The organism is Mycobacterium sp. 852002-51961_SCH5331710, assembly GCF_001665535.1.
GTDB lineage: Bacteria > Actinomycetota > Actinomycetes > Mycobacteriales > Mycobacteriaceae > Mycobacterium.
The window spans coordinates 1-51112 of record NZ_LZSQ01000115.1; the positions used below are offsets into that span (position 1 = coordinate 1).

Here is a 51112-nt window from a genome sequence, read left to right on the forward strand (position 1 = left end):
ATCAAGGAGATGGCCTCGCTCGCCACGGCGGTCGACCACGTCGAGTGCGCACACGACCTGGAGGCCGGGGTGCGCGAGTCCGAGCCGTTGAAGTACTGGCCGACGCGGCGCCGCAGGTTGACGGCGGTCCCGACGTAGAGCACCTCGGCGCCCGGCCCGCGGAACAGGTAGACGCCGGGCCGGTGGGGTAACGCCGCGGCCAGGTGGCGGTTGCGCCGTTGTGCCGGGGTGACGTCGGGCAGATACCCCCGCAGATCGGTGTAGGTGTGCACGCCCTGGTTGCCCACGCGCTCGATGAGCCCGTGCAGCACGTCGACGGTGGCGCGGGCGTCGTCGAGGGCGCGGTGCGTCGGCGTGGTGCTGGCGCCGAACAGCCGGGCCAGCGCGGAGAGCCGGACGCTCGGCGCCTCGTCGCGGGTGAGCACCCGCCGGGCCAGCTTGACCGTGCACAGCACCGGCGGTTTCGGCCAGGCGATCTGGGCGCGTTCGGCGGCGGCCCGCAGGAACCCGATGTCGAAGCCGGCGTTGTGCGCGACAAGCACGGCGCCGCGGGAGAATTCGAGGAACGCCGGCAGCACCGCCTCGATCTTGGGCGCGTTGCAGACCATCGCGGTGGTGATCCCGGTCAGCGCCACGATCTGGGGCGGGATGCTGCGGCCCGGGTCGACCAGCGTCGCGAGCTCGCCGAGCACGACACCGCCGCGCACCTTGACCGCACCGATCTCGGTGATCGAGTCGTGGTTGTCCCCGCTGGCGCGTCCCCCCGTGGTCTCCAGGTCGACGACGACGAACGTCGTGTCGCGCAACGAGACGTCAGCCTGCCGATCGACATCGGCGAAGCTGAGCTGGCTCACGGGTCGACGGTAGAAAACACCACCGACAGTCTCGGGTTGCCACGCGGCCTGGACTTGTCGGTGCCTGCCGATAGCGTGCGGACCGCACCGACCGAGAGGAGCCATTCGTGGGCACGGTGAAGATCGACTGCGACGACTGCGCGGTTCGCGGTCCTGGATGTCAGGACTGCGTCGTGAGCGTTCTGCTGGGCGTACCCGACACCTTGTTGGAGGACGAGCGCCGGGCGTTGGAGGTGCTCGCCGACGTCGGCCTGGCGCCGCGGCTCCGGCTGGTACCGGTCCGACGGGACGGGAGTTCGGGTGTCGCCTGACGACACGCGGCGTGGCGGGCGGCCGAACGAAATATGAGCTGCCTGTTAAATTTGCGTCTTCTGTTGGACAACCCCGATGCCGTTTCGTAACCTGTCTGAGACCTAAGGGCAGTTCGACACGGCTTCGTTCCGGATGTTGAAGGACGCAAAATCTTGAGGCTCGACCGCACGCGCGTAACCATTCGCGGGTTTCTCCACCCCTTGGTCAGCGCGATAGTCGGTATCACTTTCTTCGCAGGTCTCTTCGCGGTCAGTGTGCAGGCCGACCCGGCCGACGACGCGCTGGCGAAGCTCAACGAGCTGTCGCGACAGGCCGAGCAGACCACTGAGGCGATGCACTCGGCGCAGCTGGATCTCGACAACAAGCTGGCCATCCAGCGCGATGCCGAGGCCAAGCACGCCGCCGACCAGGCGGCCGCTCACAAGGCGCGACAGCAGCTGGCAAACTTCCAGGGTGCCGTCAACAAGGTTGCTGCGGCCCAATACATGGGCGGCAGGACCGATGGTCTGGACGCGATCCTGACCGCGAACTCACCGCAGGGCCTCATCGACCAGTTGTCCATCCAGCGCGTGATGGCCGCCGAGATGTCGGCGCAGATGAAGAGCTACCGCGAGATCGGGAAACAGGCGGCGCTGGCCGAGGAGGCCTCCGCGAAGTCGGCCGCCGAGGCCAAGACCGCCGCCGAACAGGCCGCGGCCGTGCGGGCCGACCTGCAGTCCAAGCAGAGCCGGCTGCAGGTGCAGATGGCGGTCGTGAAGTCGCAGTACGAGGCGTTGACGCCGCATCAGCGCGAGGCGCTGGCGGCCGTCCCGCCCGGACCTCCGGTGCCACCGCCCGCGCCGGTGCAGCCCGGCGGTGACCCCGCGGTGCTGGCCGCGCCACCCGCGCCGGGCGCCATCCCGCCGGGCGACATGGCACCGCCGGTGGGCGGCCATTCCGCGACCGTGATCCAGGCCGCGCTGAGCCGCATCGGCTCGCCGTACTCGTGGGGCGGGTCCGGCCCCAACGCCTTCGACTGCTCCGGACTGGTGATGTGGTCGTTCCAGCAGGCCGGCATCTCGCTGCCGCACTCCAGCCAGGCCCTGGCCAACGGCGGGCAGGCGGTGTCGCGGGACCAGATGCAGCCGGGCGACCTGGTGACGTACTACTCCGATGCGTCGCACGTCGGCATCTACATCGGTGACGGAATGATGGTGCACGCCTCGACCTACGGCACGCCGGTGCGAGTCGCTCCGGTGGACAATGCGCCGATCTACAACGTCCGCCGTTACTGACCGCCGCAGTGCCGCGCACGCGAGGAACAGGTCCAAACTCGCCGCGCTGTTGCTCGCCGAGTTGATCTGCGCACTGCTGCTCATCGGTCGCTTTCAGGTGCCGTCCGGCCCGATGGTGGCCACGCCTCCCACGCCCGCATCGCTGACGACGCCGACCGCGGCGTCGCGCACGCACACGCTCGGCGATGGCCGGGTGGTCCGGTTGATGAATCTGGGTGGGCCGCGGACCGAGGGGTTGGTGTCGCGGCTCGAGGGCGAGATGGAGGCTGCCTCGGAGGCGGTCACCGCGTTCTGGGGCCCCGACTGGCCGCGCGAGGTCGTGATCGCCGTCGCGGGCACCGACGCGCAGTTCGCGTCGCTCGGCGGCGGCGACGCCCACACCGCGGCGACCACAACCGCCGAGCGGATCACGTTCGCACCCGGTGCCGCGGATCTGGGCGATGCCGCACTGCGAATCGTGTTGCGCCACGAGCTTTTCCACTACGCGTCCCGCGGCGCGACCGCCCAGGACGCGCCCCGTTGGCTGACCGAGGGCGTGGCGGACTACGTCGCCCGGCCCGCGACGCCGAAGCCGGAGCCCTCGACCCTCACGCTGCCGACCGACGCCGAGCTGGGCGGGCCGGCGCGTTCGCAGGCCTACGACCGGGCCTGGTGGTTCAGCCGCTTCATCGCCGACCGATACGGCGCAGGCGTGCTGCTCGAGCTGTACCGGCGGGCGTGCGGAGTCGGCCATTCCGACGTCGCGACGGCGATGCGCGACGCCCTCGGGAAGGACCTCGACGCCGTGCTCGCCGAGTGGCGGCAGTGGGCGAGCCGATGACGTGAGCCGAGTTCTGTTGGTCACCAACGACTTTCCACCGCGCCGCGGTGGCATCCAGTCCTACCTGCAGGAGCTGGTCGACCACCTCGTCGTCGCCGACGGGCAGCACACGCTGACGGTGTACGCGCCGAAGTGGAAGGGGTCCGACGACTTCGACCGCGCCGCCCCGTACCGGGTCGTGCGGCATCCGACCACCCTCATGCTCCCCGAACCGACGGTGATCGGCCGGATGCGGCGCCTGGTCGAGGAGACCTCCGCGGAGACGGTCTGGTTCGGTGCCGCGGCGCCGCTGGCGCTGATGGCCCCGCTGGCCCGCGACGCGGGTGCCCGCCGGGTGATCGCCAGCACGCACGGACACGAAGTCGGCTGGTCGATGTTGCCGTTGGCCCGAAACGCGCTGCGGCGCATCGGATCCGGTACGGATGCGGTCACCTACATCAGCCAGTACACCCGGCGCCGGTTCGCGTCGGCGTTCGGGCCGCGCGCCGCGCTCGAACACCTGCCGCCGGGCGTCGACACCGAACGGTTCACCCCCGACGAGGTCGCCCGCGCCCAACTACGCGCGCGATACGGACTCGGCAACCGGCCCGTCGTCGTCTGTCTGTCGCGCCTCGTGCCACGCAAGGGGCAGGACATGCTGATCCGGGCGATGCCTGCGATCCGGCAACGCGTCCCCGACGCCGCGCTGGTGATCGTCGGCGGCGGACCCTATCGGTCCACCCTGCACAAGCTGGCGGACAGCTTTGGCGTGGCCGACCACGTCGTCTTCACCGACGCCGTTCCCGGCGACGAGCTGCCCGCCCATCACGCCATGGCCGACGTGTTCGCGATGCCGTGCCGGACGCGCGGCGCCGGACTGGACGTCGAGGGCCTGGGCATCGTCTACCTCGAGGCGTCGGCGACGGGTGTCCCGGTGGTGGCCGGACGCTCGGGAGGGGCGCCCGAAACCGTGCGCGACGGAGAGACCGGGGTGGTGGTCGACGGCTGGGACGTCGGCGCCATCGCGGCGGCCGTCGGCGACCTGCTGGCCGACCCCGACCGTGCGGTCCGGATGGGCGCGGCGGGCAGGCGCTGGGTGGTCGACAACTGGCAGTGGCACACGCAGGCCAAGCGGTTGTCGACCCTGCTCTATCCGGTGTAGATCGCCTCGATGTCGTCGGCGAACTTCTGCGCCACGACCTTTCGCTTGACCTTCAACGTCGGGGTCAGCTCGCCGGTGTCCTCGGTGAAGTCGACGGGCAGAATGCGGAACTTGCGGATCGCCTCGGCCTTCGACACCGCCTGGTTGGCCTCCTTGACCGCGAGATCGATCTCCGAGACCAGGTCGGGGTCGGTCGCCAGGTCACCGACCGACGCGCCGGCGCTCTTGCCGTTGCGTTCCTTCCACCCCTCGATCGCCTCGAGATCGATCGTGATCAGCGCGCCGATGAACGGTTTGGCGTCGCCCACCGCCATCGCCTGGCTGATCAGCGGGTGTGCGCGCAACCGGTCCTCGAGTATCGCCGGAGCGACGTTCTTGCCGCCCGCGGTGACGATGATCTCCTTCTTGCGGCCGATGATGGTCAGGAAGCCGTCCTCGTCGATCGCGCCGAGGTCGCCGGTGTGGAACCAGCCGTCGGAGAACACCGCGTTGGTCTCCGCGTCGTTGTTCCAGTACCCGGCGAACACGACGCCGCCCTTGACCAGCAGCTCGTCGTCGTCGTTGAGGCGCATGCTGTTGCCCGGCAACAGCTTTCCGACCGAACCGACCTTGGTGTCGTCGATCCGGTTGACCGTGATCGCGGCGCTGGTCTCGGTGAGGCCGTAGCCCTCGTAAATGGTCAGGCCGACGCCGCGGTAGAAGTGCCCGAGCCGCGCGCCCAGCGGGGCGCCGCCGGAGATCGCGCCGCGGCACTCACCGCCCAGCGCCGCCCGCAACTTGCCGTAGACGAGCCGGTCGAACACGGCGTGCTTGGCCCGCAGCAGCAGGCCTGGGCCGCCGCTGTCCTGAGCCTTGCTCCACTCGATCGCGGTCTCGGCCGCGATGTCGAAGATGCGGCCCTTACCGTCGTTGCGGGCGTTCTGCTCGGCAGTGTTGTAGACCTTCTCGAACACACGCGGGACCGACACCACGAGCGTCGGCTTGAACACGCCGAACGTCGGCACCAGGTTCTTGATGTCGCTGGTGAAGCCGAGGGTGACCTTAAAGGTGAACGCCGCGAGCGTGATCGCACGCGCGAGCACGTGTGCCAGCGGCAGGAACACCAGCATGCGCTCGCCCTTGTCGAGCAGCGTCGGGAAACACTCCTTCGCGCCGCGGATCTCGTACACCAGGTTCGAATGGGTGAGCTGGCATCCCTTCGGCTGACCGGTGGTGCCGGACGTGTAGACGAACGTCGCGGGATCGCTGGCCCTGATGGCGGCCAACCGCTCGTCGAGCTGCTTGGGGTCGACCGACTTACCCGCCTCGGCGAGTTCGTCGAGCGCGGGCGTGCCCGAGCCCTCGATCCGCAGCACCTCCCGCAGCGCGGGGAGCTCGTCCGTGAGGTGCTCGATCTTGCCCGCATGCGCGTCGGTCTCCGCGATCACCAGAACCGAACCGGAGTCCCCGAGCACGAACTTCACCTGCTCGGCCGAGTTGGTCTCGTAGATCGGCACGGTGCGCGCACCGGCGGCCAGGATCGCCAGGTCGAGGATGGGCCACTCATAACGGGTCGCGGACAGCAGCGCGACCCGGTCGCCCGGGGCCACCCCCTTGGCGATCAGGCCGAGAGCGGTGGCGCGGATCTGTTCGGCCGCCTGCTTACACGTCACGTCGGTCCAGGAACCGTCGACGAGGCGACGGAAGATCACGTGGTCGGGATCGTCGCGCTCATGGTCGAACACGGCGCTGACGACATTGTCGTGCTCGCCCACCGTGAAGGACGCGGGAACACTGAACTCACGCACGATCCTGGCCTCTCGATCCGGCTGCTCTTGCCGTATACACCCTAGTCGGCCGGGATCAGGGCCAGGTTCGTATGTGAAGCTGGTATGCCATGAACAGCATTCAGATCGCGGACGACACGTTCGTCGCGGCTGACCCCGCCGAGGTCGGCCGCTACATCGCCGATCCCGCGAGCTGGCGCCGGTGGTGGCCCGACCTGCGGTTGACGGTCGTGGAGGACCGGGGCGACAAAGGCCACCGATGGACGGTCACCGGGGCGCTCGTCGGGACGATGGAGGTGTGGCTGGAGCCGGTGCTCGACGGCGTCGTCCTGCACTACTTCCTGCACGCCGAGCCCGCGGGGGCGGCGGCCTGGCAGCTGGCCAAGATGAATCTGGCGAAGATGAACCACCGGCGACGGGTCGCGGGTAAGAACATGGCATTCGAGGTGAAGCAGCGGCTGGAGGCCACGCGTCCGGTGGGTGTGTCGCCGTTGGCCTCGGACGCGCCGTGAGTTCCAACAGGGGAGGGTAGATTTTCAACGTGGCGGACAAAACGGCGCAGACCATCTACATCGATGCCGATCCCTCGACGGTCATGGACGTCATCGCGGACATCGGTTCCTACCCGGACTGGGTGGCCGAGTATAAGGAGACCGAGGTGCTCGAGGCCGACGCCGAGGGCTATCCGAAGACCGCCCGGCTGGTACTGGATGCCGCCGTGCTCAAGGACACCATGGTGTTGTCCTACGTCTGGCCGTCCGACCGCAAGTCGGTGACGTGGTCGCTGGTGTCGAGCTCGCTGCTGAGGTCGTTGGAAGGCGCATATCGCCTGTCGCCCAAGGGATCAGGAACTGACGTCACCTATGAGCTGTCGGTCGATCTGATCATCCCGATGATCGGGCTGCTGAAGCGGAAGGCCGAACGTCGCCTCACCGACACCGCGTTGAAGGATCTCAAGAAACGAGTCGAGGCTGAGTGAGCTGAACGCCACCGACCCGCCCGTCGCCAAGATCGGCCTGTTCGTCGGTAAAGGCGGAGTCGGCAAGTCGACGTTAGCGACGGCGACCGCCGTGCGGGATGCACGCGCGGGGCTGCGCGTATTGATCGTCTCGACCGATCAGGCGCACTCCATCGGGGACGTGCTCGGCACCACCGTGACGCCGACCGGTTCACGGGAAACCACCCGGGTGTTCACCGACGATGCCGACGCCGGCGGCGGCTCGCTGGACGCGCTCGCGCTGGACACGCTGGCCCTGCTCGAGGCGCGCTGGCGCGAGATCGCCGGGCTGCTGTCGGACCGGTTCCCCGAGTCCGAATTGGGAAACGTTGCGCCCGAGGAACTCTCGGCGCTGCCGGGCGTCCAGGAGGTGCTGGGTCTGCACGAGGTCGGCGAATTGGCGGCCTCGGGGCGGTGGGACCGCATCGTGGTGGACTGCGCGTCGACCGCCGACGCGCTGCGCATGCTCACCCTGCCCGCGACGTTCGGTCTGTACCTGGAACGGGCGTGGCCGCGGCATCGGCGGCTGTCCACCGGCGCCGACGACCCGCACACCGCGGCCGTCGTCGCGCTGTTCGAACGCATCAGCACGGGCACCGAAGTGCTCTCCGCGATGCTGACCGACGGTTCGAAGGTCAGCGCCCACCTGGTGATGACGGCCGAGCGCGTCGTCGCCGCCGAGGCGGCCCGCACGCTGGGTTCGCTGGCGCTGATGGGCGTTCAGGTCGCCGAACTGATCGTGAACCAGTTACTCGTACAAGATGATTCGTACGAATACCGCAACCTGCCCGAGCATCCCGCGTTCGACTGGTACACCGAGCGGATCTCCGAACAGCGCGCCGTCCTCGACCAGCTCGACGCGACCATCGGCGACGTCCAACTCGTGCTGGTCCCGCACCTGGCCGGCGAACCGATCGGCGCCAAGGCGCTCGGTGAGCTGCTCGACTGTGCGCGCCGACGCGACGGGTCGCCCCCGCCGGGACCGCTGCGCCCGATCGTCGACCGCGAGTCGGGCTCCGGCCTCGAATCGGTGTACCGGTTGCGGCTAGAGTTGCCGCAGGTCGATTCCTCGGCGTTGACGCTGGGCCGGGTCGACGACGACTTGATCATCGGCGCTGGCGGATTGCGGCGCCGTGTCCGATTGGCGTCCGTATTGCGAAGATGCGTCGTACTGGACGCGCAGCTGCGAGGGTGTGAGTTGACCGTGCGGTTCCGACCGAATCCGGAGGTGTGGCCGAAGTGACGACGCCGCACGCCGACCTCGGCCCGGAGTTGCGGGCGCTCGCGCAGGCCATCCTCGACAAGCTCGACCCCGCCGTGCGTTTGGCCGCCGCGCGCGCGACGACCGGCACCGCCGGCAAGTGCCAGCAGGTGTGGTGCCCGGTGTGTGCGCTCGCCGCGCTTGCCGCCGGCGAAGCGCACCCGCTGTTGACCGTCATCGCCGAGCACAGCGTCGCGCTGCTCGCGGTGGTCCGCGCGATTCTCGAACAGGCGGACGCCGGGGCGGGGCCGCAAGGTCCGCCGGACGGTCCGCCGGCACCGCCGAGCGATCCGGGCCAGAACGGCTCCGAGCCGTCGGGGAGCGGGCGTTACCAGCACATCCCGGTCACCGTCGAGGAGTAGTCTTGCGCGCTGTGGTCGCATCCACAGTGCGTGGGTAAAGTTGTCGCAGAACACCGGCCGGTGTTCGATCACCGGGAGGGCCCATGTGGTATTGGCTGTTCAAGTACATCTTCATGGGACCCCTGCTGTCGTTGCTGGGACGGCCGAAAGTCGAAGGGCTGGAACATGTTCCGGCGTCCGGCGCGGCGATTTTGGCAAGTAACCACCTCGCGGTCGCGGACAGCTTTTATTTGCCTTTGGTGGTCAGCCGCAGGATCACGTTCCTGGCCAAGGCCGAGTACTTCACCGGCACCGGCCTGAAGGGCTGGTTCACCCGCTGGTTCTACACCGTCGCCGGTCAGGTGCCGATCGACCGCACCGACGCCGACAGCGCGCAAAGCGCGCTGACCACCGCGGCCCGCATCCTCGGCGAGGGCAAGCTGCTGGGCATGTACCCCGAGGGCACCCGCTCGCCGGACGGCCGGCTTTACAAGGGCAAGACGGGCCTCGCCCGGCTGGCGCTGGAGACCGGTATGCCCGTCATTCCGGTCGCGATGATCGGAACCGACGTCGTCAACCCGCCGGGTAGCAAGATGTGGCGTTTCGGCCGGGTTCAGGTGAAGTTCGGTACCCCGATGGACTTCAGCCGGTTCGAGGGCCTGGCGGGTAACCGCTTCATCGAGCGCGCGGTCATCGACGAGGTGATGTACGAGCTGATGCGGCTGTCCGGTCAGGAGTACGTCGACCTCTACGCCGCCGACATCAAGGAGGGTAAAGCCGACGACACGACAAAGCCGTCGGCCCGAATGCCCGAGGTAGCCGCCGGCTGAGCCCGGCCGCCTAGTTCACCGCGGGCACCGGCGCGGCGCCGACGACCGGCCTGCTGTGCACCGCGGGGATCGTGCCCGCCACGGTGCCGGAGACCACGATCACCGCGATCGCCCACCACACGTAGGAACCCCCGGCCAGCTGTCGCCACAGCGACGCGGCCGTCTCCTGATGCTCGGGCATCAGCGTGATCGGCGTCCACACCATCAAGGCGAAGCCCGCGGCCGTCACCACGGCCAGCGCCACGTGCCGCTTCCGATAGGCCACCAGACCCGTGACAAGAAGCGTCGGCAGCGCCCACACCCAGTGGTGCGACCACGACACCGGCGAGACCACCAATCCGAACATCGCCACGCAGATCAGCGCGAGCACCGGCTGATCGGCCTTCAGCACCCGCCGCACCGCCCAGACGGTGACGGCCAGCACGGCGAAGCACGCCACCACCCACAACACGAACCGGGGGCCCTCGCCGAGCCCCAGGCGGGCCAGCGCCCCGGCGATGTTCTGGTTGGTGTTCAACGTCGCCGTGCCGATGCGGTCGGTGTTGCGTACCGTCTCGGTCCAGTACTCGAGGGAGTCGCGCCAGGCGAACGCGACCCCGATCAGCGTGGCGACGACCGCCGACACGACCGTGACCACCACCGCGCGCACGTCGCGGCGCAGCACGAAGTACAGCAGGAACACCGCGGGGGTGAGCTTGAGCGCGATCGCCAGGCCGAGCAGCATGCCCCGCGGCCATGGCGTCCGACGCGGCACGCAATCGGCGATCACCAGCGTCATCAGCACGACGTTGATCTGCCCGAAGTCGAAATTGGACCGGATCGGTTCCAGATAGACGACCGCCGGGGCGACCAGGACCGCGGCCAGCCACGCCTGCCGCACCCACGCCGGTTCGGTGGTCACCGTGGTCTGGGGCCAGACGTCGCACCGGTGCAGCACGATTGTCACGGCGACGACGAGCAGCACCAGGGTGGTCACCGTGATCGCGACGCTTGCCGCTTCCAGCGACAGCAGCGCGAACGGCGCGAACGCCACGGCGGCCAGCGGCGGGTAGGTGAACGGAAGGTCGAGGCCGCCCCTGGTGTGGAACATTGCGCCGTCGGCGTAGAGCGGCCTGCCGTCCAGCCAGGCCTGGCCACCCATCCGGTAGACGTCGACGTCGATGCGGTAGGGCATCCGGCCGAGCAAACGCCAGCCCGCCCAGACCAACGCGGCCAAGGTCAGCAGTTGAAACAGCCGCCAGGCGAGCGTTGGCCCCCAACCAGCCCCGCCGGGCGACCGCCACGTACTCATGTCACCGACCAGACTATCCGGGCACCGCGGCGCGTCGGCCGGTATCCCGGGCGCGACACGCGCAGGTCGGCGTAAGTTTTCTGCGTGCTCGCGGACTTACACCTCGTGTTCGGCGTCCCGCACGCGCGGATGCCGCTCGTGTTCTGCCTGATCGCGTTCATCCTGACGTTCTTCGTGACCCGCACGATCGTGCGGTACATCCGCAGCCACGCCAACAGCGACGCACCCCGCAAGTGGTGGCAGCCGCGCAACATCTCTGTTTCGAAGGCACCGGGCGCTGGACTCCACATCCACCACGTGGTGATCGGCGTTGTCCTGGTCATGATCTCCGGTGTGACGATGGTGACGTTGGGCGTTGACGGGGGAGTACCCGAATTCACGGTGGCGGCAATCTTTTTCGGAGTCGGCGCGGCCCTGGTGCTCGACGAGTTCGCGCTGATCCTGCATCTCCAGGACGTCTACTGGGCCGAGGACGGCAGGACCTCGGTCGATGCGGTCTTCGCGGCGGTCGCGGTCGCAGGCCTGCTGATCCTGGGTTTCAACCCGCTGTCGTTCTTCGACATCGACATCTGGCGCAACGACCACTCGCTGCTCGCACGGGCGGGGGTGATCGTGGCTGCTGTGCTGACCCTGATGCTGGCCGTGATCGTGCTGCTCAAGGGCAAGGTGTGGACCGGCCTGGTTGGGATGTTCGTGACGCCGCTGCTCTTCGTCGGCGCGATCCGGTTGTCGCGGCCGCATGCGCCGTGGGCACGCTGGCGCTACACCAACCGCCCCCGCAAGATGCATCGGGCGCTGGAGCGCGAGCGCTGGCTGCGCAGGCCGGTGGTGCAGGCCAAGCTCTGGCTGCAGGACGCCATCGCGGGGATGCCGAAGTTTCCCGACGATGCCAAGGTGGACGAACAACTCGACCGCGAGATCCACGCCGCACCCGCTCCGAAGGACCGGGCGGCCGCGGTGGAACCCGAAAAGGAACCCGCGTAGTGCGCTACTTCTACGACACCGAATTCATCGACAACGGGCGCACCATCGAGCTGATATCAATCGGCGTCGCCGCCGAGGACGGTCGCGAATATTACGCGGTGTCAACCGAATTCAATCCCGAGCGGGCCGGCAGCTGGGTGCGCAAGCATGTGCTGCCGAAGCTTCCGCCGCCGGCGTCCCAGCTGTGGCGCTCGCGCCGCCAGATCCGCTCGGAGCTGGAGGACTTCTTCGGCATCGACGGCGATGAGCCGATCGAGCTGTGGGCCTGGGTGGGCGCCTACGACCACGTCGTGCTGTGTCAGCTGTGGGGTCCGATGACCGATCTGCCGCCGGCGATCCCGCGCTTCACCCGCGAGTTGCGCCAGTTCTGGGAGGAGCGCGGTTCGCCGCGGATGCCGCCGCGTCCCCGCGACGCCCACGACGCGCTGGTGGACGCTCGCCACAATTTGCGGCGGTTCCTGCTGATGACCACGGGGGAAGCGCCGGGCCAGCGGTGAAATGCACATGTCGCGGGCCGTTACCATGAACGGGTGAACTGGACCGTCGACGTACCCATCGAACAGCTGCCCTTGTTGCCGCCGCTGCCCGATGAGCTGCGGCAACGGCTCGACGCGGCACTGGCCAAGCCCGCGGTGCAGCAGCCGACCTGGGACGTCGAGGCGGCGAAGAACATGCGCACCGTGCTGGAGAGCGTTCCGCCGGTGACCGTGCCCGCCGAGGTCGAGCGGCTCAAGGGCCTGCTGGCCGACGTGGCCTGCGGCAAGGCGTTCCTGCTGCAGGGCGGCGACTGCGCCGAGACCTTCGTCAACAACACCGAACCGCACATCCGGGCCAACCTGCGCGCGCTGCTGCAGATGGCCGTGGTGCTGACCTACGGCGCGAGCGTGCCGGTGGTCAAGGTGGCCCGCATCGCGGGGCAGTACGCCAAGCCGCGCTCGGCCGACATCGACGCGCTGGGGCTGCGGTCCTACCGCGGCGACATGATCAACGGCTTCGCGCCCGACGCCGCGGTCCGTGAGCACGACCCGTCGCGGCTGGTGCGCGCGTACGCCAACGCGAGCGCCGCGATGAACCTGGTGCGCGCGCTGACCGGCTCGGGGCTGGCGTCGCTGCACTTGGTCCACGACTGGAACCGCGAGTTCGTCCGCACCTCGCCGGCCGGGGCGCGCTACGAGGCGCTCGCCGGTGAGATCGACCGCGCGCTGACGTTCATGAGCGCCTGCGGCGTCGACAACCGCAACCTGGAGACGGCCGAGATCTACGCCAGCCACGAGGCGCTGGTGCTCGACTACGAGCGGGCGATGCTGCGGCTCTCCGAAACGGAGCAGGGCTCCAAGCTCTACGACCTGTCCGCGCACTACGTGTGGATCGGTGAGCGCACCCGTCAGCTCGACGGCGCGCACATCGCGTTCGCGGAGGTCATCGCGAACCCGATCGGCGTCAAGCTCGGCCCGACCATGACACCGGAGCTGGCCGTCGAGTACGTCGAACGCCTCGACCCGAACAACGAGCCCGGACGGCTGACGCTCGTCACCCGCATGGGCAACAACAAGGTGCGCGATCTGCTGCCGCCGATCATCGAGAAGGTTCAGGCCACCGGGCATCAGGTGGTCTGGCAGTGCGACCCGATGCACGGCAACACCCACGAATCGTCGACCGGGTACAAGACCCGCCACTTCGACCGGATCGTCGACGAGGTGCAGGGTTACTTCGAGGTGCACCGGGCGCTGGGCACCCATCCCGGCGGCATCCACGTCGAGATCACCGGCGAGAACGTCACCGAGTGTCTCGGTGGGGCACAGGACATTTCGGATGCCGATCTGGCCGGGCGCTACGAGACGGCCTGCGACCCGCGGCTGAACACGCAGCAGAGCCTCGAGCTTGCGTTCCTCGTCGCCGAGATGCTGCGCGACTAGTCGGACGACGATCAAGCGGCGAGGGACGAGCCGCGTTGAGGAGTCCGACAGTACAACTAGTCGGACGACGATCAAGCGGCGAGGGACGAGCCGCGTTGAGAAGTCCGACAGTACAACTAGATCAGGTTCATCAGGTTGCTGCCGGCCGTCCATGCGCCGGCCGCGATCAGCGCGGTGAGCGTGATGACGGCGACGACCCAGAACAACAGGGCGCGCCGGGCACGCTGCCTGACCCAGTAGAACTCCTCGATGTCGATTCCAGCGAACCGTCCCGAGACAGGCTCGTATTCGAGCTCGGGCTCCGGGCGGTCGTCGCGCGGCAGCGTGCGGGTCGCCTGCCGTGGCGCGGGCGGAGCCGTCGCCGGCGCCGGTGCGGGACGCATGGTGGCCGCGGTGTGCTGCGCGGAGTTGCGCGGGGCGGGCACCCGGAACGGCGGCAACCCGAGTTCGTCAACGATCGCGTCCAGGTCGTCTCGCATCTCACGGGCGTCGGCGTACCTCCGGGCCGGATCGCGGGCGGTCGCGCGCAGCACCAGATCGTCGAATTGCGCTGGGACACCGGAGATCACCGAACTCGGCGCCGGTACGTCGTTGTCCATCCGCTGATAGGCCACCGCGAGGGCCGAGTCACCGGCGAACGGGGTGCGGCCGGTGAGCAGTTCGAAGGTCAGGATGCCCGCCGAGTAGACGTCGCTGCGGGGATCCGCGTCGCCGGTGCTGACCTGTTCGGGTGAGAGGTACGCCGCGGTGCCCAGGATGACGCTGGTCGAGGTGATCTTCGCTTCGGCGACGGCACGCACCAGCCCGAAGTCGGCGATCTTGACGTCGCCGTCGTCGGAGATCAGCACGTTCTCGGGTTTGACGTCGCGGTGCACCAGGCCGGCGCGGTGCGCAGCGGCCAGCCCGCCGAGGACCGGGCCGAGCACCGCCGCGGCGGCGTGCGGTGGCATCGGCCCACGCTCGCGCAGCAGCTCGCGCAGGGTTCCGCCCTCCACGAGTTCCATCACCAGGAACGGGGGCGGGCCGCCCACCCGGCCACCGCCCTGGTCGTACACGGCGACGAGGCCGGGATCGGCCAACCGCGCCACGGCACGGGCCTCGCGCTGGAAGCGGGTGAGAAACTGTGCGTCGCCCGCGTACCGGGTGTCCATCACCTTCAGCGCGACCGGCCGATCCAGACGCAGATCCAATCCGCGATACACCGCCGACATGCCGCCGGTCGCGATCATGACGTCGACGCGGTATCGGCCGTCGAGCACGGTTCCCAGCAGCGGGTCCGTGCGCGGATAGGCCTCCATCGGAGACATGTTACGGAGCCATCGGATTTAGACTCGGTGCGGTGAGCAGCATTCCGGCCGCCGACGACGTCCTCGATCCCGCCGAAGACGTCTACGACCTACCCACTGTCGCCGAGATGCTCGGCATCGCGGTGACCAACGTGCACCAACAGCTGCGGGACGGCCACCTGATCGGCGTGCGCCGTAACGGCGTGGTGGTGATCCCGAAGGTCTTCTTCGACGACACCGGCCACGTCGTCAAGAGCCTGCCCGGGCTGCTCGTCGTCTTGCGCGACGGGGGCTACCACGACACCGAGATCGTGCGCTGGCTCTTCACGCCCGACGAGTCGTTGTCGATCCGGCGCGACGGCACGACCGAGGCGCTGCCTAATGCCCGGCCGGTTGATGCTCTTCACTCGCATCAGGCCCGTGAGGTGGTGCGCCGGGCCCAGGCTTTGGCTTATTGACCACCGGCTCATTGACCTCCGGGCTCTCCGGCGCGTTCCTCAGCGAGTACCACGCCACCACGGCGCACGCGATGGACAACAGCACGTGCGGCCACGAGTACATCCCGTGTGCGCCATCGGGTTTCCAGATCACGGTGATCCACGTCGACAGGCCCGCGATCACCGCGATCGAGCGTCGGCTCTGCGCCAGTGCGGCCACCACCGCCAGCGGCCAGGTGTAGTACCAGGGCAGGGCGGCCGGCACCAACAACACCACGATGACCATGACCACCGCGATACCGGTCAGGGCCTCGCGGTCGGTGTGCCGGAACCGCCACCACACGAACGGAAGCGACAGCGCGATCAGCGCGATGCCGATGATCCGGGCCACGTCGAGCACCGCGTAGAAGTTCACCGGCAGGAACATGCCGCCGACGACATTGATCAGGTTCGCCGCCGCGGTGGGCAGCGTCAGCCAGTTGATGATCTTCACCGAACCGGCCAACGCCGTGAGCCAGCCCAGCCCCACGCCGGCCGCGAGCGACAGCACCGCGAAGACCACGCTGAAGATCAGAGCCGAGCCCACCGTCGCGATCGCGAACGCCTTGGCCGGTGAGAAACTTCGCCTGCTACGCAGGTCTCGCGCCCACACCCAGACCATGAACGGAAGTGCCAGTCCCGCCGTCGCTTTCACCGCCACGGCGGCGGCGATCAAGCTCACACCCCAGACGTGGCGGCCGGTGAACGTCAACGCGATGCCCGCCATCATCAGGCCGACCATCAACATCTCGTTGTGCACGCCGCCCATGAGATGGATGATCACCAGCGGGTTGAGCACGCAGATCCACAGCGCGGTCGCACCGTCGGCGCCGATGTGGCGGGCGATGCGCGGCGCGGCCCAGATCAGCAGCGCCAGACCTGGAAGCATGCACAGCCGCAACAACATCGTCCCCGCGACGACGTCGTTGCCGACCAGCAGCGTGACGAACTTCGCGATCAGGATGAAGGCGGGACCGTACGGGGCGGTGGTGGTGGTCCAGATCGGACTCACGTCGTCCAGCAACGAGTTCGGATTGTCGACGGGGCCGACGGCGTACGGGTCGAGGCCGTCGCGTAGCAGGGCCCCCTGCGCCAGGTAGGAGTAGGTATCGCGGCTGAACAGCGGAACGCTGAGAAGTAAAGGCGCCAACCAGAATCCGGTCGTGGCCACCATGGTGTACTCGGTCGCGGTGCGGTTGACCACCTGGCGGCCCAGCCACAGCCACGCCGCCAGCATCAGCGCGACGCCGCCCCACAGCAGGATCGACGACACCACCAGCCCGTGGCCGAACCGCAGCCACGACAGGTGCAGCGATTCGAGCAGCGGGTCATGCAGCCGGGTGCTGCCCGCTCCCAATCCACCGACGGTGATCAGGAGGGCGCCGACGAACCCCAGCCGCGCGGGCTGGGCCTGTGGTGAGGTGGCGAACGAAGCCAACCGCGAAACATGCTGGGCGAAACCGCCTTTCGACGGCCGCGTCGACGGTGAGGTGGTCATCGCTATGCGGTTCGATTCGCGGCCAATCGGGTGAGCTCCGACAGCCCCGCCTTGGCCTGGTCGTCGATGGCGGCGGCGTCGAGGGTGGCCAGCGCACGCCGGGTGAGCTCGGCGATACGGTCCTCCACCGCGGCCAGCGCGCCGACGGACTCGATGACCTGGCACAGCTCCCTGACCTGGGCGTCGGTCAGCGTCGAGCCGATCGAGGTGCGCAGCAGCTTGGCCGCCACCGGGTCGGCCTTCTCCGCCAGCTCGACCGCCTCGGCCAACAGCACGGTGCGCTTGCCGGCCCGCAGGTCGTCGCCGGACGGCTTGCCGGTGACCGCGGGGTCGCCGAAGACGCCGAGCACATCGTCGCGCAGCTGGAACGCCACGCCGAGGTCGGTGCCGAACTCGTGGAAGGCCGCCTGCACGTCCGGCCGATCGGCGGCCGCCGCGGCGCCCATCTGCAACGGGCGGGTGATCGTGTACGAGGCGGTCTTGTAGATGTTGACGGTCAGCGCGGACGCCACCGAGTCGGCCCCGCTGGCCTCGGCGAAGATGTCGAGGTATTGCCCGCCCAGCACCTCGGTGCGGATCGCGCTCCACACCCGACGGACCCGCGCGGCGGCGTCGGGGGACAGGTCGGCCGTGGCAACGACGTCGTCGGCCCACACCAGCGCCAGGTCACCCAGCAGGATCGCCGACGAGATGCCGAACTGTTCGGCCGAGCCGTGCCAGCCGTTCGAGCGGTGCCGCTCGGTGAACAATCGGTGCACGGTCGGCAGCCCGCGCCGCGTCGCCGAGGCGTCGATGACGTCGTCGTGGACTAGCGCACACGCATGCAGCAGTTCGAGCGCCGAACACAACCGCAGCACATCCGGGTCCAGTGGGTTCTCGGGTCGCTCGGCGACCGACCGCCAGCCCCAGTACGCGAACGCGGGCCGCAGCCGCTTGCCGCCGCGCAGCACGAATTCCTCGAGCGCGGCGGTCATTTCGGCGTAGTCGTCGCCCATGTAGGCGCATTCGCTGCGGCGCTCCTGCAGATAGCTACGCAGCTGATCGGTGACGGCGCCCGCCAGCTCGACGGCTGACGGTGCCGTGGCATGCACGCTCAGCGGGCGCCCCTTTCTCTGTGCGACCACCCTGCCCCGAACCGTGTTCAGAGTAGAGCCTGCGTGTGCGGTCCGAGCAAGTCAGGACGGCCGGCGCCCCGACCGTCAATCCCGGGCTTCGCCCACCTTCGGCGACTGGTCGCGGCTCATATAGGCCAGCGTGCCGATGACGGCGGCCACGACGAAGGAGCCGAGGCCCAGCCAGATCGCGGCGCCGGTGAACGATCGCGCGCTCGGGTCGGTGTAGCGGGCCTGGGCGTTCATGGTGCTGACCACGCCGGGCCGCAGCTTCCATTCGACGATCTCCTCGGACACCTGATCGCCGTTTGTCGAGGTGACCTCGCCGGGGAACGAGACCGTCACCGAGACGTCGGCCTCCGAATCGCTGAGCGAGGTGAGGTCCGCGCGACCCTCGAGGATCACCAGGTCGCCGGCGCGCCGCAGCGAGAGGTCGACGCCTGCGGCGTCGCGGTTCATGTTCGCGAGCTGGGGCAGTTCGGCGAAGGTGAGGTCGGAGAACACCGCCTGGGATCCGACGTAGTCGTCGCGGCTGTACTCCGAGACCGCCACCTTGTTGGCGAACGGCAGGTTGTTCAGCAGCTGCGGGCCCTTGTCGTCGGCGTTGCGCGGTTTTGCCGCGGCCACGATCTGACCGGACACCCGGTCGTCGGGGGAGACGGTGATCGAGGCCCGCACCCGGACACAACCGACGGCGGTCGGAAGCACGACGAGCATCAGCATCACGAGTGCGAGCAGGCGGGTTCTGCTGCTGCGGTGGCGGGCCGGCACGTGGTCATCGTGCCAGACCGCGCCGTTCACAGCGGCAACGACCGGCCCAGGATCGCGAAAGCGCGGGGATCGCCTGCGAAGTGGTAGCCGCGGATGACGTCGGTGAACCCCAGCCTGCGGTACAGCCGCCACGCCCGGTTGGCCTCACCGTTGATCTCCGGCGTCGACAACAGCACGTGGGACTCCTCGCGGCCGGCCAGCAGCCGTCGGGCCAGCGCCTCGCCGAGACCGCGGCCCTGGGCGCGGGGGTGGATGTGCAGTTCGGTGAGCTCGAAGTAGCTCGTCATCAGCGTCGCGATGTGGGTGCGGTCCGCGCCCACCCGCTGCAGCCCGGCCACCACCTGCTGCTGCCACCACTGGTCGGGGGCGCCGCAGTAGCCGTAGGCGATGCCGACCATCGGGGCGGTGGCCAACGCCCTGTCGTCGACATGCGGATCGTCGCCGTCGCCGGCGCTCACCGCCGCGACGGCCTTCCATCCCGGTCTGCGGGTGTGTTCGAGCCACATCGACGCCCGCTGGGCCTCGGTGCCGCGCGGATAGCGCATCGCGTCGACGTAGACCGCAAGCGCGTCACCGAGCCGGCGTTGCATATCGCTCGGCGACAGATCGATCAGAAATGTCGCCAACTGTGTCTGCCTCTCCGGGTGTCGGGCGGTGTCGTTGCAACCATTATCGAGTGGACGCGCCTGCGCCTCCCAGGCGGCGGCGCACGTCATACAATCGTGCGTCGAACTAGGTGGTACGGCTCAGATCGACCTCGTATCATGACTGTTAGACGCCCGTGAACGCGGGCACACACGAGTTTGAACAGATGAGTAAGGCCGCGGGCGGCCCCTGGGTTCCGAGGGAGGGACGAATGCCACTCTCCGATCATGAGCAGCGCATGCTCGATCAGATCGAGAGCGCGCTCTATGCCGAGGACCCGAAGTTCGCTTCGAGTGTCCGCGGCGGGACCTTGCGCGCGCCCTCGACCCGGCGCCGCCTTCAGGGCGCGGCGCTTTTCGTACTCGGCCTGGCGATGCTGGTTTCGGGCGTCGCGTTCCCCGCCACCCAGATCAGTGGTTTCCCGGCGCTGTCGGTCCTCGGCTTCATCGTGATGTTCGGCGGTGTGGTGTTCGCAATCACCGGCCCGCGGATCCCGGGTGGTCGCGACCATTCGGTCGCCGAACCGGGTGGGCCCCGCCAGAAGCGTGCCAAGGGCTCGGGTGGTTCCTTTGCCAGCCGCATGGAGGATCGTTTCCGTCGTCGTTTCGACGAATAGGCCGTAACCCGACACAGGGGTAGCCCGCCGCCGCGGGCTGCCCCTTTTTCGTGTCTCGGGTCGCCTGCCGCCCCACTCATCCCCACCACCTCCCCGTAGGCCGCTGACCAGCGGTTTGGTCGTGCGCCGCCGCCCGCACGCCCGCGCTCGTCGTCCCAAGAGGCCCGCTGAGGGGGGTGACGTGGGGACGCACCGGAAGTTTTGGCGCTCAAATGGTGGATGGTGGGGGATTGTGGGGTAAAGTGGCGGACAACGGAGCGACCGGGGCTCTGTTGACCGGTAGGGCAGTTGGAGGTGACGAGATGTTTCTCGGCACCTACACGCCGAAGCTCGACGACAAGGGGCGGCTCACGCTGCCCGCCAAGTTCCGCGACGCGCTGGCAGGAGGGTTGATGGTCACCAAGAGCCAAGATCACAGCCTTGCCGTCTATCCGCGCGCCGAATTCGAGAAGCTGGCGCGACGGGCTTCGCAGGCATCGCGTAGCAATCCGGAAGCGCGCGCATTCCTGCGGAACCTGGCCGCCGCCACCGACGAACAGCATCCCGACGCACAAGGCCGAATCACGTTGTCGGCCGATCACCGTCGCTACGCGAACCTGTCCAAGGACTGCGTGGTCATCGGATCGGTCGACTACCTGGAAATCTGGGACTCCACGGCATGGCAGGAGTACCAGCAGACCCACGAAGAGAACTTCTCCGCGGCCACCGATGAAGCTCTGCACGACATCATCTGATTCGGCGGTCAACCGGCACCCGGCCCGTGCATCGCGGCCTCTGCCCGAACCGGCCCTGGCGTACTTCCCCGACGCCAGGTCCGCGCTCTCGGACAGGGACCTCGGTGCAGGGGCGTTGGACGGAGGCAACGCGATGGAACGGCGCAGCGGCGACCACGGACACATCCCCGTCCTGTTGGACCGCTGCGTCGAGTTGCTCACACCCGCACTGACCCGGCGCAGCCCCGACGGTGAGGGTGCGGTGCTCGTCGACGCGACGCTCGGAGCGGGCGGGCACGCCGAACGCTTCCTGACCGAACTGCCCGGCCTGCGGCTGATCGGCCTCGACCGCGACCCCGACGCACTGTGGATCGCCGGAGAGCGCCTGTCGCGGTTCGGCGATCGCGTGATGCTCGTGCGCACCCGCTACGACGGCATCGGCGGCGTACTCGGCGACGACGGCTACTGGGCGAGCCAGGTGGACGGCATCCTGTTCGACCTGGGCGTCTCCTCGATGCAGTTGGACCGCACCGACCGCGGGTTCTCCTACGCCGCCGACGCGCCGCTGGACATGCGTATGGACCCCGACGCGGAGCTGACCGCAGCCGATGTCATCAACACCTACGACCAGAAGTCGCTGACCCGGGTGCTGCGCGAGTTCGGCGAGGAGCGGTTCGCCAGCCGGATCGCTGCCCAGCTCGTTCGGAGGCGCGCCCGCCAGCCGTTCCGCACCACGGGTGAGCTCGTCGAGCTGCTGTATCAAGCCATTCCCGCGCCGGCGCGCCGCACCGGCGGGCATCCGGCGAAGCGCACGTTCCAGGCGCTGCGGATCGCCGTCAACGGCGAGCTGGACTCGCTGCGCGACGCGCTGCCCGCGGCTCTCGAGGCGCTCGCTCCCGGCGGCCGCATCGTCGTGATGGCCTACCAGTCGCTGGAGGATCGCATCGTCAAGGCGGCCTTTGTCTCGGCGACGGCGTCTCGGACGCCACCCGGCCTGCCGGTGGAACTGCCCGGCCACGAGCCGGAGTTCGTCGCACTGACCCGCGGTGCCGAGCGGGCAGCTCCCGAGGAGATCGAACGGAACCCGCGTAGCGCGCCGGTGCGGCTACGAGCGTTGGAGAAGGTGGGGGGAGCCCGATGAACGCCAAGCAGGCCAAGCAGGTCAAGCAGGCCAAGCGCGGAAAGGCGGTGCGCGGCAACGACGAGCGCAGGCGCACCGCCCGCGGTGCCGCGCGTCGTTCGGCCGACCCCCAGACGCGGCGCAAACCGACGCGCGAGCAGCGGCCGCTGCGGTCGGCGCCCCAGACCAACCCCATCCCGCGGCCGACCGGCGCGCCGGGCCGCCCCAAGACCGCGAGCCAGGCCAAGGCGCGCGCGAAGGCGCGAAAGGCCAAGGCGCCGAAGGTTGTCCGTCCGCCATTGCGCGAACGCATCATCGTCAAGCTCTCCTCGGTGGAGCTCAACCCGCGCACGCTGGTGGCCAGGGTCCCGTTCGTGGTGCTGGTCATCGGGTCGCTGGGGGTCGGCCTGGGCACGACGCTGTGGCTGTCCACCGACGCGGCCGAGCGCTCCTACCAGCTGGGCAGCGCCCGCGAGACGAATCAGGCTCTGCTGCAACAGAAAGAAGCGCTCGAGCGCGACGTGCTGGAGGCGCAGGCCGCCCCCGCCTTGGCCGAAGCCGCGCGCGATCTCGGCATGATCCCCTCGCGCGACACCGCACACCTGGTGCAGGACCCGGCGGGCAACTGGGTCGTCGTCGGCACCCCCAAACCGGCCGAGGGCGTACCGCCGCCTCCGCTGAACACGCCGCTGCCCGATGCGACCCCACCGCCTCCCCCCCCGCCCGCGCGGCCGGCGCCACGGGTCGTCGACCCCCGTGAGGTCACCGTGCGGATGCCGACGCGGACGATGCCGACGCCGGGTGTGCCCACACCGGGTGCGCCGCAAGCGGTTCCGGGACAGGTGCCGGTGCCCGGAGCGCTGCCCGCGCCGATGGTGCCGGGTGCCGCCGCCCCCGCGCCGATGGCACAGCCCCAGGTTCCTGTCGGCGCACCGCACATCCCGACCCCGCAGGCGCTGCCGGGTCCGGTGCCGAACGTCGAACAGTTCAGTCCCGCGGTCGTGCCTCCGGCGGGTCCGGCCGCATGAGCCGCGGCGAGCGTCGGCCCCGCAAGACCGCGGACACCCGCATGAAGCCGACGCCGGGTTCACAGGAGCGGTCGGCGAAGGCGCGGCGCACCCGCGCGCCGATCACCGAAACCGGCCTGCGCAGCGCGTCATTCGTGTTCCGGCATCGCGTCGGGAACGCGGCGATCTTCCTCGTGCTGATCGTCGCGGCCGGTCAGCTGTTCAATCTGCAGGTGCCCCGTGCCGAGGGACTGAGGGCCGAGGCGGCGAGCCAGCTCAAGGTCACCGATGTCGACAAGGCCGTGCGCGGCTCGATCGTCGACCGCAACAGCGACAAGCTCGCCTTCACCATCGAGGCGCGGGCGCTGACCTTCCAGCCGGTCAAGGTCCGCAAGCAACTCGAAGAGGCCAGGGCCAAGAGCACCGAGGCGCCCGAACCCGACCGTAGGCTGCGCGACATCGCCGCCGAGGTGGCGTCGCGGCTGAACAACAAGCCGGACTCGGCGACGGTGCTCAAGAAGCTCAAGAGCAACGAGACCTTCGTCTACCTCGCACGCGCCGTCGATCCCGCGATCGCCGAGACGATCACCAAGAAGTTCCCCGAGGTCGGTTCGGAGCGACAGGATCTGCGTCAGTATCCGGGCGGCTCGCTGGCCGCCAACGTCGTCGGCGGCATCGACTGGGACGGCCACGGCCTTCTGGGCCTCGAGGATTCGATGGACGCCGTGCTGGCGGGCACGGACGGCTCGATCACCTACGACCGTGGCTCCGACGGCGTGGTCATTCCCGGCAGCTACCGCAACCGCCACGATGCTGTCGACGGTTCCACGGTCATGCTGACCATCGACGACGACATTCAGTTCTACGTCCAGCAGCAGGTGCAGCAGGCCAAGAACCTGTCCGGCGCCAAGAACGTCTCCGCGGTGGTCCTCGACGCGAAAACCGCTGAGGTGCTGGCGATGGCGAACGACAACACGTTCGACCCGAGCCAGGACATCGGCCGCCAGGAGGACCGCCAACTGGGCAACCCGGCGGTGTCGTCGCCGTACGAACCGGGTTCGGTGAACAAGGTCATCACGGCCGCGTCGGTCATCGAGTACGGGCTGTCCAATCCCGACGAGGTGCTGCAGGTGCCGGGTTCGATCCACATGGGCGGCGTCACCGTCGGCGACGCGTGGGAGCACGGCACGATGCCGTACACCACCACCGGAATCTTCGGTAAGTCCTCCAACGTGGGCACGCTGATGCTCGCGCAGCGGCTCGGCCCGGAACGCTTCTTCGACATGGTGCGCAAGTTCGGTCTCGGGCAGCGCACCGGCGTCGGATTGCCCGGTGAGAGCGCGGGTCTGGTCCCGCCGATCGACCAGTGGTCCGGCAGCACCTTCTCCAACCTGCCCATCGGGCAGGGTCTTTCGATGACCCTGCTGCAGATGGCGGGCATGTACCAGACCATCGCCAACGACGGCGTGCGCATCCCGCCGCGCATCGTCAAGAGCACCATCGCCCCCGACGGCACCCGCACCGACGAGCCCCGCCCCGAGGGCATTCGGGTGGTGAAGCCGGAGACCGCACGGACCGTGCGGCACATGCTGCGCGCCACCGTGCAACGTGACCCCACCGGCGTCCAGCAGGGCACCGGGTCGCAGGCCGCCGTCGAGGGTTACCAGATCTCCGGAAAGACCGGCACCGCACAGCAGATCAACCCGGCGTGCGGGTGCTACTACGACGACGTCTACTGGATCACCTTCGCGGGCATCGCCACCACCGACGACCCGCGCTACGTCGTCGGCATCATGATGGACCACCCGCAGCGCACCGCGGACGGACAGCCGGGCACCACGTCGGCGCCCCTGTTCCACAACATCGCGTCCTGGTTGCTGCAGCGCGAGAACGTGCCGCTGTCGCCGGACGCCGACTCGCGGTTGACGCTGGTAGCCGACTAAGGCGGCCGCAACCGCCCCCGATGTGCGACGGAGGCCAGGAGGGCGACTCGGTACTGTGTCAACGCCATGAACCTGCGACCCAGCCATCCCGCCGGCGCGGCGCTCGGTCCGTTGGCCGGGCAGGTCCAGGCGGTGCCCGCGGGCGGCGCCGTGCCGGACATCCGCGTCACCGGCGTCACGCTGCGCAGCGGTGACGTCGAACCCGGGGACCTGTTCGCGGCGTTGCCGGGGGCCGCGGCGCACGGCGCCCGCTTCGCCTCGGAGGCGCTCGCGCGCGGAGCCGTCGCGATCCTCACCGACCCGGACGGGCTGGTGCTAGTCGGGACCGACGTCGAGGTCCCCGTGCTGATCCATCAGGCTCCGCGCTCGGTGCTCGGTGAGTTGGCCGCCGAGGTGTACGGACGGCCGTCCGAACGGCTGCGGATCATCGGGGTCACCGGCACCTCCGGCAAGACCACGGCCACCTATCTCGTCGAGGCGGGACTGCGGTCGGCCGAACGGGCGGCGGGGCTGATCGGCACCGTCGGAATCCGGATCGACGGGCGCGATCAGGCCAGCGTCCTCACCACACCCGAAGCGCCGGATCTGCAGGCCCTGCTCGCGGCGATGGTCGAGCAGGGCGTCGACACCGTGGTGATGGAGGTGTCGAGCCACGCGCTCACACTCGGCCGCGTCGACGGCGTGCACTTCGCGGTCGGCGGATTCACCAACCTGTCGCGCGACCACCTCGACTTCCACCCGACGATGCGGGACTACTTCGAGGCAAAGGCTCGGCTGTTCGATCCCGAATCCCGCAATCGCGCAGACCTTTCCGTGCTGTGTGTGGACGACGACGCGGGCCGGGAGATGGCCAGGCTGGCGCGCGATCCGGTGACGGTCAGCGCGACCGGTCGCGTCGCCGACTGGCGCATCGAGGACATCCGCACCGTCGACCGCAACGCGCAGGAGTTCTTCGCGGTGGACCCGGCGGGTGTGCACCACGGCCTGCGGATCGGGTTGCCGGGTCGCTACAACGTGGCCAACTGCCTGCTCGCGATCGCGCTGCTCGACGCCGTCGGCGTGTCACCCGAACAGGCCGCGCCGGGGCTGCGCGGCGCGACGGTGCCCGGCCGGATGGAGCCCGTCGACCGGGGGCAGGACTTCCTCGCGGTGGTCGACTACGCCCACAAACCCGGCGCCCTGCAGGCCGTGCTGTCGACGCTGCGGGCGCAGACCGAGGGCCGGTTGGCGGTCGTGTTCGGCGCGGGTGGGAACCGCGACCCGGGCAAGCGGGGGCCGATGGGCCGCGTCGCCGCCGAACTGGCCGACCTGGTGGTGGTGACCGACGACAATCCGCGCGGCGAGGACCCGGCCGAGATCCGCGCGGCGATCGTGGACGGGGCGGGCGAACAAACGGGAGCCGAGGTCGTCGAGATCGGTGACCGTCGCGCCGCGATCGAGCACGCGGTGGGGTGGGCGAGGCCCGGCGATGTCGTGCTCATCGCCGGCAAGGGCCACGAGGCGGGTCAGACCAGCGCCGGGGTGACGCGCCCCTTCGACGACCGCGAGGAGCTTGCGCGGGCCCTCGAGGGACGCCGGTCATGATCGACTTCACGCTCGCCCAGATCGCCGAGATCGTCGGCGGCCGGCTCACCGACATCTCCGAGGCCGACGCCGCGACCGTCAGGATCACCGGCACCGTCGAGTTCGACTCGCGGGCCGTCACCCCCGGAGGTCTCTTCCTCGCCTTACCGGGAGCCCGCTCCGATGGACACGACTTCGCCGCCATGGCAGTGCAGGCGGGGGCGGCGGCAGTGCTGGCGGCGCGGCCGGTCGGGGTGCCTGCGATCGTCGTGGACCCGACGCCGGAGACCTCCGACCGCGCGGCGGGGGTGCTCGAACACGATGTCGACGGCTCCGGCGCGGCCGTGCTCACGGCGCTGGCGAAGCTGGCCGGGGCGGTCGCCGCGGAGCTCGTCGCGGGCGGGCTGAGGATCATCGGTATCACCGGATCGTCGGGTAAGACCTCCACCAAGGATCTGGTGGCCGCGCTGTTGGCGCCGCTCGGGGAGGTGATCGCGCCGCCGGGATCGTTCAACAACGAGCTCGGCCACCCGTGGACGGTGCTGCGCGCGACGCGGTCCACCGACTTTCTGGTGCTGGAGATGTCGGCTCGCCATCGCGGCAACATCGCCGCGCTGGCCGCGATCGCCCCGCCGTCCATCGCGGCGGTGCTCAACGTCGGCACCGCGCACCTCGGCGAATTCGGCTCGCGTGAGGCTATTGCCGAGACGAAATCCGAACTGCCGCAAGCAGTTCCGGCAGACGGCGCGGTGATCCTCAACGTCGACGACAGTGCGGTGGCCGCGATGGCCGCGAAGACCGCCGCGCGCGTCGTGCGGGTGTCGCGGGAGCCCGGCGGCCGGGACGTCGACGTGTGGGCCGAGGCGGTCACGCTCGACGAGTTGGCCAGGCCGCGGTTCACCCTGCACGCCGGCGCGGAGCGGGTCGACGTCGCGCTGGCCGTGCACGGCGACCATCAGGTGTCCAACGCGTTGTGTGCGTCGGCCGTCGCGCTGGAGTGCGGCGCCTCCCTCGAGCAGGTGGCCGCAGCGCTGGCCACAGCCGGTCCGGTGTCCAAAAACCGCATGCAGGTCGTCACCCGCAGCGACGGCGTCACCGTCATCAACGACGCCTACAACGCCAACCCGGACTCGATGGCCGCAGGCCTCAAGGCGCTGGCGTGGATGGCCCGCCGGGGAGGTGGAGGCCGCCGTAGCTGGGCGGTGCTCGGCGAGATGGCCGAACTCGGAGACGACGCGATATCCGAGCATGACCGCATCGGCCGGCTGGCCGTGCGCTTAGATGTGTCACGACTCATCGTCGTCGGAACCGGGAGGACTATGAGCGCCATGCACCACGGCGCGGTGATGGAGGGATCGTGGGGGGCTGAGGCCACCATGGTCGCCGACGCCGACGAGGCGCTGGACCTCCTGCGCGCCGAACTGCAGCCGTCCGACGTGGTGCTGGTGAAGGCCTCGAACGCGGCCGGTCTCAGCGCGCTTTCCGACGCCCTGCTCGATACCGGATCGGCCGAAACCCGGGATCCGCACGCATGAGGCAGATCCTCATCGCCGTCGGCATCGCGCTGACGGTCTCGATCCTGCTCACTCCGGTGCTGATCCGGCTGTTCACCCGCCAGGGCTTCGGCCACGAGATCCGCGAGGACGGGCCGCCCACGCACGCCAAGAAGCGCGGCACGCCGTCGATGGGTGGGGTCGCGATCGTCGCCGGCATCTGGGCCAGTTATCTGGGCACGCACCTCGTCGGCGTCGTGATCGAGGGCCGGGGACCGTCGGCGTCCGGCCTGCTGGTGCTGTTCCTGGCCAGCGCGCTCGGCGTCGTCGGCTTCGTCGACGACCTGATCAAGATCCGGCGCTCCCGCAATCTCGGGTTGAACAAGACGGCCAAGACCGTCGGCATCCTGGCCGCCGCGGTGATCTTCGGCGTGCTCGCCCTGCAGTTCCGCAACGCCGACGGGTTGACCCCCGGCAGCGCAGAACTGTCCTATGTGCGCGAGATCGCCACGGTCACACTGCCGCCCGTGCTGTTCGTGCTGTTCTGCATCGTGGTGGTCAGCGCCTGGTCGAATGCGGTGAACTTCACCGACGGCCTGGACGGGCTGGCCGCAGGCGCGATGGCGATGGTGTGCGCGGCCTACGTGCTGATCACGTTCTGGCAGTTCCGCAACGCCTGCGCCACCAGCCCGGGCCTGGGCTGTTACAACGTGCGCGATCCGCTCGACCTGGCGATCATCGCCGCGGCCACGGCGGGCGCCTGCATCGGTTTCCTGTGGTGGAACGCCGCGCCGGCGAAGATCTTCATGGGCGACACCGGTTCGCTGGCCCTCGGCGGCATCATCGCCGGGCTCTCGGTGGCCAGCCGCACCGAGATGCTGGCCGTGGTGCTCGGCGCCCTGTTCGTCGCCGAGGTCGTCTCGGTCGTCGTGCAGATCCTCGCGTTCCGGACCACCGGCCGCAGGGTGTTCCGGATGGCGCCGTTCCACCACCATTTCGAGCTGGTGGGGTGGGCCGAGACGACGGTGATCATCCGGTTCTGGTTGCTCACCGCGATCGCGTGCGGGCTCGGCGTCGCGTTGTTCTACAGCGAGTGGCTGACCACCGTCGGTGCCTGACATGACCGTCGAGCCGCTGCTACCGGGGGCGCGGGTGCTGGTGACCGGCGCGGGCCTGACCGGCCGCTCGGTCAGCGCCGTGCTCGAGCCCACCGGCGTGCGGCTGACGATCTGCGACGACGACCCGCTGGCCCTGCAACGGCTGATCACACCCGCGAAGGTGGTCACCACCGCCGAGGCCGAGGCCACCATCGGCGAGTACGCGCTCGTCGTCACCAGCCCGGGGTTCGCCCCGACCACGCCGGTGCTGGCCGCGGCGGCGGCCGCGGACGTCCCGATCTGGGGCGATGTCGAACTGGCCTGGCGGCTGGACCAGGCGGGCTGGTTCGGGCCGCCGCGGCGCTGGCTGGTCGTCACCGGGACCAACGGCAAGACCACGACCACCTCGATGCTGCACGCCATGCTGGTCGCCGCGGGACGACGGGCGGTGCTGTGCGGCAATATCGGCAACCCGGTGCTCGACGTGCTCGCCGAGCCGTCCGATCTGCTCGCGGTCGAGCTGTCGAGCTTCCAGTTGCACTGGGCGCCGTCGCTGCGTCCAGACGCGGGTGTGGTGCTCAATGTGGCCGAGGACCACCTCGACTGGCACGGCTCCATGGCTGCCTATGCCCACGCCAAGGCCCGCGTGCTCAACGGACGCGTCGCCGTCGCCGGGCTCGACGATCCGGTAGCGGCGGGGCTGCTGGAGACCGCGGCCGCGCCGACGCGTGTGGGTTTCCGGCTGGGGGAGCCCGGGCCGGGCGAACTGGGGGTGGCCGACGGAACGCTCCTCGACTACGCGTTCGGCGATCCGCCTGAAGGCGGATGGCGGCTGGTCGACGCGGCGTCGATATCGGTGGCCGGCCCGGTCGGGGTGCTTGACGCGCTGGGCGCCGCGGCACTGGCCCGCGCGGTCGAGGTGCCGCCGTCGGCGATCGCCGACGCGTTGGCCGCCTTCCGGGTGGGCAGGCACCGCGCCGAGGTCATCGGAACCGTCGACGGTGTCGCCTACGTCGACGACTCGAAGGCCACCAACCCCCACGCCGCCCAGGCGTCGATCGCCGCCTACCCGCGCGTGGTGTGGGTGGCCGGCGGCCTGCTCAAGGGTGCCTCGGTCGACGAACTGCTGATATCGGTCGCGAATCGGCTGGTCGGGGCCGTGTTGATTGGCCGCGACCGGGCATTGATCGCCGAGGCGTTGGCGCGACACGCCCCGGATGTCCCCGTCATCGAGGTTGTGACGGGGGAGGATTTTGGGGTGCAAGGGACAAATGAGTCGGATGTTAGTGCTGTTACTAGTGTGATCAGACTCGAAGGCCAGCCCTCCGGCGACGCGATCATGGCCGCAGTGGTCGGCGCCGCCCGCGACCTCGCCCGGTCCGGCGACACGGTGTTGCTGGCGCCGGCGGGTGCCTCCTTCGACCAGTTCAGCGGCTACAGCCACCGCGGCGACGCGTTCGCCGACGCCGTGCGCGCCCTGACCCGGTAGCCGCCGATGACGACCATCCTGACCCGGCTGCGGCTTCGCAGGGCGGGCGCCGAAGACAAACCGGTCGAACCGGTGCCCGCGACCGCCGGGCCCCGGACTCGGGTCGGGGCGTGGCTGGGACGCCCGATGACGTCGTTCCACCTGATCATCGCGGTGGCGGCGCTGCTGACCACGCTGGGCTTGACGATGGTGCTCTCGGCGTCGGGGGTGTACTCCTACGACCAGGACGGCTCGCCGTGGGCCGTGTTCGGCAAGCAGGTGCTCTGGACGGTCATCGGGCTGTTCGGGTTCTACGTCGCGATGCGGATCCCGGTGCAGCTGATGCGGCGGATGGCGTTCTCGAGCTTCGCGCTGACGATCGTGCTGCTGATCCTGGTGCTGATCCCGGGTATTGGCACGGTGTCCAACGGATCCCGCGGCTGGTTCGTGATCGCCGGGTTCTCGATGCAACCCTCCGAGCTGGCCAAGATCGCGTTCGCCATCTGGGGCGCGCATCTGCTGGCCGCACGCCGCATGGAGCAGGCCACGCTGCGCGAGATGCTGATCCCGCTGGTGCCTGCGGCGTTCGTCGCGCTGGCGCTCATCGTCGCCCAGCCCGACCTGGGGCAGACGGTGTCGCTGGGCATCATCCTGCTGGGCCTGCTGTGGTATGCCGGCCTGCCGCTGCGGGTGTTCCTGTCCTCGCTGTTCATGGTCGTGGTGTCGGCCGCGGTGCTGGCGATGGCCGAGGGTTACCGGTCCGCGCGGGTGCAGTCGTGGCTGAACCCCGGCGCCGATACGCAGGGGTCGGGCTATCAGGCCCGGCAGGCCCGGTTCGCGCTGGCCAACGGCGGCGTGTTCGGCGACGGTCTCGGCCAGGGCGCGGCCAAGTGGAACTACCTGCCCAACGCGCACAACGACTTCATCTTCGCGATCATCGGCGAGGAGCTCGGCTTCATCGGCGCAGGCGGGCTGCTGTGCCTGTTCGGCTTGTTCGCCTACACCGGCATGCGAATCGCCCGGCGTTCGGCCGATCCGTTCCTGCGGCTGCTCACCGCCACCGCGACGCTGTGGATCATGGGCCAGGTGTTCATCAACGTCGGCTACGTGGTCGGCCTGCTGCCCGTGACCGGGCTGCAGCTGCCGCTCATCTCCGCCGGCGGAACCTCAACGGCGACAACGCTTCTGATGATCGGCATCATGGCGAGCGCGGCGCGCCACGAACCGGAGGCGGTCGCGGCGCTGCGGGCCGGGCGCGAGGACAGGGTCAACAGCCTGCTGCGGCTGCCGCTGCCGGCGCCGTACGTGCCGCCGCGGATCGAGATGGCGCGGGAGCGGCTCGGCAAGCGCGGCGCCGAACGCTCGGGCAAACCCGGCAAGGCCGCGCGCGGCCGGACTCCCAAACCGGCCTCGAAGCAGGCGCCCAACCCCGCACGCAAACGCCAGACGGCCGGTAAGCCCGTCCGGGCGACAAGGCATCATGGAGGCGGCCGTGCGGAGAAAAGCCGCCGGCGCGCACTGGAAGGTCAGCGTTACGGGTGAACGACACGGGTTCCGTCCCTCGGCGGCCGGGGGACGACCGGGGAGTCTCCGTGGTCCTCGCGGGCGGCGGCACCGCGGGACACGTCGAACCGGCGATGGCGGTGGCCGACGCGCTGACCGACCTCGCCCCTGACGTGCGGATCACCGCGCTCGGCACCGAGCGCGGGTTGGAGACCCGGCTGGTGCCCGAACGCGGTTACCACCTCGAGCTCATCACGCCGGTGCCGCTGCCGAGGAAACTCTCCGGCGATCTGCTGCGCCTGCCCCTGCGGGTACGCCGGGCGGTGCGCCAGACCCGGACGGTGCTCGACGAGGTCGGGGCCGATGTGGTGATCGGTTTCGGTGGTTACGTCGCACTGCCCGCCTATCTGGCCTCGCGCAGTGTGCGCCGCAGCAGGCGGGTGCCGGTGGTGGTGCACGAGGCGAACGCGAGCGCGGGCTGGGCCAATCGGGTCGGCGCCCGCTCGGCGCGCCGCGTGCTGTCCGCCGTCGCCGACCCGGGACTCGGCAGGCCGGCCGAGGTGGTCGGCGTGCCGGTGCGCGCGGCGATCACGTCGCTGGACCGCATGGCCCTGCGCGACGAGGCCCGTGCCCACTTCGGGTTCGCGCCCGACGCGCGCGTGCTGCTGGTGTTCGGCGGATCGCAGGGCGCGCAGTCGCTGAACCGAGCGGTCTCCGGGGCCGCCAAAGATCTTGCCGCGGCCGGTATCTCGGTGCTGCACGCGCACGGTCCCAAGAACACCCTCGAGCTGCGCGAGCCGGCCGACGGCGACCCGCCGTACGTTCCCGTCCCGTACCTGAACCGGATGGACCTCGCGTACGCCGCCGCCGATGTGGCGATCTGCCGCTCCGGGGCGATGACGGTCGCCGAACTGACCGCGGTCGGGCTGCCCGCGGTGTACGTCCCGCTGCCGATCGGCAACGGCGAACAACGACTCAACGCGCTGCCGGTGGTCAACGCCGGGGGCGCGCTGATGGTCGCCGACGCCGACCTGTCGCCGGCCTTCGTCGCCGAGACCGTCGTCGATCTGCTCACCGACACCGGCCGGTTGCAGACCATGACGGCCGCTGCCGCGCTGGCCGGACACCGCGACGCGGCCAGACGGGTCGCCGAGATCGCGTTGGAAGTCGCGCACGCCGAGCGCCGAAAGAGGCTGCGGTGAAACCGAAGTCGTTACCCGAAGAGCTGCAGCGCGTGCACATGGTTGGCATCGGGGGTGCCGGCATGTCGGGCATCGCACGCATCCTGCTGGACCGTGGCGGGCTGGTATCGGGTTCGGACGCCAAGGAATCGCGGGCGGTGGCCGCGCTTCGGGCCCGCGGCGCCGCCATCCGGATCGGTCATGACGCCTCCTCGCTGGATCTGCTGCCGGACGGGCCGACCGCCGTCGTCACCACCCATGCCGCCATCCCCAAGACGAACCCCGAACTGGTCGAGGCGCGTCGGCGCGGTATCCCGGTGATCCTGCGGCCGGTGGTCCTGGCCAAGCTGATGGCCGGCCACACCACGCTGATGGTGACCGGCACGCACGGCAAGACCACGACCACCTCGATGCTGATCGTGGGGTTGCAGCACAGCGGTTTCGATCCGTCGTTCGCGGTGGGCGGCGATCTCGGGGAGGCGGGCACCAATGCGCACAACGGCAGTGGTGACTGCTTCGTGGCCGAGGCCGACGAAAGCGACGGCTCGCTGCTGGAGTACCACCCCGACGTCGCGGTAGTGACGAACATCGAGGCCGACCATCTCGACTTCTTCGGCAGCGCCGAGGCCTACGGCGCCGTGTTCGACGATTTCGTCGAACGGCTCAAACCCGGTGGCGCGCTGGTGGTCTGCACCGACGACCCCGGCGCCGCGGCGCTCGCCGAGCGCACCGCCGAGCTGGGCATCCGCGTGCTGCGCTACGGCAGCGACCCGAGCCTCCCGCTGCAGGGCACCCTGTTGAGCTGGGAGCAGCACGACACCGGCGCGGTCGCGCACATCCAGTTCGCCGACGAGTCGCACCCGCGGGTGATGCGCCTGGCGGTGCCCGGACGGCACATGGCGCTCAACGCGATCGGGGCCGTGCTGGCGGCGATCGAGGCCGGCGCGCCGACCGACGCCGTGCTCGACGGGCTGGCCGGATTCGAGGGCGTGCGCCGTCGCTTCGAGCTCGTCGGTGAGGCCAACGGCGTCCGGGTCTTCGACGACTACGCGCACCACCCGACCGAGGTGCGGGCCACGCTGAGCGCGCTGCGCACCGTCACCGAACAGGCCGGCGGCCGGTCGATCGTCGTATTTCAACCCCACTTGTACTCGCGCACACAGACATTCGCTCGCGAGTTCGGCCAGGCCCTCGACGGCGCCGACGAGGTGTTCGTGCTCGACGTCTACGCCGCCCGCGAACAGCCGATCGCCGGAGTCAGCGGCGCCAGCATCGTCGAGCACATCAGCGTGCCCGGAACCTATGTGCCCGACTTCTCCGCGGTGGCGTCGCGGGTCGCCGAGGCCGCCACGCCTGGCGACGTCGTGGTGACGATGGGTGCGGGTGATGTCACGATGCTCGGCCCGGAGATCGTCACCGCGTTGCGTATCAAGGCCAACCGGAGCACACCGGGGTCGCGATGACCGGTCCGATCGACCCCAACGCGGCCGAGGAGGCACCGGAGTCCCCGGAGCCGGCCGAACCGTCCGCCGAGGAGACGCCGCAGCCCGACGAGACATCGGCCGCCGCACCGGATTTCGAGGGGCCGCGGCGACGCGCACGCAGGGAGCGTGAGGAGCGCCGCGCCGCCCAGGCCCGGGCCATGGCGATCGAGCAGGCACGCAGGGAAGCCAAGCGGCGGGTGATGGGCAAGCCCCCGGGCGACGGCAGAAAACTGCGGCGCGGAACGGTGCGCGGCCTGAAGGTGCTGATGTGGTCCGCGTTGATCAGCGTCATCGTCGTCGGCCTCGGGCTGCTGCTGTACTTCACGCCGGTCATGGCGGTGCGCAACACCGTGGTCACCGGCGTGGGTGCGGTGACACAGGAGGAGATCGTCGCGGCGGCCGCCGTGGCGCCCGGCACGCCGCTGCTGCAGGTGAACACCGACAGCGTGGCCGAACGGGTGGCCGCGATCCGGCGGATCGCCAGCGCGCGCGTCCAGCGTCAGTACCCGTCGACACTGCGCATCACCGTCGTCGAGCGGGTACCGGTGGTGGTCAAGGACTATCCCGACGGGCCGCATCTGTTCGACCGCGACGGGGTCGACTTCGCCGTCGGGGTGCCGCCGCCGGGCGTGCCCTACATCGACACCGACAATCCCGGCCCCAACGACGAGCCGACCAAGGCGGCGCTTCAGGTGATGACGTCGTTGCGCCCGGAAGTCGCCGAGCAGGTCGCGCGCATCGCGGCACCCTCGGTCGCGGCGATCACCCTGCAGCTCTCCGACGGTCGACAGGTGGTGTGGGGGACCACCGACCGGACCGAGGAGAAGGCGCTCAAGCTCGGCGCTCTGCTCACCCAGCCGGGCAAGACCTACGACGTGTCGAGCCCCGACCTGCCGACCGTGAAGTGAACTGCGCCTCGTCCGGCGCTGGACGTTGCACGAAAAATTTGTCGCGCGTGTCGGCGCGCCTGCATCGCTAGGTCGCGACCTCGCCCTACCGTTCTGGTTGCGCGGAACAACTTGACATAACTATAACCCTCTGGTTGAGGTTTAGGGTTTGCCAAGACTCGGCGTGTCGTCGGACAACCTGGGAGGAAGGGATCGCAATGACCCCCCCACACAACTACCTCGCCGTCATCAAGGTGGTCGGCATCGGTGGCGGCGGAGTCAACGCCGTCAACCGGATGATCGAGCAGGGCCTCAAGGGCGTGGAGTTCATCGCCATCAACACCGACGCGCAGGCGTTGTTGATGAGCGACGCCGACGTCAAGCTCGACGTCGGTCGCGACTCCACGCGCGGGCTCGGCGCCGGCGCCGACCCCGAGGTGGGGCGCAAGGCCGCCGAGGACGCCAAGGACGACATCGAGGAACTGCTGCGCGGCGCCGACATGGTGTTCGTGACGGCGGGCGAGGGCGGCGGCACCGGCACGGGTGGTGCGCCGGTGGTGGCCTCGATCGCGCGCAAGCTGGGTGCGCTGACGGTCGGCGTGGTGACGCGGCCGTTCTCGTTCGAGGGCAAGCGGCGAAGCAACCAGGCCGAGAACGGCATTCAGGCCCTGCGCGAGAGCTGCGACACCCTGATCGTCATCCCCAACGACCGACTGCTGCAGATGGGCGATGCCGCGGTCTCGCTGATGGACGCGTTCCGCAGCGCCGACGAGGTGCTGCTCAACGGCGTGCAGGGCATCACTGACCTGATCACGACGCCGGGCCTGATCAACGTCGACTTCGCCGACGTCAAGGGCGTGATGAGCGGGGCGGGCACGGCGCTGATGGGTATCGGTTCGGCCCGCGGCGACGGCCGCGCCCTCAAGGCCGCCGAGATCGCGATCAACTCGCCGCTGCTGGAGGCCTCGATGGAGGGCGCGCAGGGCGTGCTGCTGTCGGTCGCCGGTGGTAGCGATTTGGGCCTGTTCGAGATCAACGAGGCCGCCTCGCTGGTGCAGGATGCCGCGCATCCCGAAGCCAACATCATCTTCGGCACGGTCATCGACGACTCGCTCGGCGACGAGGTACGGGTAACGGTGATCGCGGCCGGCTTCGACTCCGCAGGCCCGGGACGCAAACCGGTCGTGAGTCCCGCCGAGGGGCAGGGCATCACCCCGGGCAAGGCCGGCAAGGTGAGCACATCGCTGTTCGAGCCCGCGGATCCGGCGAGCGTGCCGGTGCACACCAACGGCGCGACGGTCAGTATCGGCGGGGACGATGACGACGACGTCGACGTGCCGCCGTTCATGCGCCACTGATCCGGCAATACTGGCGACCGTGACGGTTCGCATACGGCGCGTGACCACGACACGGGCCGGCGGCGTCTCCGCGCCGCCGTTCGACACCTTCAATCTCGGCGATCACGTCGGCGACGATCCGGCGGCGGTGGCCGCCAACCGAAAACGGCTCAGCGGCGCCATCGGTCTGGGCGACGACGGAATCGTGTGGATGAATCAGGTCCACAGCGATCACGTCGTCGTGGTCGACGGGGCCACCGACCGGCCCGTCGACAATACTGACGCATTGGTCACCGCGACACCGCGATTGGCTTTGGCGGTGGTTACCGCCGATTGCGTTCCCGTTTTATTGGGCGACGCGCGCGCCGGAGTGGTGGCCGCCGTGCACGCCGGACGCGTGGGCGCCCAGAAGGGCGTCGTCGCCCGCACGGTGGAGGCGATGCTGTCGCTCGGCGCGCACCCCGAGGACATCTCGGCGCTGCTCGGACCCGCGGTCAGCGGACGCAATTACGAGGTCCCCGAAGCCATGGCCGCCGAGGTCGAGACCGCGCTGCCCGGTAGCCGCACGACGAGCGCGAAGAACACGCCCGCCCTCGACTTGCGAGCCGGAATCCACAGGCAGCTAACGACTTTGGGCGTCACCGCCATCGACGTCGACCCACGATGCACGGTCGAGGACCGCAACCTGTTCAGCCACCGCCGCGACGCCCCAACCGGGCGCCTGGCCTCACTGGTGTGGATGGAGTGAGCGAGACCGTGCCGTCGTCCCGCGAACTCGAACTGACCGAAGCGCTGACGGCCGTGCGGGCGCGGCTCACCGCGGCCGCCGAAGCCGCGTCACGCGATATCGCCGAAATTGAATTACTTCCGGTGACCAAATTCTTTCCCGCCGACGATGTCATTATTCTGCGCCGTTTGGGGTGTGAGGCTTTTGGCGAGTCACGCGAACAGGAAGCGTCGAATAAAGTCCGCGAAATCGCGTCGAATCCGGATATCGGACCCATTCGCTGGCACATGGTCGGACGCATTCAGCGCAATAAAGCGCGCTCCATTGCCGGGTGGGCGTATGCGGCGCACTCGGTCGACAGCCGCAAGGTGATCGACGCATTGAGCCGAGCGGCGTCCGCGGCGCTCGAGGACGGCGGCCGCGCCGAACCGCTGCGCATCTTCATCCAGGTGAGCCTCGACGGCGACGAGAGCCGCGGCGGCGTCGACATCAACAGGCCCGAAGCCGTCGACGAATTGTGCGCCGCCGCGCACGAGGCCCCGGGGCTGGAGTTCACCGGGCTGATGGCGATCCCTCCGCTCGGCGAGGACGCGGACACGGCGTTCGCGCGGGTCAACGCCGAGCTCAGAAGGGTGCAGGCCGACTACCGCCGGCGCCTCGAGTTGTCGGCCGGGATGTCGAACGATCTGGAAGCGGCGGTCAAACACGGCTCGACATGTGTGCGTGTCGGTACCGCGTTATTGGGACAACGTCCTCTACCGTCACCAGAAGTAGTCACTCCAGTCACATCTTCATCACAGACACCAAAGTCCAGGGCATGAGAAGGGTCGAGCGATGAGCACACTTCACAAGGTCAAGGCGTACTTCGGTATGGCCCCGATGGATGACTACGACGACGAGTACTACGAGGACGACGAGCGCGGCGCCTCCCGTGGATATTCGCGCCGTAGTCGAGACGATCGCTTCGACGACGACGGTTACGGCCCGGGCCGTGGCTACGACGACCGCGATTACGACGACGCCCCCGGCGGTTACCGCGGCTATGAGGACCGGTTCGAGCCGCGGCTGCGCGCACCGCGCGAGTTCGAGCGGCCGGCACCGCGGTTCGCCCCGATGCGCGGCGCCACCCGAGGCGCGCTCGCGATGGACCCCCGCAGGATGGCCGAGCTGTTCGAGGCGGGCAGCCCGCTGTCGAAGATCACCACGCTGCGGCCCAAGGATTACAGCGAGGCCCGCACGATCGGTGAGCGGTTCCGCGACGGCACCCCGGTGATCATGGACCTGGTCTCGATGGACAACGCGGACGCCAAGCGCCTCGTCGACTTCGCCGCGGGCCTGGCGTTCGCGCTGCGGGGTTCGTTCGACAAGGTCGCCACGAAGGTCTTCCTGCTGTCGCCCGCGGACATCGACGTCACCGCCGAAGAGCGGCGCCGTATCGCCGAGGCGGGCTTCTACTCCTATCAATAGGTCGGGTCACAGACGGGTAGGCTGGCGTCGCGCTCGGGCTTGAGCAGCCTCAGAGCGCGACTGCCTGTATCAAGCCTGTTGTAAAAGTCACATCTGTGCCCGTAGTGAGGACCGTCGGCGTTGTCGCTCTTCTTCGAGATCCTGGGCTTCGCCCTGTTCATCTTCTGGCTGCTGTTGATCGCGCGCGTCGTGGTCGAGTTCATCCGGTCGTTCTCCCGGGACTGGCATCCGAAGGGCGCGACGGTGGTGATCCTGGAGATCATCATGACGGTGACGGATCCGCCGGTGAAACTGCTTCGGCGGCTCATTCCCCAGCTCACGATAGGTGCGGTGCGCTTCGATCTGTCGATCATGGTGCTACTGCTGGTCGCCTTCATCGGCATGCAACTGGCGTTCGGCGCGGCGGCCTGAGACCACGCACTCGGCCGGCGTTTGCCCGGAGGAATTCGAGCGGAGAAATCGTCGCCGGGCGTGCGGCCTTGTTTGAAATTCGCTCTTAATTTCATCCTCTTCTGCAACGGCCGCGGCTGGTGTGACAGGATGGACGCCAGTTACGTTCCACCCACGCTCTACACTTTGAGACCGGTTGACTGTCCAGACTTCATAGGGGGCGACAATGCCGCTCACACCCGCCGACGTTCACAATGTCGCGTTCAGCAAGCCACCCATCGGCAAGCGCGGCTACAACGAGGACGAGGTTGACGCGTTCCTCGATCTGGTGGAGAACGAGCTGACGCGGCTCATCGAGGAGAACGCCGATCTCCGGCAGCGCGTCGCCGAACTGGACCAGGAATTGGCCTCCGCCCGCTCCGGCGGCTCCGGACAGTCGACCCAGGCCGTGCCCGTCTACGAGGCGCCCGCCCCCGAGCCCGCCGCTGCGCCGACGCCGCAGCCCGCTTACGAGGCACCGTCCGCGCAGGCCAGCGAGGACCAGGCGCTCAAGGCGGCCAAGGTGTTGAGCCTCGCTCAGGACACCGCGGACCGGTTGACCAGCACCGCCAAGGCCGAGTCGGAGAAACTGCTGGCCGATGCGCGCGCACAGGCCGACGCCCTGGTGAGCGAGGCGCGGCAGACCGCAGAGACCACCGTCGCCGATGCTCGTCAGCGGGCCGACGCGATGCTCGCCGACGCGCAGACCCGCTCCGAGGCGCAGCTGCGCCAGGCGCAGGAGAAGGCCGACGCTTTGCAGGCCGACGCCGAGCGCAAGCACTCCGAGATCATGGGCACCATCAACCAGCAGCGCACCGTGCTGGAGGGTCGCCTCGAGCAGCTGCGGACCTTCGAGCGTGAATACCGCACCCGCCTCAAGACCTACCTGGAGTCTCAGCTCGAGGAGCTCGGCCAGCGCGGTTCGGCCGCGCCCGTCGACTCGAGCGCCGGAAACGACGGCGGAGGCTTCAATCAGTTCAACCGGGGAAACAACTGAGCCGGCTGTCACCTAGGGTTGATCAATGCTGATCGTTGCGCTCGTCCTCGCTGTCATCGGCCTCGCGGCGCTGGTGACCGCGGTCGTCACCAGCAATGAATTGATCGCCTGGGTCTGTATCGCGGCCAGCGTGATCGGTGTCGTGCTCCTGATCGTCGATGCGGTGCGGGAGCGGTCGGGTCGCAAGGCCGAGACCTCCGACGAGGCGTACACCGAGACCGAACCGGAGTACTACGAGGATTACCCCGACGACCAGACCGTCGCCGAGCAGCAACCCGAGTACGCCGACGCCGACGAGGAGACCACCGTCGTCGAACAAGCCGACTCGGGCGAAGACCGCCGCTAATCTGTTGGCGCCGAACCGGATTCGTCCGGTGAGAGCAGTTCGCGCACTTCATCGTCGCTGACCTGATGGAAGTCGGCGAACACCTGGCCGACGGCCTCGAACCCCGGCGGCATTGTCGCGCAGACCACGTCGTCGGCTTCCTTGGCCAGTTCCCGGCACGCCGAGGCCGGCCCGACCGGCACCGCGACGACGATTCGGGCCGGATTGTGGGCCCGCACGGCACGCACCGCGGCGAGCATGCTGGCACCGGTGGCGATGCCGTCGTCGACGAGGATCACGGTCCTCCCCGTCAGATCGGGCGGCGGCCGGTCGCCCCGGTACGCACGCTCGCGGCGGTTCAGCTCGTCGGTCTCGCGGGCGATCGCGGCCTGGATCGCCTCGTCGCCTATGCCGAGGCTACGCACCAGGTTGTCGTTGATGACGATGCCGCCCCCGCTGGCCAGCGCCCCCATGGCCAGCTCCTCCCACTGCGGCACACCGAGCTTGCGCACCAGAAACACGTCCAGCGGCGCGTGCAACGAGTGGGCCACCTGCGCGGCGACCGGCACACCGCCGCGCGCGAGTCCGAGCACCACCACATCCTGGCCGCGGTAGGACGACAGCTCGCGGGCCAAGACCTCGCCGGCGTCCCGGCGGTCCTGATACACGCGCCTGCTGTTTCGGCGGGCGAGCCCGCTCCATCCGGTCATCACAGTCGATTCGATGTCGAGACCTTGTCAGCCTACGACCGTGGGTACCCCACCCGAACGCAATCCATCGGCACGACGGCGACGAATATCGGGGTATGGGCATCGAATACGAGGGCATGGTCGAGCACCCGCTGGACGAGGTGTTCGCCTGGCACGCGCGGCCGGGGGCGATGCGGCGGCTCGTCCCGCCGTGGCAGCCGATGACCGTGGTCGCCGAGGCGCAGTCACTGGCCGACGGGAAAGCGGTGCTCGGGCTGCCCGGCGGCCTGCGCTGGATCGCCCAGCACGATCCGGAACGCTACGACCCGCCGCACCGCTTCGTCGACGTGCTGTCCTCCGACGGCCCGACGTCCTGGCCCCCGCGCCTGGTCGGCCGGTGGACGCACACCCACTCGTTCGAAGCGGTGCCCGGCGGCACGCGAGTGCACGACCGCGTCGAGGCGCCGGTGCCGGCGGCCGCGTTGCGACCGATGTTCGCCTACCGGCATCGCCAACTCGCCGACGATCTGGCCGTCCACCGCGACGCCGCCGACGCCGGGCTCGCGCCGCTCACCGTCGCGGTCAGCGGGGCATCGGGGCTGGTCGGATCCGCGTTGACGGCGTTCCTGAGCACCGGCGGGCACCGGGTGATCCGGTTGGTGCGACGGCCCGCTGCTGGGCCGGACGAGCGACAGTGGGATCCCGCGCGACCCGAACCCGGGCTGCTTGCCGGGGTGGACGCGGTCGTGCACCTGGCCGGCGCGTCCATCGCGGGACGGTTCAGCGACGCGCACAAGGACGCCATCCGCACCAGCCGCATCGAACCGACCCGCCGTCTCGCCGAGGCGGCGGCGCGTGCCGAAGACGGACCGCGGGTGTTCGTCAGCGCGTCGGCGGTCGGCTTCTACGGTTTCGACCGCGGTGACGCGGTGTTGACCGAGGGGAGCGTGCCCGGCGACGGCTTCCTCGCCGACGTCGTCCAGGACTGGGAAGCGGCGACCGCGCCGGCCGCCGAGGCGGGGCTGAGGGTCGTCACCGTCCGCACGGGCATCGTGCAATCCGCGCGCGGCGGCACCTTGCGGCTGATGCGGCCGCTGTTCGCGGCGGGACTGGGCGGCCGGTTGGGCAGCGGCCGGCAGTGGCTGGCGTGGATCGCGCTCGACGACCTGCTCGACGTCTATCACCGCGCGCTCTACGACGCCCGGCTGACCGGTCCGGTCAACGCCGTGGCGCCCCATCCGGTGCGCAACGCCGACTACACCAGGACGCTGGCACGGGTGATGCGGCGTCCCGCGGTCTTACCGGTGCCGTCGTTCGGGCCGCGACTCTTGCTCGGAGAGCAGGGCGCCCGCGAGCTCGCCGAGGCCAATCAACGGGTTCTGCCCACCGCGCTGCAGGCGCTGGGACACCGCTTCCGCCATCCGTCGCTCGACGGTGCGCTCGCTCACGAACTCGGACACGCCTGACGGACGACGCGGGTCACGAAGCCCTGCACGAGGCGGCGTACCCGGGCGGCGGCGTCATCTGCGAATTCGTCTGTCGCAGAACGTAATTGGTCGTGGGTGAGGCCGAAGGCGGCGACCTCGCCGTCCTCGTCGTCGGCCAGCCAGACGTCCAGCAGCTCGCGGTCGACCTCGGGATGGAACTGCAGCGCGAGCGTGCGGCCGAGCAGGAACGCCTGGGACGCGTCGGCGGTGCGCGCCAGCTCGACGGCGCCAGGCGGCAGTGTCCAGCGATCGTAGTGCCATTGAAACCAGCGGCCGCCCGGAACCAGTTCGCGGCCGGCGGACTCGACGTCATACCAACCGATCTCGGGTGAGGGCGAGCGCGTCACCGTCCCGCCGAAGGCCTGGGCCAGCAGCTGTCCGCCGAAACAGATGCCGAGGATCGGAATGCCTGCGTCGGCGGCGCGGCGCATCATCGCCATCTCCCCACCGACCCAGCTGCTGCGCAACGCGTCGTCGTAGACGGGCCAGCGCGCGCCGAGCGGTACGAGCGCGTCGTACGTCAGCGGGTCGGGGAAGTTCACGTCGACTGCCGGCGAGTCCACGCGCTCGGCGGGTACCACCTCGAAAGTCTGCACATCGAAACCCGCGTCGGCGAAAGCCTCGCCCAGCAGCGCCTCGGTCGCGAGGTGCTCGTTGTAGAGGAACAGGACTCGTGCCGTCACGCGGCCATTATTCCGCGCGTAGATTGACCGCCCAGCGGGCATCCCACGGGGTGTCTGTTCTGGCCGAATGGTTTCTCACCGCCGGTGAACGCGGCAACCCCAGTTGGGAGCTGCCGGCGTGGAGCGAGGGCAACCGGGCCGAGGCTTTGATTCACGGCGCGTCTTACTTCGATCGGCTCGTCACGGAGGTGGAGAAGCTCGGCTCCGGCGATCACCTGTTCTTCGCCGACTGGCGCGGGGACGCCGACGAGCGGTTGCGCGAGGAGGGCCCGACCGTGGCGGAGCTGTTCCGCGCGGCGGCCGACCGTGGCGTGCTCGTGAAGGGTTTGATGTGGCGGTCGTATCCGAATCGCTTGCAGTTCAACGAGGAGCAGAACCGCCACCTCGCCGAGACCATCGAACGCGCAGGGGGAGAGGTGTTGCTCGACCAACGGGTGCTGGTCGGCGGGTCGCACCATCAGCGGCTGGTGCTGCTGCGCCACCCCGACGAACCCGAGCGGGACGTGGCGTTCATCGGCGGCATCGATCTGTGCCACAGCCGCCGCGACGACGCGTCGCACCGGGGGGACCCGCAGGCCGTGCAGATGTCGGCCCGCTACGGCGAGCGCCCCCCGTGGCACGACGTGCAACTCGAGGTGCGCGGTCCGGCCGTCGGCGCGCTGGACGTCACCTTCCGCGAACGGTGGACCGCGCGGGCGCCGCTGGATCTGTTCAACCCGCTCGCCTGGCTGCGCGACAAATTCGGTGGCGATTCGCGAAGGCGCCCGCTGCCGAAGCAGCCACCGGATCCGCCGACGTGCGGACCGCACGCGGTGCAGGTGCTTCGCACCTACGGTGACGCGTTGATCCAGTACGAGTTCGCCAAGGAGGGGGAACGCAGCATCGCGCGCGGTTACACGAAGGCGATCCGGCGCGCGCGGCGCCTGATCTATCTCGAGGATCAGTACCTGTGGTCCGAGGAGGTGGCGAACCTGCTCGTCGGCGCCCTGACCGAGAACCCCGAACTGCAGCTGGTGGCCGTGGTGCCACGCTATTTCGACCTCGAGGGTGGTCTGGGCCGCCCGCCGACGCTGGTGGGGCGTCAGCTGGCGCTCGACGCGTGCCGACGCGCCGCGCCGGACCGCGTGCACGTCTTCGATGTTGAAAACCACGAGGGCACACCGGTTTACGTGCACTCGAAGGTGTGCGTCATCGACGACACCTGGGCGTGTATCGGCAGCGACAACTTCAACCGGCGGTCGTGGACCCACGACAGCGAACTATCGTGCGCGGTGCTCGACGCCGACGACACGTTCGCGCGCGACCTTCGCCTCCGGTTGCTGCGCGAGCACCTCGATCGTGCCGAGGACGGCAGCGAGGACCAGGGCCTGACCGACCCCGTCACCGCTGTCGACGAGATCGTGGAAAGCGCACGGACTTTGGAAGAGTGGCACCAACTGGGCCGCCGGGGGTCGCGGCCACCCGGCCGGTTGCGGCCCCACGAGGCAGAGCGAGTCGACCCCCTGACACGGCTGTGGGCCGAACCCGCGTACCGGATGATCTTCGACCCGGACGGGCGCTCGTACCGGGACCGGCTGCTGAGGCGTCGGCCGTGAACGCCGAGGAGTGGTTCCTCACCGCCGAGGAGCGCGGCAACCCCGCATCGGACCTCCCGGTGTGGTGCGACGGCAACCGCGTCGAACCGCTCGTACACGGCTCGACCTACTTCGGCCAACTCGCAACCGAGGTGGAGGCGCTCGAACCGGGTGATCATCTGTTCTTCACCGACTGGCGTGGTGACCCCGACGAGAAGCTGCGTGACGACGGCCCGACGATAAGCGAATTGTTCTGCCGCGCAGCGCAACGCGGTGTGGTCGTCAAGGGTTTGGTGTGGCGATCGCATCTGGACAAGCTGGCCTACAGCGAGGAGGAGAACCGCCATCTCGGTGAGCGCATCGAGGAGGCCGGCGGGGAGGTGCTTTTGGACCAACGGGTGCGCATCGGCGGTTCCCACCACCAGAAGCTGGTCGTGATCAGGCATCCCGGCCGACCGGAACGTGATGTGGCGTTCGCGGGTGGCATCGACCTGTGCCACTCGCGCCGCGACGACGCTTCACACCGGGGCGACCCGCAGGCCCTGCAGATGTCGGCCCGCTATGGGGATCACCCGCCATGGCACGACGTGCAGTTGCGCCTGCAGGGGCCGGTAGTGGGCGCGCTGGACATGACATTCCGCGAGCGGTGGAACGATCCCGCCTCGCTGGACATGCTGAATCCGCTGGCGTGGCTGGCCGACAAGCTCCGCGGCGCCGACCTGACGGCCGAACCGCTGCCCGAGCGACCGCCGGACCCGCCGCCGTGCGGCCCGCACCGGGTCCAGGTGCTGCGGACCTACCCGGACGCCCACTTCGCCTACGACTTCGCACCGACCGGCGAGCGCGGCATCGCCCGGGCCTACAGCAAGGCGGTGCCGCGAGCCCGTCGGCTGATCTATCTGGAGGACCAGTACCTGTGGTCGAAGCGGGTGGCCAACCTGTTCGCCTCCGCGCTGCGGGACAACCCCGAGCTGCATCTGGTCGCCGTGGTGCCGCGTTATCCCGACGTCGACGGCAAGCTCGCGCTGCCACCCAACCAGGTCGGCCGCTGGCAGGCCCTCGAGACGTGTCACCGCGCCGCACCGGACCGCGTGCACGTCTTCGATGTCGAAAACCACGAGGGCACACCGGTGTACGTGCACGCGAAGGTGTGTGTGATCGACGACGTGTGGGCCTGTTCGGGCAGCGACAACTTCAACCGGCGGTCGTGGACCCACGACAGCGAGCTGTCCTGTGCGGTGCTCGACGAGGAGGGTGTGTTCGCCCGCGACCTGCGGTTGCGCCTGATGCGCGAGCACCTGGACCGTGCCGACGACGGCAGCGAGGACGGCGGACTGGCCGACCCGGCGACCGCCGTGGACGAGATCGTCGCCTCCGCACAGGCGCTTGAGGACTGGTACGCCTCCGGTCGTAGGGGGCCGCGGCCGCCGGGCCGGCTGCGTCCGAACAGGGCCGAGAAACTCGGGTTGTTGACGCGGCTGTGGGCCGAACCTGCGTACCGGCTCTTCTACGACCCCGACGGACGGTCGTACCGCGACCGGCTGAAACGGCGGCTGTGAGCGGGCAGCGCGGGTGAAATCTACGCGCTTGCGCTGATGTTTTGCCGATACCCGGGTCGCATGCTGGCTAGCATGAGCGCACTCGAGTGGAGCGAACTTGGTGTGAGCGGACTGCCGACCGGCACGGTGACGTTGCTGCTGGCCGACGTCGAGGGGTCGACGCGGTTATGGGACTCGCAGCCCGAGGAGATGCGCGCGGCGATCCGGCGGCTCGACGCGACGCTGGCCGATCTCGTGGTCATGAACAACGGAGCCCGCCCCGTCGAGCAGGGCGAGGGCGACAGCTTCGTGCTGGCCTTCGCACGGGCCAGCGATGCGGTGGCGTGCGCGCTGGCGCTGCAGCGAGCGCCGCTGGCCCCGATCCGGCTGCGCATCGGCGTACACACCGGTGAGATCCAATTGCGCGACGAGGGCAACTACATCGGGACGACCATCAACCGCACGGCGCGGCTGCGCGATCTGGCGCACGGTGGGCAGACGGTGCTGACGGGTGCGACCGAATCGATGGTCGTCGACTATCTGCCGGAGGGTGCGTGGCTGACCGACCTCGGCTCGCATCCGCTGCGGGACCTGCCCCGGCCCGAACGCGTCGTGCAACTGTGTCATCCGGACATCCGCAACGACTTCCCGCCCCTGCGTACAGCCGATTCCGCGTTGAGACATGATCTGCCCGCGCAACTGACGCGATTCATCGGGCGCCGCAAGCAGATCGGCGAGATCGGTGAGCTCCTCACCGGTCACCGGCTGGTGACGCTGACCGGCGCGGGCGGGGTGGGCAAGACGCGGCTGGCTGTGCAGATCGCGGATCGCACCGATCTGCCATCGGTCTGGTACGTGGACCTGGCGCCGATCAGCGACCCGGATCTCGTGCCCGTCGCCGTGCTGCGGGCGCTCGGGATACCCGATCAGCCGGGTCGATCGACGATGGAGAGCATCGTCGAGTTCATCGGCGCGCGTGCGGGTCTCGCGGTGCTCGACAACTGCGAACATCTGCTCGAGGTCAGTGCCGAGCTGATCACCACCCTCTTGGAACGCTGTCCGGCGCTGCGCCTGCTAGCCACCAGCCGCGAACCGATCGGCGTGGAGGGTGAGCTCGTCTGGCGGGTGGCCTCGCTGGCGATCGACGACGAGGCCGTCGAGTTGTTCGTCGACCGCGCCCGCCACGTTCAGTCGGATTTCACGCCCGCTGAGGAGGAACTCACGGTCATCGGCGAGATCTGCCGGCGCCTGGACGGTATGCCGTTGGCGATCGAACTGGCCGCCGCCCGGGTCCGCGCCCTGTCCGTGCGCGAGATCCTCGACGGCCTTCACGACAGGTTCCGCCTGTTGACCGGCGGATCGCGAAAAGCGGTGCGCCGCCAGCAGACTCTCAAAGCGTCCGTGGACTGGTCGCATCAGATGCTGACCGAGCCCGAGCGGGTCGTCTTCCGGCGGCTGGCGGCGTTCGCCGGGGACTTCGACCTCGAGGCCGCGCAGGCGGTGGCCACGGGCGGAGAGGTCGAGCGCTTCCAGGTGCTCGACCTGCTGATGCTCCTGGTGGACAAGTCGCTGGTGTTGGCCGAATCGTCCAGTGGGCGGGTGCGCTACCGATTGTTGGAAACGGTCCGCCAGTACGCATTGGACAAACTCGGTGAGTCCGGCGAAGCGGACACCGTGCGGGGCCGGCACCGGGATCACTACACCTCGATGACCGCTCAGCTCGAGGCGCCGGGGTCTGCCGAGTACGAGCGCCTCATCGCGCAGGCGGAGATCGAAATCGACAACCTCCGTTCGTCGTTCGCCTGGAGCCTCGAGCGGCACGACATCGACACGGCGCTGCGGCTCGCGAGTTCGCTGCAACCGCTGTGGCTCATGCGCGGACGGGTACAGGAGGGGTTGTCCTGGTTCAACGCCGCGCTTGGCGATCCGGCACTCGATGAGGCGTCCGATGTCGTAGCCCGACTCAGTGCAATTGCCGACTGTGCGGTGCTGCGCGCGTGGGCGGTCACGGTTGGCGGCACGGATGACCTCGAACATGCCCTGGCTACGGCGAGAGAGCTCGACGATCCCGTTTTGTTGCTTCGGGTGCTGGTGTCGTGCATAGGAGCGGCCGCATTCGATGCCCAGGCGGCCTACCCGTATATCGACGAAGCCCTGGAATTGGCACGGCGATTGGACGATCGGTGGCGGCTCTGCCAGATCCTCGGTTGGAAGGCGTTCATCGCGATCCTCCTGGGAGATCCGGTGGCGGGCCGCGCGGCTGGCGACGAGGGCCTGTCGCTGGCCGAGGCGGTCGGCGACGTGTTCATGTCACGCATGAACCAGTATTGGGGCCCCGCGATGGGGTCTTTCCAGCAGGGCGATCTGAAGTACGGCACAGACTCATTGAAGACACTTCTCGCCGAGGCCGACGCATCAGGAGACGTTTTGCATGGCCTCCTTGCACGTATCGGTCTTGCGCACGTATATGCGCTGACGGGTGATCCCGCCGCGGGTCGACGTCTTGCCGAGGAGGCCATTGAAGCCGCAGCCATCGTCGGTCCTTACCTCGAACCATGGGCGTACGCGCCGTTGGCTTACGCCGCTCTCGCAGAGGGCGATCTGCAAGGGGCCTCCCGGGCAGGTGATTTGGCGTGGCAGCGCATCAGTGCGCAGCCTGAAACGGCAATAACGAACGTCAACGCTCTGGCAGAGCTCGAACTCGCCAGAGGTGATCTGCGGGCCGCCAGGGAATACGCGGACAATGACGTGTCGCTGATGCACGGATGGCACCTGGCACGGGCCCTGGTGGTCCGCGGACGAGTCGCTCTCGCGCAGAGTGACCTGGCGCAAGCCGACGAAGATCTGCGCCGAGCGCTCGACTGCATGGCCGGCCACCAGACCTATCAGATCGCGCCCGACGCGTTCGAGGTGCTGGGCGAGTTGAGCTGTGCGGCCGGTGATCAGCGCAGTGGGGCGCGATTCCTCGGCGCCGCCGACGCCATGCGCAAACGCATGGGACTGGTGCGACTCCGGGTGCACGACGCGACGTACGCGGCGACGGTGTCGTTGCTGCGGGAGTCCCTCGGCGAGAACGATTTCGAGGCGTTGTGGGACGAAGGGACAGCGCTGTCGATCGAGGATGCCGTCGCGTACGCGCAGCGCGGGCGCGGTGAGCGTAAGCGGCCGTCGAGCGGATGGGCCTCGTTGACGCCGACCGAGCTCGGGGTGGTCCGGTTGGTCGCCGAGGGCCTCGGCAACAAGGACATCGCCGCAAGACTTTTCGTGTCACACCGGACGGTGCAGACGCATCTGACCCATGTCTACACCAAGCTGGGACTGACGTCGCGAGTGCAGCTGGCCCAGGAAGCCGCGCGGCACGCCTAGGATCGCGGTATGACAGTCGTTCTGGTGCATGGCAATCCGGAGACGGATGCGATCTGGGGTCCCTTGGTCGACGCGCTCGGCCGCGATGACGTGGTGCGGCTCTCCCCGCCCGGATTCGGCGCACCGTTGCCAGACGACTTCGCGGCGACGTACCTCGACTACCGCGACTGGCTCGAGCGCGAGCTGGAGCGTTTCGACGAACCGGTCGACCTCGTCGGACACGACTGGGGCGGCGGACACGTCGTCAACGTGGCGATGCACCGGCCCGACCTGCTGCGCACCTGGACGAGCGACGTCGTCGGGCTGTTCGATCCCGACTATGTCTGGCACGACCTGGCTCAGGTGTGGCAGACGCCGGGGGCGGGCGAGGAACTCAACGAGACCATGATGGGCGGCACCCTCGACGACCGGGCGGCGCAGATGGCCGAGCTGGGCCTGCCGGCCGACATCGCCGCATCGCTGGCCGAGGCCCAGGGACCCGAGATGGGGCGCGCGATCCTCGCGCTGTACCGCTCGGCCGCGCAGCCGGCGATCTCCGAGGCCGCGCGCGGACTGGATGCGGCCGCTTCCCGGCCGGGCCTGTCGATCCTGGCCACCGAGGATCCGTACGTGGGGACCGACGAGATGCGTCGGCGCGCGGCGCAGCGGGCCGGTGTTCGGACGGAAGTGCTCGAAGGGTTGGGGCACTGGTGGATGGTGCAGGACCCGGCGCGCGGGGCTGAGGTGCTCACGAGTTTCTGGGAGACCGTCGGCTGACAGCTGGACTTGATGCTCCTATCTCTGTTATGGGTCAAGCGGCGTCTATGGTCAGTGTGTTTAGCCATTGGCGGTAGTTGGTGGCGG

Annotated in this window: 48 protein-coding genes; 38 read left to right on the forward strand and 10 right to left on the reverse strand. The window is 69.3% G+C overall.

Features of this window, described 5'->3' with window-relative positions; translation table 11 throughout:
- A partial coding sequence (locus A5752_RS20985; RefSeq protein WP_286159397.1) for an exonuclease domain-containing protein occupies positions 1-854 on the reverse strand: 854 nt, incomplete at its 3' end.
- A gap of 107 nt (positions 855-961) precedes the next feature.
- On the opposite strand from A5752_RS20985, the gene A5752_RS20990 reads away from it, so the two are divergent.
- From A5752_RS20990 to A5752_RS21005, 4 genes are all read left to right on the forward strand, one after another.
- Entirely contained in the window at positions 962-1165 is a 204-nt protein-coding gene (locus A5752_RS20990; protein ID WP_067089664.1) for a hypothetical protein, read from the forward strand.
- Between the two features lie 153 nt (positions 1166-1318).
- Positions 1319-2440, forward strand: coding sequence for a peptidoglycan hydrolase RipC (gene ripC / locus A5752_RS20995; protein ID WP_067089667.1), 1122 nt, complete (start codon positions 1319-1321; stop codon positions 2438-2440).
- Positions 2409-3260 carry a basic secretory protein-like protein gene (locus tag A5752_RS21000; RefSeq protein ID WP_067089670.1) on the forward strand — a complete coding sequence of 284 codons (852 nt, stop codon included), beginning with the start codon at positions 2409-2411 and terminating at the stop codon, positions 3258-3260. Before ripC ends, A5752_RS21000 begins: the two co-directional genes overlap by 32 nt.
- 1 nt (position 3261) lies before the next feature.
- Entirely contained in the window at positions 3262-4401 is a 1140-nt protein-coding gene (locus tag A5752_RS21005; RefSeq protein WP_067089673.1) for a glycosyltransferase family 4 protein, read from the forward strand.
- Here A5752_RS21005 and A5752_RS21010 read toward each other — a convergent pair.
- Complete coding sequence (locus A5752_RS21010; RefSeq protein ID WP_067089675.1) at positions 4389-6188, reverse strand: AMP-dependent synthetase/ligase; 1800 nt, start codon at positions 6186-6188, stop codon at positions 4389-4391. The genes A5752_RS21005 and A5752_RS21010 overlap by 13 nt on opposite strands.
- 89 nt (positions 6189-6277) lie before the next feature.
- On the opposite strand from A5752_RS21010, the gene A5752_RS21015 reads away from it, so the two are divergent.
- From A5752_RS21015 to A5752_RS21035, 5 genes are all read left to right on the forward strand, one after another.
- Positions 6278-6679: an SRPBCC family protein gene (locus A5752_RS21015; RefSeq protein ID WP_067089677.1), complete on the forward strand. Its 402-nt coding sequence runs from the start codon at positions 6278-6280 to the stop codon at positions 6677-6679.
- A 29-nt stretch (positions 6680-6708) separates the two neighbouring features.
- Entirely contained in the window at positions 6709-7146 is a 438-nt protein-coding gene (locus tag A5752_RS21020; protein ID WP_067089679.1) for an SRPBCC family protein, read from the forward strand.
- Between the two features lies 1 nt (position 7147).
- Entirely contained in the window at positions 7148-8407 is a 1260-nt protein-coding gene (locus A5752_RS21025; protein WP_067089681.1) for an ArsA family ATPase, read from the forward strand.
- Complete coding sequence (locus tag A5752_RS21030; RefSeq protein ID WP_067089769.1) at positions 8404-8787, forward strand: hypothetical protein; 384 nt, start codon at positions 8404-8406, stop codon at positions 8785-8787. The genes A5752_RS21025 and A5752_RS21030 overlap by 4 nt, the downstream gene beginning before the upstream one ends.
- A gap of 83 nt (positions 8788-8870) precedes the next feature.
- A complete protein-coding gene (locus tag A5752_RS21035) occupies positions 8871-9596 on the forward strand; it encodes a lysophospholipid acyltransferase family protein (protein WP_067089683.1) in 726 nt (241 codons plus the stop codon).
- Positions 9597-9606: 10 nt separating this feature from the next.
- Here the strand turns inward: A5752_RS21035 and A5752_RS21040 are convergent, their stop codons facing one another.
- Complete coding sequence (locus A5752_RS21040) at positions 9607-10887, reverse strand: glycosyltransferase 87 family protein (protein ID WP_067089686.1); 1281 nt, start codon at positions 10885-10887, stop codon at positions 9607-9609.
- Positions 10888-11016: 129 nt separating this feature from the next.
- Here A5752_RS21040 and A5752_RS21045 point away from each other — a divergent pair, with 129 nt between their 5' ends.
- From A5752_RS21045 to A5752_RS21055, 3 genes are read left to right on the forward strand one after another with little or no spacing between them, the layout of a single operon-like run.
- Complete coding sequence (locus A5752_RS21045) at positions 11017-11871, forward strand: hypothetical protein (RefSeq protein WP_156614068.1); 855 nt, start codon at positions 11017-11019, stop codon at positions 11869-11871.
- Positions 11871-12368 carry a polyadenylate-specific 3'-exoribonuclease AS gene (locus A5752_RS21050; protein ID WP_067089691.1) on the forward strand — a complete coding sequence of 166 codons (498 nt, stop codon included), beginning with the start codon at positions 11871-11873 and terminating at the stop codon, positions 12366-12368. Before A5752_RS21045 ends, A5752_RS21050 begins: the two co-directional genes overlap by 1 nt.
- A gap of 33 nt (positions 12369-12401) precedes the next feature.
- Positions 12402-13787 carry a class II 3-deoxy-7-phosphoheptulonate synthase gene (locus A5752_RS21055; RefSeq protein WP_067089694.1) on the forward strand — a complete coding sequence of 462 codons (1386 nt, stop codon included), beginning with the start codon at positions 12402-12404 and terminating at the stop codon, positions 13785-13787.
- Between the two features lie 116 nt (positions 13788-13903).
- Here the strand turns inward: A5752_RS21055 and A5752_RS21060 are convergent, their stop codons facing one another.
- The gene (locus tag A5752_RS21060; protein WP_067089697.1) at positions 13904-15094 is read right to left on the reverse strand and encodes a protein kinase domain-containing protein; all 1191 of its coding nucleotides are present in this window, start codon (positions 15092-15094) and stop codon (positions 13904-13906) included.
- Between the two features lie 32 nt (positions 15095-15126).
- Between A5752_RS21060 and A5752_RS21065 the strand changes: the two genes are divergently transcribed.
- Positions 15127-15531: an Rv2175c family DNA-binding protein gene (locus tag A5752_RS21065; protein WP_067089700.1), complete on the forward strand. Its 405-nt coding sequence runs from the start codon at positions 15127-15129 to the stop codon at positions 15529-15531.
- Here A5752_RS21065 and A5752_RS21070 read toward each other — a convergent pair.
- The 4 genes from A5752_RS21070 to A5752_RS21085 all read right to left on the reverse strand — a co-directional run bounded on the left by A5752_RS21070 (position 15452) and on the right by A5752_RS21085 (position 19556).
- Complete coding sequence (locus tag A5752_RS21070; RefSeq protein WP_067089702.1) at positions 15452-17047, reverse strand: alpha-(1->6)-mannopyranosyltransferase A; 1596 nt, start codon at positions 17045-17047, stop codon at positions 15452-15454. The genes A5752_RS21065 and A5752_RS21070 overlap by 80 nt on opposite strands.
- Before the next feature lie 2 nt (positions 17048-17049).
- The gene (idsA2, locus tag A5752_RS21075) at positions 17050-18138 is read right to left on the reverse strand and encodes a bifunctional (2E,6E)-farnesyl/geranyl diphosphate synthase (RefSeq protein ID WP_067089705.1); all 1089 of its coding nucleotides are present in this window, start codon (positions 18136-18138) and stop codon (positions 17050-17052) included.
- A gap of 108 nt (positions 18139-18246) precedes the next feature.
- The gene (locus tag A5752_RS21080) at positions 18247-18882 is read right to left on the reverse strand and encodes an LppM family (lipo)protein (RefSeq protein ID WP_067089771.1); all 636 of its coding nucleotides are present in this window, start codon (positions 18880-18882) and stop codon (positions 18247-18249) included.
- 74 nt (positions 18883-18956) lie between these two features.
- Positions 18957-19556, reverse strand: a complete 600-nt coding sequence (locus tag A5752_RS21085) for a GNAT family N-acetyltransferase (RefSeq protein WP_067089775.1) — start codon at positions 19554-19556, stop codon at positions 18957-18959.
- A 230-nt stretch (positions 19557-19786) separates the two neighbouring features.
- On the opposite strand from A5752_RS21085, the gene A5752_RS21090 reads away from it, so the two are divergent.
- The 20 genes from A5752_RS21090 to A5752_RS21185 all read left to right on the forward strand — a co-directional run bounded on the left by A5752_RS21090 (position 19787) and on the right by A5752_RS21185 (position 40953).
- Positions 19787-20191 (forward strand): SCO2097 family morphological protein, encoded by a 405-nt coding sequence (locus A5752_RS21090; protein ID WP_067089778.1) that lies wholly within the window; start codon positions 19787-19789, stop codon positions 20189-20191.
- A gap of 302 nt (positions 20192-20493) precedes the next feature.
- On the forward strand, positions 20494-20925 hold the full coding sequence (gene mraZ / locus A5752_RS21095; protein WP_059098924.1) for a division/cell wall cluster transcriptional repressor MraZ: 432 nt from the start codon (positions 20494-20496) through the stop codon (positions 20923-20925).
- The gene (gene rsmH, locus A5752_RS21100) at positions 20900-22045 is read left to right on the forward strand and encodes a 16S rRNA (cytosine(1402)-N(4))-methyltransferase RsmH (RefSeq protein WP_082964005.1); all 1146 of its coding nucleotides are present in this window, start codon (positions 20900-20902) and stop codon (positions 22043-22045) included. Before mraZ ends, rsmH begins: the two co-directional genes overlap by 26 nt.
- Positions 22042-23052: a cell division protein FtsL gene (gene ftsL / locus A5752_RS21105; protein WP_067089710.1), complete on the forward strand. Its 1011-nt coding sequence runs from the start codon at positions 22042-22044 to the stop codon at positions 23050-23052. Before rsmH ends, ftsL begins: the two co-directional genes overlap by 4 nt.
- Positions 23049-24974, forward strand: a complete 1926-nt coding sequence (locus A5752_RS21110; RefSeq protein ID WP_067089713.1) for a peptidoglycan D,D-transpeptidase FtsI family protein — start codon at positions 23049-23051, stop codon at positions 24972-24974. The genes ftsL and A5752_RS21110 overlap by 4 nt, the downstream gene beginning before the upstream one ends.
- A 66-nt stretch (positions 24975-25040) precedes the next feature.
- Complete coding sequence (locus A5752_RS21115) at positions 25041-26558, forward strand: UDP-N-acetylmuramoyl-L-alanyl-D-glutamate--2,6-diaminopimelate ligase (protein ID WP_067089715.1); 1518 nt, start codon at positions 25041-25043, stop codon at positions 26556-26558.
- On the forward strand, positions 26555-28072 hold the full coding sequence (locus tag A5752_RS21120) for a UDP-N-acetylmuramoyl-tripeptide--D-alanyl-D-alanine ligase (protein WP_067089718.1): 1518 nt from the start codon (positions 26555-26557) through the stop codon (positions 28070-28072). Before A5752_RS21115 ends, A5752_RS21120 begins: the two co-directional genes overlap by 4 nt.
- Complete coding sequence (mraY, locus tag A5752_RS21125) at positions 28069-29148, forward strand: phospho-N-acetylmuramoyl-pentapeptide-transferase (RefSeq protein ID WP_067089721.1); 1080 nt, start codon at positions 28069-28071, stop codon at positions 29146-29148. The genes A5752_RS21120 and mraY overlap by 4 nt, the downstream gene beginning before the upstream one ends.
- Positions 29141-30616: a UDP-N-acetylmuramoyl-L-alanine--D-glutamate ligase gene (gene murD / locus A5752_RS21130; RefSeq protein WP_156614064.1), complete on the forward strand. Its 1476-nt coding sequence runs from the start codon at positions 29141-29143 to the stop codon at positions 30614-30616. The genes mraY and murD overlap by 8 nt, the downstream gene beginning before the upstream one ends.
- Before the next feature lie 15 nt (positions 30617-30631).
- A complete protein-coding gene (gene ftsW / locus A5752_RS21135) occupies positions 30632-32137 on the forward strand; it encodes a putative lipid II flippase FtsW (protein WP_502686766.1) in 1506 nt (501 codons plus the stop codon).
- A gap of 95 nt (positions 32138-32232) precedes the next feature.
- Positions 32233-33300, forward strand: a complete 1068-nt coding sequence (gene murG / locus A5752_RS21140) for an undecaprenyldiphospho-muramoylpentapeptide beta-N-acetylglucosaminyltransferase (protein ID WP_231983479.1) — start codon at positions 32233-32235, stop codon at positions 33298-33300.
- 38 nt (positions 33301-33338) lie between these two features.
- Entirely contained in the window at positions 33339-34742 is a 1404-nt protein-coding gene (gene murC, locus A5752_RS21145) for a UDP-N-acetylmuramate--L-alanine ligase (RefSeq protein WP_067089780.1), read from the forward strand.
- Positions 34739-35671 (forward strand): cell division protein FtsQ/DivIB, encoded by a 933-nt coding sequence (locus A5752_RS21150; RefSeq protein WP_067089732.1) that lies wholly within the window; start codon positions 34739-34741, stop codon positions 35669-35671. The genes murC and A5752_RS21150 overlap by 4 nt, the downstream gene beginning before the upstream one ends.
- A 197-nt stretch (positions 35672-35868) precedes the next feature.
- A complete protein-coding gene (gene ftsZ / locus A5752_RS21155) occupies positions 35869-37008 on the forward strand; it encodes a cell division protein FtsZ (protein WP_067089734.1) in 1140 nt (379 codons plus the stop codon).
- A gap of 19 nt (positions 37009-37027) precedes the next feature.
- Positions 37028-37735 (forward strand): peptidoglycan editing factor PgeF, encoded by a 708-nt coding sequence (gene pgeF / locus A5752_RS21160; RefSeq protein ID WP_067089737.1) that lies wholly within the window; start codon positions 37028-37030, stop codon positions 37733-37735.
- An 8-nt stretch (positions 37736-37743) separates the two neighbouring features.
- Positions 37744-38535 carry a YggS family pyridoxal phosphate-dependent enzyme gene (locus A5752_RS21165; protein ID WP_067089783.1) on the forward strand — a complete coding sequence of 264 codons (792 nt, stop codon included), beginning with the start codon at positions 37744-37746 and terminating at the stop codon, positions 38533-38535.
- A gap of 13 nt (positions 38536-38548) precedes the next feature.
- Entirely contained in the window at positions 38549-39181 is a 633-nt protein-coding gene (locus tag A5752_RS21170) for a cell division protein SepF (RefSeq protein ID WP_067089739.1), read from the forward strand.
- A gap of 120 nt (positions 39182-39301) precedes the next feature.
- Positions 39302-39592, forward strand: a complete 291-nt coding sequence (locus A5752_RS21175) for a YggT family protein (protein ID WP_067089743.1) — start codon at positions 39302-39304, stop codon at positions 39590-39592.
- Positions 39593-39797: 205 nt separating this feature from the next.
- Positions 39798-40607 (forward strand): DivIVA-like cell division protein Wag31, encoded by an 810-nt coding sequence (wag31, locus tag A5752_RS21180; RefSeq protein ID WP_067089746.1) that lies wholly within the window; start codon positions 39798-39800, stop codon positions 40605-40607.
- Positions 40608-40632: 25 nt separating this feature from the next.
- Positions 40633-40953, forward strand: a complete 321-nt coding sequence (locus A5752_RS21185) for a phage holin family protein (RefSeq protein WP_067089748.1) — start codon at positions 40633-40635, stop codon at positions 40951-40953.
- Here A5752_RS21185 and A5752_RS21190 read toward each other — a convergent pair.
- Positions 40950-41642 carry a phosphoribosyltransferase gene (locus A5752_RS21190; RefSeq protein WP_067089751.1) on the reverse strand — a complete coding sequence of 231 codons (693 nt, stop codon included), beginning with the start codon at positions 41640-41642 and terminating at the stop codon, positions 40950-40952. The genes A5752_RS21185 and A5752_RS21190 overlap by 4 nt on opposite strands.
- Before the next feature lie 95 nt (positions 41643-41737).
- On the opposite strand from A5752_RS21190, the gene A5752_RS21195 reads away from it, so the two are divergent.
- Positions 41738-43087, forward strand: a complete 1350-nt coding sequence (locus A5752_RS21195) for a TIGR01777 family oxidoreductase (RefSeq protein WP_067089754.1) — start codon at positions 41738-41740, stop codon at positions 43085-43087.
- Here A5752_RS21195 and A5752_RS21200 read toward each other — a convergent pair.
- Positions 43066-43791 (reverse strand): type 1 glutamine amidotransferase, encoded by a 726-nt coding sequence (locus tag A5752_RS21200; RefSeq protein WP_067089756.1) that lies wholly within the window; start codon positions 43789-43791, stop codon positions 43066-43068. The genes A5752_RS21195 and A5752_RS21200 overlap by 22 nt on opposite strands.
- Positions 43792-43841: 50 nt before the next feature.
- Between A5752_RS21200 and A5752_RS21205 the strand changes: the two genes are divergently transcribed.
- The 4 genes from A5752_RS21205 to A5752_RS21220 all read left to right on the forward strand — a co-directional run bounded on the left by A5752_RS21205 (position 43842) and on the right by A5752_RS21220 (position 51025).
- Positions 43842-45386, forward strand: a complete 1545-nt coding sequence (locus tag A5752_RS21205) for a phospholipase D family protein (RefSeq protein ID WP_067089759.1) — start codon at positions 43842-43844, stop codon at positions 45384-45386.
- Positions 45383-46924 carry a phospholipase D family protein gene (locus tag A5752_RS21210; RefSeq protein WP_067089761.1) on the forward strand — a complete coding sequence of 514 codons (1542 nt, stop codon included), beginning with the start codon at positions 45383-45385 and terminating at the stop codon, positions 46922-46924. Before A5752_RS21205 ends, A5752_RS21210 begins: the two co-directional genes overlap by 4 nt.
- Before the next feature lie 72 nt (positions 46925-46996).
- Positions 46997-50269 (forward strand): helix-turn-helix transcriptional regulator, encoded by a 3273-nt coding sequence (locus A5752_RS21215; RefSeq protein WP_231983477.1) that lies wholly within the window; start codon positions 46997-46999, stop codon positions 50267-50269.
- A gap of 9 nt (positions 50270-50278) precedes the next feature.
- A complete protein-coding gene (locus tag A5752_RS21220) occupies positions 50279-51025 on the forward strand; it encodes an alpha/beta fold hydrolase (RefSeq protein ID WP_067089766.1) in 747 nt (248 codons plus the stop codon).
- Positions 51026-51112 lie beyond the last annotated feature (87 nt).

What these genes read in the sequence shown, in the direction of transcription:
- A5752_RS21190 (WP_067089751.1), bottom strand. Translation starts at nt 41,642, where the DNA reads ATGACCGGATGGAGCGGGCTCGCCCGCCGAAACAGCAGGCGCGTGTAT.
- A5752_RS21015 (WP_067089677.1), top strand. Translation starts at nt 6,278, where the DNA reads ATGAACAGCATTCAGATCGCGGACGACACGTTCGTCGCGGCTGACCCC.
- A5752_RS21215 (WP_231983477.1), top strand. Translation starts at nt 46,997, where the DNA reads ATGAGCGCACTCGAGTGGAGCGAACTTGGTGTGAGCGGACTGCCGACC.
- A5752_RS21045 (WP_156614068.1), top strand. Translation starts at nt 11,017, where the DNA reads ATGCCGCTCGTGTTCTGCCTGATCGCGTTCATCCTGACGTTCTTCGTG.
- ftsZ (WP_067089734.1), top strand. Translation starts at nt 35,869, where the DNA reads ATGACCCCCCCACACAACTACCTCGCCGTCATCAAGGTGGTCGGCATC.
- mraZ (WP_059098924.1), top strand. Translation starts at nt 20,494, where the DNA reads ATGTTTCTCGGCACCTACACGCCGAAGCTCGACGACAAGGGGCGGCTC.
- rsmH (WP_082964005.1), top strand. Translation starts at nt 20,900, where the DNA reads ATGAAGCTCTGCACGACATCATCTGATTCGGCGGTCAACCGGCACCCG.
- A5752_RS21000 (WP_067089670.1), top strand. Translation starts at nt 2,409, where the DNA reads ATGCGCCGATCTACAACGTCCGCCGTTACTGACCGCCGCAGTGCCGCG.
- ftsL (WP_067089710.1), top strand. Translation starts at nt 22,042, where the DNA reads ATGAACGCCAAGCAGGCCAAGCAGGTCAAGCAGGCCAAGCGCGGAAAG.
- A5752_RS21150 (WP_067089732.1), top strand. Translation starts at nt 34,739, where the DNA reads ATGACCGGTCCGATCGACCCCAACGCGGCCGAGGAGGCACCGGAGTCC.
- A5752_RS21090 (WP_067089778.1), top strand. Translation starts at nt 19,787, where the DNA reads ATGCCACTCTCCGATCATGAGCAGCGCATGCTCGATCAGATCGAGAGC.
- murG (WP_231983479.1), top strand. Translation starts at nt 32,233, where the DNA reads ATGGCGGTGGCCGACGCGCTGACCGACCTCGCCCCTGACGTGCGGATC.
- A5752_RS21070 (WP_067089702.1), bottom strand. Translation starts at nt 17,047, where the DNA reads ATGACCACCTCACCGTCGACGCGGCCGTCGAAAGGCGGTTTCGCCCAG.
- A5752_RS21220 (WP_067089766.1), top strand. Translation starts at nt 50,279, where the DNA reads ATGACAGTCGTTCTGGTGCATGGCAATCCGGAGACGGATGCGATCTGG.
- wag31 (WP_067089746.1), top strand. Translation starts at nt 39,798, where the DNA reads ATGCCGCTCACACCCGCCGACGTTCACAATGTCGCGTTCAGCAAGCCA.
- A5752_RS21035 (WP_067089683.1), top strand. Translation starts at nt 8,871, where the DNA reads ATGTGGTATTGGCTGTTCAAGTACATCTTCATGGGACCCCTGCTGTCG.
- A5752_RS21170 (WP_067089739.1), top strand. Translation starts at nt 38,549, where the DNA reads ATGAGCACACTTCACAAGGTCAAGGCGTACTTCGGTATGGCCCCGATG.
- A5752_RS21110 (WP_067089713.1), top strand. Translation starts at nt 23,049, where the DNA reads ATGAGCCGCGGCGAGCGTCGGCCCCGCAAGACCGCGGACACCCGCATG.
- mraY (WP_067089721.1), top strand. Translation starts at nt 28,069, where the DNA reads ATGAGGCAGATCCTCATCGCCGTCGGCATCGCGCTGACGGTCTCGATC.
- A5752_RS21040 (WP_067089686.1), bottom strand. Translation starts at nt 10,887, where the DNA reads ATGAGTACGTGGCGGTCGCCCGGCGGGGCTGGTTGGGGGCCAACGCTC.
- A5752_RS21195 (WP_067089754.1), top strand. Translation starts at nt 41,738, where the DNA reads ATGGGCATCGAATACGAGGGCATGGTCGAGCACCCGCTGGACGAGGTG.
- A5752_RS21060 (WP_067089697.1), bottom strand. Translation starts at nt 15,094, where the DNA reads ATGTCTCCGATGGAGGCCTATCCGCGCACGGACCCGCTGCTGGGAACC.
- A5752_RS21115 (WP_067089715.1), top strand. Translation starts at nt 25,041, where the DNA reads ATGAACCTGCGACCCAGCCATCCCGCCGGCGCGGCGCTCGGTCCGTTG.
- A5752_RS21120 (WP_067089718.1), top strand. Translation starts at nt 26,555, where the DNA reads ATGATCGACTTCACGCTCGCCCAGATCGCCGAGATCGTCGGCGGCCGG.
- murC (WP_067089780.1), top strand. Translation starts at nt 33,339, where the DNA reads ATGGTTGGCATCGGGGGTGCCGGCATGTCGGGCATCGCACGCATCCTG.
- A5752_RS21185 (WP_067089748.1), top strand. Translation starts at nt 40,633, where the DNA reads ATGCTGATCGTTGCGCTCGTCCTCGCTGTCATCGGCCTCGCGGCGCTG.
- A5752_RS21080 (WP_067089771.1), bottom strand. Translation starts at nt 18,882, where the DNA reads ATGCTGATGCTCGTCGTGCTTCCGACCGCCGTCGGTTGTGTCCGGGTG.